The sequence below is a fragment of the Thermus albus genome, assembly GCF_022760855.1.
GTDB lineage: Bacteria > Deinococcota > Deinococci > Deinococcales > Thermaceae > Thermus > Thermus albus.
This window is the reverse complement of sequence record NZ_JAKTNR010000002.1, coordinates 54,398-109,090: the sequence shown is the minus strand read 5'-3', so window position 1 is coordinate 109,090 and position 54,693 is coordinate 54,398. Positions and strand designations below refer to the sequence as shown.

At 63.1% G+C, this 54,693-nt stretch carries 53 protein-coding genes, 1 tRNA gene and 1 pseudogene (2 of these 55 only partly in view); 33 read left to right on the top strand and 22 right to left on the bottom strand.

The window, feature by feature from the left end:
* Positions 1-712: the 5' portion of a purine-nucleoside phosphorylase gene (locus L0D18_RS02525; RefSeq protein WP_243027183.1), read on the bottom strand. Its footprint begins 116 nt before the window's first position; 712 of the gene's 828 nt are visible here — the first part of the coding sequence; its start codon is at positions 710-712; its stop codon lies beyond the left edge, outside the window.
* 45 nt (positions 713-757) lie between these two features.
* Between L0D18_RS02525 and L0D18_RS02520 the strand changes: the two genes are divergently transcribed.
* On the top strand, positions 758-3,223 hold the full coding sequence (locus L0D18_RS02520) for a BamA/OMP85 family outer membrane protein (protein ID WP_243027182.1): 2,466 nt from the start codon (positions 758-760) through the stop codon (positions 3,221-3,223).
* 9 nt (positions 3,224-3,232) lie between these two features.
* Here the strand turns inward: L0D18_RS02520 and L0D18_RS11865 are convergent, their stop codons facing one another.
* On the bottom strand, positions 3,233-3,355 hold the full coding sequence (locus tag L0D18_RS11865; RefSeq protein ID WP_279232126.1) for a hypothetical protein: 123 nt from the start codon (positions 3,353-3,355) through the stop codon (positions 3,233-3,235).
* Positions 3,356-3,514: 159 nt separating this feature from the next.
* Between L0D18_RS11865 and L0D18_RS02515 the strand changes: the two genes are divergently transcribed.
* The gene (locus L0D18_RS02515; RefSeq protein WP_243027180.1) at positions 3,515-3,823 is read left to right on the top strand and encodes a DUF503 domain-containing protein; all 309 of its coding nucleotides are present in this window, start codon (positions 3,515-3,517) and stop codon (positions 3,821-3,823) included.
* Here L0D18_RS02515 and L0D18_RS02510 read toward each other — a convergent pair.
* On the bottom strand, positions 3,820-5,010 hold the full coding sequence (locus L0D18_RS02510; protein ID WP_243027179.1) for a thiolase family protein: 1,191 nt from the start codon (positions 5,008-5,010) through the stop codon (positions 3,820-3,822). The genes L0D18_RS02515 and L0D18_RS02510 overlap by 4 nt on opposite strands.
* Positions 5,011-5,079: 69 nt before the next feature.
* Between L0D18_RS02510 and L0D18_RS02505 the strand changes: the two genes are divergently transcribed.
* The 6 genes from L0D18_RS02505 (at position 5,080) to L0D18_RS02480 (ending at position 10,340) form a co-directional block, all read left to right on the top strand.
* Positions 5,080-6,597, top strand: coding sequence for a pilus assembly PilX N-terminal domain-containing protein (locus tag L0D18_RS02505; RefSeq protein WP_243027178.1), 1,518 nt, complete (start codon positions 5,080-5,082; stop codon positions 6,595-6,597).
* Positions 6,594-7,040, top strand: a complete 447-nt coding sequence (locus L0D18_RS02500) for a GspH/FimT family pseudopilin (protein WP_243027177.1) — start codon at positions 6,594-6,596, stop codon at positions 7,038-7,040. Before L0D18_RS02505 ends, L0D18_RS02500 begins: the two co-directional genes overlap by 4 nt.
* Entirely contained in the window at positions 7,037-7,483 is a 447-nt protein-coding gene (locus L0D18_RS02495) for a PulJ/GspJ family protein (RefSeq protein ID WP_243027176.1), read from the top strand. The genes L0D18_RS02500 and L0D18_RS02495 overlap by 4 nt, the downstream gene beginning before the upstream one ends.
* The gene (locus L0D18_RS02490; protein WP_243027175.1) at positions 7,480-8,100 is read left to right on the top strand and encodes a PulJ/GspJ family protein; all 621 of its coding nucleotides are present in this window, start codon (positions 7,480-7,482) and stop codon (positions 8,098-8,100) included. The genes L0D18_RS02495 and L0D18_RS02490 overlap by 4 nt, the downstream gene beginning before the upstream one ends.
* 223 nt (positions 8,101-8,323) lie before the next feature.
* On the top strand, positions 8,324-8,680 hold the full coding sequence (locus tag L0D18_RS12000; RefSeq protein WP_279232125.1) for a type II secretion system protein: 357 nt from the start codon (positions 8,324-8,326) through the stop codon (positions 8,678-8,680).
* A 76-nt stretch (positions 8,681-8,756) separates the two neighbouring features.
* On the top strand, positions 8,757-10,340 hold the full coding sequence (locus L0D18_RS02480) for an O-antigen ligase family protein (protein WP_243027174.1): 1,584 nt from the start codon (positions 8,757-8,759) through the stop codon (positions 10,338-10,340).
* Here the strand turns inward: L0D18_RS02480 and L0D18_RS02475 are convergent.
* Complete coding sequence (locus L0D18_RS02475) at positions 10,251-11,666, bottom strand: O-antigen ligase family protein (protein ID WP_243027173.1); 1,416 nt, start codon at positions 11,664-11,666, stop codon at positions 10,251-10,253. The genes L0D18_RS02480 and L0D18_RS02475 overlap by 90 nt on opposite strands.
* A 44-nt stretch (positions 11,667-11,710) precedes the next feature.
* Between L0D18_RS02475 and L0D18_RS02470 the strand changes: the two genes are divergently transcribed.
* From L0D18_RS02470 to L0D18_RS02445, 6 genes and pseudogenes are all read left to right on the top strand, one after another.
* Complete coding sequence (locus tag L0D18_RS02470; protein WP_243027172.1) at positions 11,711-13,006, top strand: sugar transferase; 1,296 nt, start codon at positions 11,711-11,713, stop codon at positions 13,004-13,006.
* Positions 13,006-14,283 (top strand): oligosaccharide flippase family protein, encoded by a 1,278-nt coding sequence (locus tag L0D18_RS02465; protein ID WP_243027170.1) that lies wholly within the window; start codon positions 13,006-13,008, stop codon positions 14,281-14,283. The genes L0D18_RS02470 and L0D18_RS02465 overlap by 1 nt, the downstream gene beginning before the upstream one ends.
* A 4-nt stretch (positions 14,284-14,287) precedes the next feature.
* Positions 14,288-15,490: an EpsG family protein gene (locus L0D18_RS02460; RefSeq protein ID WP_243027168.1), complete on the top strand. Its 1,203-nt coding sequence runs from the start codon at positions 14,288-14,290 to the stop codon at positions 15,488-15,490.
* 97 nt (positions 15,491-15,587) lie between these two features.
* A pseudogene (locus tag L0D18_RS02455) lies at positions 15,588-16,049 on the top strand (glycosyltransferase); the annotation flags it as partial.
* Positions 16,050-16,079: 30 nt separating this feature from the next.
* The gene (locus L0D18_RS02450; protein ID WP_243027447.1) at positions 16,080-16,415 is read left to right on the top strand and encodes a glycosyltransferase family protein; all 336 of its coding nucleotides are present in this window, start codon (positions 16,080-16,082) and stop codon (positions 16,413-16,415) included.
* A 14-nt stretch (positions 16,416-16,429) separates the two neighbouring features.
* Positions 16,430-17,509 carry a glycosyltransferase gene (locus L0D18_RS02445; protein ID WP_341474582.1) on the top strand — a complete coding sequence of 360 codons (1,080 nt, stop codon included), beginning with the start codon at positions 16,430-16,432 and terminating at the stop codon, positions 17,507-17,509.
* Positions 17,510-17,963: 454 nt separating this feature from the next.
* On the opposite strand, the gene L0D18_RS02440 is transcribed toward L0D18_RS02445, so the two are convergent.
* The 4 genes from L0D18_RS02440 to L0D18_RS02425 all read right to left on the bottom strand — a co-directional run bounded on the left by L0D18_RS02440 (position 17,964) and on the right by L0D18_RS02425 (position 20,229).
* A complete protein-coding gene (locus L0D18_RS02440) occupies positions 17,964-18,674 on the bottom strand; it encodes a chromosome segregation protein ScpA (protein WP_243027164.1) in 711 nt (236 codons plus the stop codon).
* Positions 18,671-19,684: a tryptophan--tRNA ligase gene (trpS, locus tag L0D18_RS02435; protein WP_243027162.1), complete on the bottom strand. Its 1,014-nt coding sequence runs from the start codon at positions 19,682-19,684 to the stop codon at positions 18,671-18,673. Before trpS ends, L0D18_RS02440 begins: the two co-directional genes overlap by 4 nt.
* Positions 19,685-19,725: 41 nt before the next feature.
* Positions 19,726-19,812 (bottom strand) — tRNA-Leu (locus L0D18_RS02430).
* Positions 19,813-19,857: 45 nt separating this feature from the next.
* On the bottom strand, positions 19,858-20,229 hold the full coding sequence (locus tag L0D18_RS02425; protein ID WP_243027161.1) for a CCDC90 family protein: 372 nt from the start codon (positions 20,227-20,229) through the stop codon (positions 19,858-19,860).
* A gap of 169 nt (positions 20,230-20,398) precedes the next feature.
* Between L0D18_RS02425 and leuC the strand changes: the two genes are divergently transcribed.
* The 6 genes from leuC to ilvD are packed head-to-tail and all read left to right on the top strand — an operon-like array spanning position 20,399 to position 26,394.
* Positions 20,399-21,811: a 3-isopropylmalate dehydratase large subunit gene (gene leuC, locus L0D18_RS02420; protein ID WP_243027160.1), complete on the top strand. Its 1,413-nt coding sequence runs from the start codon at positions 20,399-20,401 to the stop codon at positions 21,809-21,811.
* A gap of 3 nt (positions 21,812-21,814) precedes the next feature.
* Entirely contained in the window at positions 21,815-22,420 is a 606-nt protein-coding gene (gene leuD, locus L0D18_RS02415) for a 3-isopropylmalate dehydratase small subunit (protein WP_243027158.1), read from the top strand.
* Positions 22,417-23,454 (top strand): 3-isopropylmalate dehydrogenase, encoded by a 1,038-nt coding sequence (gene leuB / locus L0D18_RS02410; RefSeq protein ID WP_243027156.1) that lies wholly within the window; start codon positions 22,417-22,419, stop codon positions 23,452-23,454. The genes leuD and leuB overlap by 4 nt, the downstream gene beginning before the upstream one ends.
* 5 nt (positions 23,455-23,459) lie before the next feature.
* On the top strand, positions 23,460-23,999 hold the full coding sequence (locus tag L0D18_RS02405) for a Uma2 family endonuclease (protein WP_243027155.1): 540 nt from the start codon (positions 23,460-23,462) through the stop codon (positions 23,997-23,999).
* On the top strand, positions 23,996-24,730 hold the full coding sequence (locus L0D18_RS02400) for an SDR family NAD(P)-dependent oxidoreductase (RefSeq protein WP_243027154.1): 735 nt from the start codon (positions 23,996-23,998) through the stop codon (positions 24,728-24,730). Before L0D18_RS02405 ends, L0D18_RS02400 begins: the two co-directional genes overlap by 4 nt.
* Positions 24,727-26,394, top strand: a complete 1,668-nt coding sequence (gene ilvD, locus L0D18_RS02395) for a dihydroxy-acid dehydratase (protein ID WP_243027152.1) — start codon at positions 24,727-24,729, stop codon at positions 26,392-26,394. Before L0D18_RS02400 ends, ilvD begins: the two co-directional genes overlap by 4 nt.
* Here ilvD and L0D18_RS02390 read toward each other — a convergent pair.
* Genes L0D18_RS02390 through L0D18_RS02350 form a run of 9 tightly spaced genes read right to left on the bottom strand, consistent with a single transcriptional unit; the run spans position 26,391 to position 33,016 of the window.
* Positions 26,391-26,771 carry a c-type cytochrome gene (locus tag L0D18_RS02390; protein WP_243027150.1) on the bottom strand — a complete coding sequence of 127 codons (381 nt, stop codon included), beginning with the start codon at positions 26,769-26,771 and terminating at the stop codon, positions 26,391-26,393. The genes ilvD and L0D18_RS02390 overlap by 4 nt on opposite strands.
* A gap of 35 nt (positions 26,772-26,806) precedes the next feature.
* The gene (locus tag L0D18_RS02385; protein ID WP_243027149.1) at positions 26,807-27,865 is read right to left on the bottom strand and encodes a polyamine ABC transporter substrate-binding protein; all 1,059 of its coding nucleotides are present in this window, start codon (positions 27,863-27,865) and stop codon (positions 26,807-26,809) included.
* The gene (locus L0D18_RS02380) at positions 27,862-28,641 is read right to left on the bottom strand and encodes an ABC transporter permease (RefSeq protein ID WP_243027148.1); all 780 of its coding nucleotides are present in this window, start codon (positions 28,639-28,641) and stop codon (positions 27,862-27,864) included. The genes L0D18_RS02385 and L0D18_RS02380 overlap by 4 nt, the downstream gene beginning before the upstream one ends.
* Positions 28,638-29,498 (bottom strand): ABC transporter permease, encoded by an 861-nt coding sequence (locus tag L0D18_RS02375; RefSeq protein WP_243027146.1) that lies wholly within the window; start codon positions 29,496-29,498, stop codon positions 28,638-28,640. The genes L0D18_RS02380 and L0D18_RS02375 overlap by 4 nt, the downstream gene beginning before the upstream one ends.
* Complete coding sequence (locus L0D18_RS02370; protein WP_243027145.1) at positions 29,491-30,561, bottom strand: ABC transporter ATP-binding protein; 1,071 nt, start codon at positions 30,559-30,561, stop codon at positions 29,491-29,493. The genes L0D18_RS02375 and L0D18_RS02370 overlap by 8 nt, the downstream gene beginning before the upstream one ends.
* Before the next feature lie 39 nt (positions 30,562-30,600).
* Entirely contained in the window at positions 30,601-31,680 is a 1,080-nt protein-coding gene (gene rodA, locus L0D18_RS02365; protein ID WP_243027144.1) for a rod shape-determining protein RodA, read from the bottom strand.
* Between the two features lie 6 nt (positions 31,681-31,686).
* Complete coding sequence (gene minE, locus L0D18_RS02360; RefSeq protein WP_243027142.1) at positions 31,687-31,908, bottom strand: cell division topological specificity factor MinE; 222 nt, start codon at positions 31,906-31,908, stop codon at positions 31,687-31,689.
* Positions 31,908-32,711 carry a septum site-determining protein MinD gene (minD, locus tag L0D18_RS02355; protein ID WP_243027140.1) on the bottom strand — a complete coding sequence of 268 codons (804 nt, stop codon included), beginning with the start codon at positions 32,709-32,711 and terminating at the stop codon, positions 31,908-31,910. Before minD ends, minE begins: the two co-directional genes overlap by 1 nt.
* The gene (locus tag L0D18_RS02350; RefSeq protein ID WP_243027139.1) at positions 32,708-33,016 is read right to left on the bottom strand and encodes a winged helix-turn-helix transcriptional regulator; all 309 of its coding nucleotides are present in this window, start codon (positions 33,014-33,016) and stop codon (positions 32,708-32,710) included. The genes minD and L0D18_RS02350 overlap by 4 nt, the downstream gene beginning before the upstream one ends.
* Before the next feature lie 104 nt (positions 33,017-33,120).
* Here L0D18_RS02350 and L0D18_RS02345 point away from each other — a divergent pair, with 104 nt between their 5' ends.
* Genes L0D18_RS02345 through L0D18_RS02335 form a run of 3 tightly spaced genes read left to right on the top strand, consistent with a single transcriptional unit; the run spans position 33,121 to position 35,202 of the window.
* Positions 33,121-33,258, top strand: a complete 138-nt coding sequence (locus tag L0D18_RS02345; RefSeq protein ID WP_243027138.1) for a hypothetical protein — start codon at positions 33,121-33,123, stop codon at positions 33,256-33,258.
* Positions 33,259-33,267: 9 nt separating this feature from the next.
* Positions 33,268-34,812 (top strand): acyl-CoA mutase large subunit family protein, encoded by a 1,545-nt coding sequence (locus L0D18_RS02340; RefSeq protein ID WP_243027136.1) that lies wholly within the window; start codon positions 33,268-33,270, stop codon positions 34,810-34,812.
* 3 nt (positions 34,813-34,815) lie between these two features.
* Positions 34,816-35,202 carry a nuclear transport factor 2 family protein gene (locus L0D18_RS02335; protein ID WP_243027134.1) on the top strand — a complete coding sequence of 129 codons (387 nt, stop codon included), beginning with the start codon at positions 34,816-34,818 and terminating at the stop codon, positions 35,200-35,202.
* A gap of 56 nt (positions 35,203-35,258) precedes the next feature.
* On the opposite strand, the gene acs is transcribed toward L0D18_RS02335, so the two are convergent.
* Positions 35,259-37,205 (bottom strand): acetate--CoA ligase, encoded by a 1,947-nt coding sequence (gene acs, locus L0D18_RS02330; protein WP_243027133.1) that lies wholly within the window; start codon positions 37,203-37,205, stop codon positions 35,259-35,261.
* A 128-nt stretch (positions 37,206-37,333) separates the two neighbouring features.
* On the opposite strand from acs, the gene L0D18_RS02325 reads away from it, so the two are divergent.
* From L0D18_RS02325 to L0D18_RS02280, 10 genes are all read left to right on the top strand, one after another.
* Positions 37,334-39,868, top strand: coding sequence for an AMP-binding protein (locus L0D18_RS02325; RefSeq protein WP_243027132.1), 2,535 nt, complete (start codon positions 37,334-37,336; stop codon positions 39,866-39,868).
* Positions 39,846-41,729, top strand: coding sequence for an acetate--CoA ligase (locus tag L0D18_RS02320; RefSeq protein WP_243027131.1), 1,884 nt, complete (start codon positions 39,846-39,848; stop codon positions 41,727-41,729). Before L0D18_RS02325 ends, L0D18_RS02320 begins: the two co-directional genes overlap by 23 nt.
* Before the next feature lie 186 nt (positions 41,730-41,915).
* A complete protein-coding gene (locus tag L0D18_RS02315) occupies positions 41,916-42,164 on the top strand; it encodes a DUF4212 domain-containing protein (protein ID WP_243027130.1) in 249 nt (82 codons plus the stop codon).
* Positions 42,165-42,174: 10 nt separating this feature from the next.
* Positions 42,175-43,917 (top strand): sodium:solute symporter family protein, encoded by a 1,743-nt coding sequence (locus L0D18_RS02310; protein WP_243027129.1) that lies wholly within the window; start codon positions 42,175-42,177, stop codon positions 43,915-43,917.
* A gap of 40 nt (positions 43,918-43,957) precedes the next feature.
* Positions 43,958-44,323 (top strand): hypothetical protein, encoded by a 366-nt coding sequence (locus tag L0D18_RS02305; protein WP_243027128.1) that lies wholly within the window; start codon positions 43,958-43,960, stop codon positions 44,321-44,323.
* Positions 44,283-46,031, top strand: a complete 1,749-nt coding sequence (locus L0D18_RS02300) for a DUF294 nucleotidyltransferase-like domain-containing protein (RefSeq protein WP_243027127.1) — start codon at positions 44,283-44,285, stop codon at positions 46,029-46,031. The genes L0D18_RS02305 and L0D18_RS02300 overlap by 41 nt, the downstream gene beginning before the upstream one ends.
* The gene (locus L0D18_RS02295; protein ID WP_243027126.1) at positions 46,028-46,204 is read left to right on the top strand and encodes a hypothetical protein; all 177 of its coding nucleotides are present in this window, start codon (positions 46,028-46,030) and stop codon (positions 46,202-46,204) included. Before L0D18_RS02300 ends, L0D18_RS02295 begins: the two co-directional genes overlap by 4 nt.
* Positions 46,201-48,708: a sensor histidine kinase gene (locus L0D18_RS02290; protein WP_243027124.1), complete on the top strand. Its 2,508-nt coding sequence runs from the start codon at positions 46,201-46,203 to the stop codon at positions 48,706-48,708. The genes L0D18_RS02295 and L0D18_RS02290 overlap by 4 nt, the downstream gene beginning before the upstream one ends.
* Entirely contained in the window at positions 48,683-49,039 is a 357-nt protein-coding gene (locus L0D18_RS02285) for a response regulator transcription factor (protein WP_243027123.1), read from the top strand. Before L0D18_RS02290 ends, L0D18_RS02285 begins: the two co-directional genes overlap by 26 nt.
* A complete protein-coding gene (locus tag L0D18_RS02280) occupies positions 49,036-50,934 on the top strand; it encodes a 3'-5' exonuclease (RefSeq protein WP_243027121.1) in 1,899 nt (632 codons plus the stop codon). The genes L0D18_RS02285 and L0D18_RS02280 overlap by 4 nt, the downstream gene beginning before the upstream one ends.
* A 15-nt stretch (positions 50,935-50,949) precedes the next feature.
* Here the strand turns inward: L0D18_RS02280 and purD are convergent, their stop codons facing one another.
* The 4 genes in view from purD to L0D18_RS02260 are tightly spaced (at most 52 nt apart) and all read right to left on the bottom strand, a layout consistent with a single transcriptional unit that may run on beyond the window.
* Positions 50,950-52,197, bottom strand: a complete 1,248-nt coding sequence (purD, locus tag L0D18_RS02275) for a phosphoribosylamine--glycine ligase (RefSeq protein WP_243027119.1) — start codon at positions 52,195-52,197, stop codon at positions 50,950-50,952.
* Entirely contained in the window at positions 52,194-53,033 is an 840-nt protein-coding gene (purN, locus tag L0D18_RS02270) for a phosphoribosylglycinamide formyltransferase (RefSeq protein ID WP_243027118.1), read from the bottom strand. Before purN ends, purD begins: the two co-directional genes overlap by 4 nt.
* A 52-nt stretch (positions 53,034-53,085) precedes the next feature.
* Positions 53,086-53,979, bottom strand: coding sequence for an MBL fold metallo-hydrolase (locus tag L0D18_RS02265; protein WP_243027117.1), 894 nt, complete (start codon positions 53,977-53,979; stop codon positions 53,086-53,088).
* Positions 53,973-54,693 carry the 3' portion of a fumarylacetoacetate hydrolase family protein gene (locus tag L0D18_RS02260; protein ID WP_243027116.1) on the bottom strand. The gene runs 74 nt beyond the window's last position, so the window shows 721 of its 795 coding nt (coding positions 75-795); the start codon falls outside the window, past its right edge; it ends in the stop codon at positions 53,973-53,975. The genes L0D18_RS02265 and L0D18_RS02260 overlap by 7 nt, the downstream gene beginning before the upstream one ends.

The following is a 54,693-nucleotide window of genomic DNA, read 5'->3' as shown; positions in this document are numbered from 1 at the left end:
CGGTGATGGTGGAAAGGCCCAAGACCCTGGCCCCCAGGTGCCTTAGGGCGATGACCTCGGGCACCGTGGACATGCCGATGGCGTCGGCCCCAAGTTCCCTGAGCATCCTGAGCTCGGCCCGGCTGGCGAAGCTGGGCCCCAAAAACCAGGCGTAGACCCCTTCATAAAGGTGCAGGTCCTGTTTCCTGGCCACCTTGCGGGCCAGCTCCAAGAGGCCAGGATCGTAGGCGTCAAACATCACGGGAAAGCGCGGCCCTAAGCGCTCGTCGTTTTTCCCCCTTAGGGGGTTTACCCCGCTTGGGTTCAAGTAGTCCAGGTGGAGCATGATCCCCCCCGCCTGGAACCTGGGGTTTAGACCCCCAGCCGCGGAGGTGAGGATAAAGGTCTTGGCCCCCAGGAAATACCCCACCCGCACGGGGAAGACCACCTCTTCCGCGCTATAGCCCTCGTAGTAGTGGACCCGGCCCTGGTAGACCAGAACCCGCTTGCCCTCTAGCTCCCCCAGGATGAGCCGGCCCGCATGCCCGGGAGCGGTGGAAAGGGGAAAATGGGGAATCTCCCCGTAGGGGATCTCCGCCTCCTTGGCCACCTCCTCCGCCAAGGGGCCAAGCCCCGAACCCAGGACGATGCCCACCTCGGGAAGAAAATCGGTCTTGGAGCGGATGGAGGCCACCGCCTCCTGGATCTTCTCGTAGACCTCCATGGCGAACATTCTACTCTCACGCCCCCTTCACCGGCTTTTGGTAAGCTCTCGCCCATGAAACGGCTTCTTGCCTTGGCCCTCTTGGGCCTGATGGCCCTGGCCGCCCCCATCCGGGAGGTGGTGGTGGAAGGAGGGGACCCCGTTCTCCAGGCCCTAGCCCGGGCCGCCCTGCCCTTTGGCGTGGGGGATGAGCCTGGGGACCTCGAGGAGGCCAAAAAGGCCATCCTGGCCACCGGCTACTTCCAAAGGGTGGAGGTGGAGCTGAAAGGGGACGTCCTCAAGGTGATCCTCACCCCCTACCCCCCCATCGCCCAGGTGAGGGTGGAGGGCCAGGCCTTCCCCCAGGAGGCCCTCCTGCGCTTTCTGGAGCAGAACTTCGCCATCGGCCCGGAGGCCACCTATAACCCGCTTAGGGCCCAAGACGCCGCCAAAGCCCTTTCCCAAGCTTATCGGCAAAATGGCTTCCCCTTCGCCCCCCAGGTGGAGACGGAGGCCAAGGAACAAGGGGGTAAGATCCTCCTCACCTTCCGGGTCCAGGAAACCCCGGAGGTGAAGGAGGTGCGCCTGGAAGGGGCAAGCCTCCTCCCCCAGGCCGAGCTCCTAAAGCCCTTGGAAGCCCTAAAGGGCCCCTTTGACTTCGCCAAGTACCAGGAGGCCCTTAGGGCCCTGGCCGCCCGCTACGAGCGGGCGGGGTATCGCTTTAGCGGCCCCGACCCTCAGGCGAGCCGGCTGGAGGAAGGGGTCCTCACCGTGGCCGTGCAGGAGCTAAAGGTGGTGCGCCTGGAGGGCGATGGCCTGGACCTCACCGGCTTTCCCCTCAAGGAAGGGGATTACCTGCGCTACGACCTCCTCCTGGAAGGGGTGCAGGCCCTTTCCAAAAAACTTTCCCGGGTGGTGAACTTCAGCCTGGAGCCGGAAGGGGAGGGGGTGGTGGTACGGCTCCAGGCGGGGCCCGAGGGCGGGGCCATAGAACGGGTGGAGATCACCGGCAACACCGCCTTCCCCGCGGAAACCCTTCTCGGCCTTCTCCGGCTCAAGCCCGGGGAGGTCTACACCCCCGCCCTGGCCCAGGAGGATGCCAGGCGCATCGCCACCTATTACCAGGAAAAGGGGTATGAGGTGGCCGACGTGCGCTATGGCTTCCAGGAAGGGGTCTTCCGCCTCCAGGTGCTGGAGCTCAAGATCGGGGGCTACCGCCTGGAGTGGCAAGGGGAGCACCGCACCCAGGAGGAGGTGATCCTAAGGGAGCTGCCCAAGCCGGGAAGCCTCTTCAGCGTCCCTGCCCTGCGCCAGGCCATCGCCCGGCTCATGGCCACGGGGCTTCTCTCCGAGCCGCCCGGGGTGCGGCTGGCCCCGGGGGAAAAGGAGGACCAGGTGCTGGTGGTCCTCTCCCTGAAGGAGGCCCGCACCGGGCTCTTCCAGCCCGCCTTGGGCTGGAGCTCCCTGGAGGGCTGGTCGGGAAGCGTTTCCTTCAAGGAGACCAACCTCTTCGGCCTGGCCCACCAGGTGGGGGTGGACCTGGCCTTCGTGCAAAACGACGCCAAGGACAACCTCTCCTTCTCCTTAAGCTACACCATCCCCTGGCTCTACCTGGAGTATTTGGACCTCAAGGAGGTGCGCACCAGCCTCTCCTTTAGCCTCTTCTCCACCCCTATCGGCAACAACAAGCTCTTGGACGGGAGCACAGACACAAAATGGGAGTACACGGAAAGGCGCAGTGGGGGTGGGTTCTCCCTCTCCCGCCCCTTCTCCAAGGACCTGGAGAACCTGCGCCTCTCCTTGGGGCTTTCCTTGAGGCGCTCGGCGTATGCCCTGGAGGTCTATGACCCCAAGGCCCCTTGCGACCCCGCGGTCAGCGACCCCGGCGACCCCAAGTACTGCGACGGCACGAACTACAGGGATCTGGGCCAGGCGCAAAGCCTCCTCCCTACCCCCGGCTGGACCCTGAGGCTGGACACCGGCCTCACCTACACCGAGGTGGACAACCCCCGCTTCCGTACCCAAGGCTACGAGGCGGGCCTCAGCACCGGTTTAGGCCTTTCCTTCCCCGACACGGGGGGGCGGAGCTTCTTCGTGCCCCTGGTGGCCACGGGCAAAACCTACCTGCCCTTGGACGAGGAAAAACGCCAGGCCCTGGCCTTCCGCCTCTCCGCGGGCACCCTGTTTGGCTTCCCCCCAGAGGGGGAACGGTTCTTCCTCTCCGGAGGTGGGGCCGAGGCCTTCCTCCTAAGGGGCTACGAGGACCGCAAATATGGGGGGCTTTCCTTCGCCACGGGGAGCGTGGAGTACCGCTACGACTTCCGCCTCTCCCCCCAGGGGGGGACCAACCTCTACGGCATCCTTTTCACCGACCTGGGCCTTGCCGACAACACCGGCGGGGTGAAGTGGGGGGCAGGCCTAGGCTTCCAGCTGGACCTGGACCTGTTTGGGGCCCTCCTTCCCTCCTTGCGCCTGGACTACGCCTTCAGCCCAGAAAGCCCCACGGGCCGGCTCCACTTCCGCATCGGGCCCATGTTCTAGGATGGCCTCTTAGCCCAAGAGGTCTTGGGCTAAGAGGTCCCCGCCCAAGTGGGCCGCCGCGGCGTGCGGCGCCTCGAGGCCCTTGGCTCGGGGAGAACCGGGTAGGGGAAAGCGGCCTCGTATTGCGGGCATCCCACAACCAAACCCGCCTCCTCCCCATGGGTGACGCCGCCAAGCCCTACCTGTCCTTTACCGCCAGGTGGAAGCCATCGCGGCAAAAGAGGAAGGGTTATGGTTGCGCCAAAGCCCGGTCCATTGCAAACTATCCTTGACGCTGGCGGCGTCCTTGCCATGAAAGCTTACCTGGGCCTCTACACCGCAAGGCTGGAGACCAAAGCCCGTAGCCTCAAGGAAAAGCGCGCCCTTATCAAGCCCGTCCTGGAACGGGTCAAGGCCCGCTTCCCCGTGAGCGCCGCAAGGCTATACGGCCTGGACGCCTGGGGGTTTGAGGTGGTGGGCCTAAGCCTCCTGGGCAACGACCCCGCCTGGGTGGAGGAAACCTTGCGGGAAGCGGCCCGCTTCCTCGCCTACCAGGGGGCCTTCCGGGTGGCCTTGGAGGAGTTTCGCCTCGAGGCCTTTGACCTGGACGGCCTGGTCTAGACCAACTCCACCGCCAAGGCCGTGGACCCCCCGGTGCCATGGCAGATGGCCGCCAGGCCCCTTTCCTCCCCTCTTGCCCTAAGGGCGTTCAGAAGGGTGACCAGAATCCTGGCCCCGCTGGCCCCGATGGGATGCCCCAGGGCCACCGCCCCCCCGAAGACGTTAAGGCGCTCGTAGGGTACCTTAAGAAGCCGATGGAAAAGGACGTTGTTGAGAGCAAAGGCCTCGTTGTTCTCAAAGAGGCCGAAGTCCTCTAGGCGCATCCCCAGCCGGTCCAGAAGCCGCTTCACCGCAGGGATGGGCGCCTCGGGGAAGCGCCAGGCCTCCCCCGCCGCCCAGGCTCCCCCCAGGACCCGGGCCAGGGGCTTTAGGCCATGGGCCTTCACCGCCTCCTCCGAGGCCAAAAGGAGGGCCGCGGCCCCGTCGGAGATCTGGCTACTGTTGCCCGCAGTGAGGACCCCATCCTTGCGGAAGGCGGGCCTCAGGGAGGCCAAAGACTCCAAGGTGGTCTCGGGGCGGATGCCCTCATCCTTCTCCACCACCACCGGGCCCTTCTTCCCGGGAAGCTCCATGGGGGCGATCTCCTGGGCAAACCACCCCTTCTCCGTGGCCTCCGCCGCCCTTTGGTGGGAGAGGTAGGCGGCCTCGTCCACCTCCTCCCGGGTTACCCCGTAGTCCTGGGCCAGCCTTTCCGCCTGCTCCCCCATGGCCTCCCCGCTGAAGGGGTCCGATAGGCCGTCCCTGAGGAGGATATCCTGAAGGCCTTCCGGCGCCCCCATGAGGAACTTGTACCCCCACCTCGCCCTATGGGAGAGGTAAAACCCCGCCTGGCTCATGGACTCCATCCCCCCGGCCAAGACCAGGTGGGCCTCCCCCGTCCTCAGGAACTGGACCGCGTTCATCACCGCCATCATCCCCGAGGCGCAGACCATGTCCACCTGGTACCCGTCCACCTCCTTGGGGATACCGGCCTTAAGGGCCGCCTGCCGGGGAAGGAGCTGCCCATGGCCGGCTCTCAGCACGTTGCCGAAGACGTAGAGGTCCAAGGCCTTCCCCTCCACCCCCGCCCGGTCCAGGGCCGCCCCCATGGCATGGGCCCCTAGCTCCACTGGGCTCACGTCCTTCAGCGCCCCCCCAAACCGGCCTATGGGGGTGCGCACCGCGGAGATGATGTAGACCTCTTGCATGGGCCTATCATACCCCGTCCCCCATTTGGGGGATGCGCTTTCCTGGTTGATCCACCCATACTGAGAACCATGAGGAAGGGTATTGCAACGCCCATTGTGCTTATCGTGCTTTTGGTGGTCTTCTCAGGTCTTTTAGCGGCCACCAGCTACATGGCCCTGGGTGCCCTGAAAGGTAGCGCTGTGGAGCGGGGTACTTACCAAGCTTTTCTAGTAGCAGAAAGCGCTTTGGATGCTTTTCCTGTGCTAGCTGAAGCCAACGCTCAACCCAATGAATGTGGGCGGGTTCCCCAAAAGTATGTTTGGAACTCCTTAACAGCTATCTATTACGTGAACGACGAAGCTGTCCCAAATGATGGTCAACCCATTTTGTATGGCCCTCTACGCCTGAGAGCCGAAGCTGAGTACGCCAATGCCAAGGCACGGGTAGAGAGAGCCTTCCGGGGATGCAACTTTCCCATAAAGATCAACGCAGCTGTAAGCTCTCTCCAGCAACAAGTGAAAATCTCGGGTGACGTTGAAATCGTAGGAGAAGGCTTCGGTAACGGCCTGCTACCTCGCGCATTCCCTGAAGAAGGGCTTTCCACAGTGTCCTTACCTAACGGGAATTTAACGGTACCCCAACAGGGAACATTTGAGCTGGCTCTATCAGACCCCACAGCCACCCAACTGATACCGCTAGAGGGCTACATCCAAATCCTCACCGGTTCCGGTCCCAAGACTTACAAAGTAAAAGGCAAAAGGGGCAATACGCTTACTTTAGAGCTCATCCACGTTAGTGATGGTGACATCATAGAAAACGGGGCCAAAGTGGCGTTGGTGGAATACGGGGTGCGGTCGCTGTCTACGGATGGCAAAACGCTTCACCTCACCACAGTGGTAGGACTAGTCCAGGGGCAAAAAGCAAAAATCATCCTAGGTAATGAAGCGCCGGAAGTGACCATTAGTAATGTTGACACCCAAAACAAAACGATTTCCATAGAGGAAACTCTACCCTCCATACCCGAAGGAACCCCTTTAGCTCCTCAGATAGTTGCTGTTGATACCAAGGGCTCGATTAAGGTAGATGGGAAAGCCCAGGTTTCTGGCGGCACCCTTACGGGCTCTGACTCTCTGCTACCCTCTACCGGAGACGAGCTTTTCATGAGAGTTTTCGGCGTAAGTAAGACCACTTTTCAAAATTACTACGGAATCACCAAATCCTTTAACGGGACTCTTAACAATGGGGAGATAAAAGTACTCCAGGGTGAGGTCCACCTTTCCGGTAATGACAGTTTGTGCGGCGAAGGCATCCTGGTCGTCTTTGGCAATCTAACCGTAAATGGCACTTGCCGAAGCGGCTTTAAAGGTTTAATCTACGTCACAGGTGACTACAACCAACAGGGTAACGCTGTTATCCGCGGTGCGATCATAGCAGAAGGCCAGGTAAACAGCAACTGTACCCAAGGCGGGAACCAAGAGTGTCGCACCGACATCACTGGTACCGGTCAGGAAGAACCTAAGGTGTTCTACGATCCGCTCGTTCTTGCCAAATTTCGTAGCGAAAGCTTAAATCTCACTCCCCTTTCTGGAACCTGGAGGCGGCTGTGAAGAGGGGATTTTCCCTGCTGGAGTTTCTCATCGTGTTGGGAATACTGGGGTTTCTCCTGGGCCTCACCGTACCCAACTACCTCCGCTGGCGGGCCCAGGCCCAGTTGGATGAGGTGGCCCGTTCCCTGGCATGGGCCTTTCAGCAAGCGCGCGCGGAAGCGAAGCGCACCAATAGTTCTCGGTGCGTGAAGGTATTTACCTCCTCCACTGTAGGCTGGGCCTCGGGAACGAACTGTGACAACCTCTCTTCTCCAACGTTTACCCTATCGGGTGTGACCATTACCACCAATCATTCCTCTACGCCCGTCACCATAACCTTTTATCCGCCCTATGGCACGACAGACGCTCCTTTAAAGAAGTTCACCCTCAAACATGAGCGGTATACGGACTTAACACGCTCGGTTCACGTCATAGGGGTTACCGCCAAGGTGGTGGTGCGATGAAAAAGGGCTTTTCTCTTGTTGAAATCTTGGTTGCCGTAGCCATCTTCGGTCTCATTAGTGGCCTCGTCCTCAGCTCTTTTCTTGGCATCTTCCGTGTGAATCGGGCCACCAGCGCTGAAGGGAGAGCCGTAACGGTGGCCAAGGACTTCTTTGAAAGAGCCACCAGGAATGCGGTTTACAGTGCTTCAGGGAACGCGTACGTTTTAACCGTGCCAGCACCCTCCCAAACTGCGGGTTTCGCAGTAACCTTAGAAGCCGGTGGGCGTTTCCCGAAGGATTCCTCCATCACCCTCAGCCCGTGCACACAGGTCGACAGCACGTTCACATGTACCGTTAACTGCACACAAGGCAATCAAACTGTTAGGTGCACCCTTGTAACCCTGAAGCTAACCCTATCTGGGGGTAACAAAGCATACACCTTTTTTCGGGAGTGGTCACCATGAAGAGGGACGGTTTCACCTTGTTGGAAATCCTAGTGGCCCTTGCTGTTTTGGCCATTTTCACCCTTGCCCTCTTAGCCTTTACTCAAACTACCATCTCCAGCAATCAAATAGCTCGTGCGCAAGCGCAGCTTTGGGAAGAAGTAAAGGATGCTGCAGGGTACCTAGCCGATACCCTTCAGGAGGCCCGGGCTATATTGGGTTCAGCCAATGTAAACGTAAACGGTGAGCAATGTAGCCCTCCCAACTGCATTGCGGCGCTTATTCCAAACCCAAGCGGTAACCTTTGCCAGCTCAAGGCTTACCGCCTCAAAGAGCGTAAGGACGTTTCGGATGACTACAAATCCCCCAACGCTTGGGCGGATGCGAACACAAGGATGCTCTTGGAGTACCGCCTTAACAACCAGAACTGTTCAGCCACCACTTTTTCGCAAGCCCAATGGTATGTGGTTCTTGACCTCATTGATAAGGAGAACCTTCAGCTTTTCTCCCTTGCTTCCAACCCCCTTCGCATCACCCTGAACCTCCGTGTGAAGAACAAGGTGGGCAACCGTGAGCTGTACGTGCCAGGGAGGGACCAAGTCTATACCCTCACCATCTACCCCCGGAATGCCCAATGAGGATTTTCACACCCCTTTCACACCCCTACCCCACCCTAAAGCTGTACCCCCCCCAAAAGGGGGGGTTGACAGCGGGGCCGGGGGGAAGAAAAATGCTCCTTGAAAGGAGGTGAGAGGGAGGTTAAAAGTGCTGAGAATGCTAAAACGTTAGGCCCATCGGCAACAGGCACTCATGGCCGCGCAATACATGAAAGCGCGGAAACCCCTAAGGAGGTTAGAAAGTATGCGTAACGCAAAAGGCTTTACCTTGATTGAGCTCCTGATCGTCATCGCTATCATCGGCATCTTGGCAGCGGTCCTAATCCCCAACCTGCTGAACGCCAGGAAAACCGCGGTAAACCGGGCGGCCCAAGCCTACGCTCAGAACGTCTACAAGGCGGCCTTTGCCTACGTGGCGGAGAACCCCAACCACACCGTTGTCACGTCCGATAACTGCAAGGAGGGTTACTCCGCCGGATCCTACTCCGTACCTAACCCGGGCACGGGGGTTGTGACTGAATGCAAGGTGGAAGACGCCGGAGACAACACCCCCAAAGTTACGGTTAAATCCGCGCAGGACGAGACATACACAGTCCCGTAAGGCCTAGGGGAGAGGGCTTCCCTCAGTTAGGGGGAAGCCCTCTCCTTTTAGCCCCCCTTTCCCCTATCCTAGGGCCATGTGGAGGCTAGCCCTCTCCGGAGGCCTCTACCTCCTGGGCCTCTACCTTCTCTGGCAAACCCCCTACCACCTCTTCCAGGAGCCTCCCCTCTCCCTGGCCCTCCTGGGGATTGGACTTCTCCTCCTCTCCGTCCTCTTAGGGGTTGGTCCCCCTCCCCTCGCCTGGGCCTGGTGGGGCTTTGGGCTCCTTTCCCTCCTCTGGAGCTTGGCCCCAGGGCATACCCTGGTGGCCGCCCTGTGGGAGGTCTGGCCCCTTTTGGGCCTGGCGGCTGGAAGGTGGCGGGTGGGCGTATTGCTCCTCCTTGCCTTTCTCCTCCTGGACGGCCTCTACACCGCCTTGGCCCTGTGGCAGGCGGGGCTTGTCGTCTACATCTCAGGGTCCCACCACTACCTCCTGGGCTCCATAGCCTTAGGGGCCCTGCCCCTCTTCCTGGCCCGGACCGCGAGGAGGGAGGGGCTCCTTTGGCCCCAGGGTCTCCTCCTCGTCCTGGCCCTCTACGGGGTCCTCATCTCAGGAGCCAGGGCCGTTTACCTGCCCCTCCTCTTCCTCCTGCCCTTAGCCCTCCTCCTTTTGCGCAAGGAGGGCCTTGGGCGAAGGGCCCTCCTCCTCTTCCTCCTCGCCCTCCTTTGGGTGGGGACCCTGGAAGCCCTTGTCCCCGGCAACGCCATCCTCAACGCCCTAAGCCTTAAAGCGGCCCAAACCCGGGATGAAGCCCAAGGGGCCACGGGGGAGGGCATCGGCAACGTGGAGGCCCGGCTCCTCATGGCCCGCCTGGCCTTGCGGATGGCCTTCCAGCACCCCTTGGGGATGGGAAACGGCACCTACAGCCAGGTCTTCGAGGCCTTCATGGACTACCCTGGCCTCCCTGGAGTCTGGTCCCGTAGCCCCCACAACTACCTCCTGGAAACGTTGGCCACAGGGGGCGTGGTGCGGTTTGGCCTCCTCCTCCTTCTCCTCTGGCCCTCCGTGCGCGCCCTTAGGGGCCGGGACTGGCCTTGGGCCCTAAGCGCCCTTGGCCTATGGGCCCCCATGCTCTTCGATGTGAGCGGCTACTACCCAAGTTACCTGGCCCTGGCCTTTTTGACCCTAGGGGCCGCTACCCCTACCCTCCTCCCTTCCCCCAGGCCCTTGGGGCTTGGAGGGGTTTTAGCGGCAAGCCTCCTGGCCCTCCTTTGGTACTGGCCCTGCGGGGGTTACCACTGCGCCCAAAGGCACCTCTTCTTCCCCTCCTATACCCAAGAGGCCCTGCGCCAAGGGAGCCCCGAGGAGGCCTCCGCCCTCCTGGAGGAGGCCAGGAGGCGCTACCCCCTTTCCCCCTGGCCCCTCCTCTTGGCCCTGGAGGGCCTGTCGAATGGGGAAGCCCGTCTGGAAATAGCCCGGGAACTCGCCCTCCGCTTCCCCTATGCCCGGGAGAGCTTCTACATCCTCTGGGCTAAGGCCGCGCTGGGAGCGGGAAGGAGGGAGGAAGCGAAGGAAGCCCTGGAGCTAGGCCTAAGGCACTTCCCCTCCTCCCACGGGCTTCGCTCCCTTTGGGAGGGCCTCCGGGACCCCCGCCAAACTGGCCCCCCAAAGGGCCCATAACACCCCCTCCTCCTCGGGGATGGGGAACCAGAAGAGAAAGAAGGCGTGAATCCCAAGTAGCCCAAAGCTTAAGGGGGATAGCCGGAAAAGCCCCTTTAGGCCCAGGAGGAGGAGGCCCAGGTAGAGGAGGAGGGCCGGAAGGCCCCACTTCAGGGCCACCTCCAGGTAGCCGTTGTGGGCCCGGAAGCTGTAGATGCGGAGGGCCTCCAGTTCCCCATCGGGCCGCTTCAGGATGAAAACCGGGTCCACCCCAGGGGCGCTAAGAACCTCCAAGAGCTCATGGTCCCCCTTACCGAACTCATCCCGCAAAAAGGCCTCCGCGGTCTTCCGGTCCAGGAACCCCGCCCAGTGGTGCTCAAAAACCCCCCCGCCATACCCCAAAAGGGGGCGGTGGGCGATACCCTCCAAGGAGGCCTGCCAGTAGTAGAGGCGGGTGAAAAAGGTGCCGGGATTCCCCACCTCCCGCACGGCCCCTCCCCCCTCCCCTCCTCTCCCCTCGGAAAGCCTCACCGCCCCCATACCCACGGCCACCCCCAGGAAGACCGCCAAGGCCAGGCGGAGCCCTTCCCGCCCCATCCTCTTGCGGATCGAGAGGTACCCGTAGACCCCTATGAGGAGGGCCAGGGCCAAAAGGCCGGTCCGGTTGTAGGCCAGGCCTATCCCCATGGCCGAGAGGACAAGCCCCCACGGGCTCCTCAGGCCCATGGCCACGCCCACCCCCAGGACGAAGTAGCCAGAGAGGTGGCCCTTCTGGGGGAAGGTGGCCATCGGTAGGTTCTGGGAGGCCGTGGAGTAAAAGAAGCCCCGCCCCAGGAGGACCTCCAAAAGCCCCCAAAGGGCCAGAACTCCCGCGCTCAGGACCGTGGCCTTGGCAATATAAAGCCCTGTTTCCGGGTCCTCCTGGCTGTGGCGGTAGGCCAAAAAGGCCAGGACCAGCATGGGCCAGGACCAAAGGAGGCCATCCGTGTAGTCCGAAAGAGAACCCGTTAGGGCCACGATGGGCTCCGGGGAAAAGAGGGTGGCCAGGGCCATGGTGAGGCCCAGTAGGGCGAGGAGGGTGACGGGGAGGTCCTTCTTAAGGTGGGGAAGGGGGTTCCTGAGAAAACCCCTTAGGTCCTTAAGGAGCCCAGGAAGGCTGGGATTGCCAGAAAGCTTTATTCCAGAAAGGAGGGCAGCCAGCAGGAAGAGGTAGACATAGAAGTGCTTGGCAAGGGTGACGGGGCCGTGCCCCGGGACCCCGGGGAGGACCACAAAGGGGTAGAGGAAGACGAAGACCGCCCATAGCCAGCGCCATTTCTCCAACCGCCTTGGGGGGCTTGATACCATGTAATCAGTATATGGCGTGGCCTAAGGTGTCTTGGAAAAGAGCCATGGGAGGCGGCCTACCCCTTCCCTGGCTTACGGGCCTTCTCCTCCTCCTCTCGGACCTTCTGGCCCTCGGCCTCTCCATCTCCACCGCCTTGGCCCTAAGGGCCTACACAGGGGGGACCATAGACCCGGAACTCTACCTCCGCCTCCTCCCCGCCTTCTCCGTCTTCCCCCTCCTCTTTAGCGCCTTTGGCCTCTACCCCGCCTTGGGCCTCCACCCGGCCCTGGAGCTTAAGAGGCTTTGGACCGCCACCGCCTTGGGCTTCCTCCTCCTCTTGGCGGGGGCCTTCCTCTCCAAGACGGGCCCCCTCTACTCCCGGTTTTCCTTCCTTTTGGCCTTTCTCCTAGCCCTCCTCCTCCTTCCCCTCCTAAGGGCCCTCCTACGCCACCTCTATTCCCCTAGGGACTGGTGGGGGGGTGGGCTTCTGGTGGCAGGGGATGGGGAGCGCTTGCGGGAGGTCCTGGATGGCGCTAGGCGCCTTGGGCTGAAGCCCGCCCCCCTAGGCCCTTGGACCTATGGGGTGCTGATGGAGGAGATCCCCGACCCCAACGCCCTCCCCCCTTTCCCCAGGGTCTTCCTCCCCCTTTCCGCCCTCTCCCGCTGGCGGGGAGGGGTTCTTTGGGCCGAGGTGCGGGACTTTGGCGGGGTTGGCGTTTTGGAGGTGAGGCAAAACCTCTTCCTCCCCCACAACCTGCGCCTCAAAAGGGCCTTGGACCTGGTGGGGGGAACCCTCCTCCTGATCCCCTTCCTCCTCCTCTTGCCCCCTATAGCCCTCCTCCTTTGGCTGGAAGATGGGGGAGGCCCCTTCTACCGCCACCGGAGGGTGAGGGAGGGAGGGAAGGAGTTTTTCCTCCTCAAATTCCGCACCATGCGTCAAGATGGAGAAAAGGTGCTAAGGGAACTTCTGGCCAAAGATCCCGCTGCCCAAGCGGAGTGGGAGCATAACCAAAAGCTGCGAAACGACCCCCGTATCCTGAGCATAGGGCGCTTCTTGAGGCGCTACTCCTTGGACGAGATTCCCCAGGCTGTAAACATCCTCCGGGGGGAAATGAGCCTAGTAGGCCCAAGACCCGTCACCGTGGTGGAGCTGGAGCGCTATGGTAACCATGCACAGCTTTACCTTAAGGTGAAACCAGGCCTCACTGGGCTTTGGCAGGTTTCCGGGCGGAACCACCTGTCCTACGAACAAAGGGTTGAGCTGGACCGGTACTATGTGCAGAACTGGTCGGTATGGCTGGATCTGTATATCCTAGCTAGAACCCTTTGGGCAGTCCTGAAAAAACATGGGGCTTGGTAATGGGATCTTCTTTCTCGCGACTCGTCTTGTTCCTCTATTTCCTCCATGGTTTGAACCAGGCTTTAGGCTTCGTTACGGTACCTTATCTAGCTAGAACCTTGGGTCCGGAGGTTTATGGGCAGGTAGCCTTCGCTCAAGGGCTAGTTTCCTACCTGCTCGTTCTCGTAAACTATAGTTTTGAGCTATCGGCTTCTCGTAAAGTAGCCACCATAGACAATCCAGAACAGGTCACGGAAAACATCGGTAGGGTAGTGGTGGCGCAGGGTTTCCTAGCTGCCCTTGGCTTCGGCCTGCTGCTGGGGCTCTATCCTGTACCTTCGGTTCAAAGGACTTGGCACCTGCTCCTTCCATTCTATGGATTAGTAATTGCCCAGGCCTTCAGTTTGAATTGGCTCTTTTGGGGCAGAGGCTTGGTTTTACTTCCGCTTCTCTTAGAGATGGGGCAACGTTTGCTTACGATTGTCGCACTTTTTCTTTGGGTGCGAGGACCAGAAGGAGGGTTCGTCTACGCCTTGATCGCAAGCACCACCGCGCTCGTAACTTCGGGTGCAAGTTGGCTCATCGCAGTGCGCTTCTACATGGGTGGGTCACCCAACTTTATCCGCAGGCTCCTTCCACGCTGGGCCTCGGTTTCCCTTACTCTAAGAGAGGGGTGGTGGCTTTTTTTAGCGCAGCTAGGGTCTACTCTCACCATGGGGGGAAATGCCTTTTTACTCGGCCTATATACAACTCCAATCCAAGTAGCCCAGTATGCCGCGGCAGAAAAGCTGGTGATCACTGTAAGTGCCCTCCTCAATCCCCTGTTTCGCGCCTTCTATCCCCGCTTTCTGAGGAAGGAACAGCCCTCCCCCTTAGCGTTAGGGAGAAAAGCCCTTATAGCCTTTTTCTTGCTAGGGGTTATCCTAAGTCTAGGCCTTTTTCTCATGGCTTCCCCCTTGGTACGTATCGTCTTCGGCCCAGGTTACGAAGAGGCCTCTTCGCTGGTGCGTATTCTAGCCTTCTGGATCGCCCTTACTGCCTTAAGCACCGTATGGGGAGGCTTGTTCCTCGTGCCCTTGGGTCTGGATCGTTTCCAAACCCTGTTTGTCTTATTGGGTGGGATGTTTCACCTTACCTTAGTGTTCCTTTTGGCCCCGTCTCTCGCAGGTATCGGTATCGCCTTTTCTCTACTGGCCTCCGCCAGTCTCACTGCTTTCGGGCAAGCCCTCTTCCTTTGGCAAAAGACAGGCATTCCGCCCTTTATGGGAATCATACGGGGAGGAAAGACCAAGGAGTAAAACTATGGAAGACTACCTCGGGCTTGTCTATCTGTTCGGGCTTTTATGGAGCGTTAGCCTACTCTTCTTTACAGAGAGATACTGGACGAACAGGAGAAGCCTATTCGTGATCGGCATGATCCCTCTAGGTATCATATTGGCATTCCGCTACAGCGGCACCGACACATATCAGTACGAAACTTTACTCTGGTACAGCTACCTATCGGGCCAACCTACAGGGATGGAACCTGGCTTTGACCTCTTAGCGAGGTGGCTAACCAACCTCTGGGGCTCTCCCCTTGCAGCCTTAAGAGCTATTGGCGTGATCTTTGTGGGAGCCTTAACCGTCTTCCTCTGGCGAAGCGATCCGAAGGAACGATTTTTTCTTTTAGCCTTTTTCATCCCTGTCTTCTTTTTCCAGTACGGGATGAACGCCATAAGGGCCGGCCTGGCCGTCGCCTCTTTGCTCCTGGCCTGGCAGTCCCTGCGCAGAAATCACTGGGCTTCGGCTATAGCTTTTGGATTTCTAGGCCCTTTTTTTCACCTGACCATTCTGGTACCGGTTACAGTACTTCTCTTTGTAGAAAGCCTCCGGATTGGCCGCAGGGGGTGGATTATTTGGGTGACCATAGGCCTTATTAATGCCGTGTTGCTCCTTTGGCACTGGGATTACGTACAGGCTAAACTGGACTTCTACTTCGGAAACAAATTGTCTACCATTCACACGGTGTACTCCCCCCAAGTCCCAGGAATGTCTCGAACAGCGATGGCGCTTGTGCTCTTGATAGGACTAACCACCCTCCCGCTTTCCTGGGGACTGAAGATTTTTTCCTGGCTAACCCTTGGGATACCAACCCTGTTTTTTCAGATTTTAGCCTACTACAGCGCTTGGGTAGGGATAAGATTCGTGGAGCTCATGGTAGTTACTCTGCCCCTCTTCACCCTTCGTCTTCTAGATCTGGAACATATGAGCCCATTTCGCACCAAAAGTTTCTTCCTGGCACTCAGTATAGCCGCCATTATTGGATCTGCCTTCAACTATAAAAATTTTGTCCAAGACTATAATGGCCGACTTACAGGATCCCTTACTCCTTTTTTACCCTACAGAACAGTGCTACACCACCAGCCGTGTCCTCCCTCTTACTACTTTCCTTGGGCTCTACCGTGGAAATGCCCTCTGCTAGATTTGGATAACCTTGGGGGTGTCAGCCAACCCATACCGAGATGATTTCCCACGACCTTTCGGAGGTTTCCATACGAGTTTTTTCCACCTACATCACCAAGCAACGTGGTGTAGGTGAGTGTTAAAATCTTTGGGTGTAAACATGAACACAGGGATAGAAAGTGGTCAGGATGAAAGGGTAGCCCTTTTGATTCCCGTCTATAACGATCAAAAGGGTCTCGAGGTGAGCCTCTCCCAGTTACCCTCGGAAGTCCCCTTGGATGTCATCGTAGTGGATGATGGTAGCTCCCCTCCTATAGTCCTTCCCCATCTACGTCGTCCCCATCGGGGATTCCTGTTACGCCTCGAGCAAAACCAAGGTATAGAATACGCCCTCAACCATGGCCTCAAATGGATAATGGAGCGTAACTACACCTTCGTAGCCAGGCTCGATGCAGGGGACATATCCCTACCTGGGCGCTTTTGGAAGCAAAAGAAGTTTCTCGAAGAAAACCCTGCCTATGCCCTGGTAGGAGGACAAGTCGAATTTGTCGACGATGAGGGTCGGGAGGTATTTCCTGAATCCTTCCCAACCGAGTACCAGGCCATCCTGCGAAGCCTCCACGGGCGCAACTGCTTTATCCATTCCGCTATTATGTTTCGGACCGAAGCCCTAAAGGAGGTGGGCCTATACTCCAGTCACTACCCAGCGGCCGAAGACTATGACCTTTTCTTCCGCATGGCCAAACGCTACCCCGTAGCCAACTTGGAAGATAGGGTTCTTCGGTACCACGTGAACCCTTCAGGAATCTCCTTGCAGAAACGCCGCAAACAACTGTGGAGCCGGCTACGGATTCTTCTGCGGGAGTTCGTCCCGCAGTACAAGGAGAGCTGGCTGGGCCTCGCCAAAAACGCCCTGCTTCTCGCCCTTCCGGTACCCTTGGTAACCCGTTTCAAGCGCCTGCTAAAAGGACGCAGGGGATGGCTCTAAGCTGGTAGAAATAGGTGGGGGCAGTGCAACCAAGAGTTCTCCTACTACTAGAGGCCACAGGAGGCGGCGCTGGGCGGCATGTGGTGGACCTCTCCCTTGGTCTATGGCGGCGGGGAATCGAAGTCCACTTAGCCTACTCCCCCTTGCGGATGGACGTCGTGTTCGCCCAGCACCTTTCCCTTCTACAGAAAACTGGGATTAGCCTCCTTCACGTTCCAATACACCGAAGGCCCCATCCAACCGATATAGCGGTTCTGGAGAAGCTTTACGCCTACGCCAAGAAACACGGGCCCTTCGACATCGTCCACGGCCACAGCTCCAAAGCCGGTGCCCTAGCCCGGCTCCTGGGTTCCCTCATTGGGGCGAAAACGGTTTACACTCCTCACAGCATCATTAGTCTGCGAGGGCCTTCGGTCTATAATCTAGCGGAAAGGGCTTTGGCCCCCTTCACCGACCTGGCCATTGCCGTTTCCCCTTGGGAGAGAGATGCCTTACAAAGGCTAGGATATAAGCGGGTGGAAGTGGTTCTAAACGGTATAGATCCCAAGGGCTTTCCCTCCAGGGAGGAAGCCCGAAGGGTTCTTGGCCTGAAGGGGGAGAAGGTGGTAGGCTTTGTTGGACGCTTTTCCGACCAGAAAGACCCCCTTTTGGCCTTGAGGACCTTCGCCCGCATTAAGGACTCCCAGCTGAGGTTGGTCATGGTGGGGGATGGCCCTTTAAGGGCGGAAGTGGAGAAGGAGTCGGAAAAGCTTGGGATTGGGGAACGGATTCTTCTGCTCGGGACTAGGGAGGCCAGGGAGGTTTTCCCGGCCTTCGACCTCCTCCTTCTCACCAGCCGCTATGAGGGTTTTCCCTATGTGGTCCTGGAGGCCTTTGCCCTGTCCATACCTATTGTCTCCGCCCCCACTCCGGGGTTAGGCGAATGGCTACGAAAGCATGGCGCTCTCGTAGCGGAAAAAGCGGATTCCGACGCACTTAGTAGTGCTTTGGAAAAGGCATTACTCGCCTACTCTCAGCCGCCTCCCTGGGATCAGGAATGGACATTGGAAAGGATGGTAGAGAAAACCCTGGAGCTCTACCAGGCTATCCTGTAACCCCCCAGCTTAATCTACCCTTTCCAAGCTTTATCTATAAGCCAGGATCCCAAAGATCTACACTCAGATGTCGGCTAGACATAGTTGCCAATCGCACAACCTTACACACCTTCCCCTCCACAAAGGGCCACAACCCTGGCTGCAAGGTTTCCAAATGAGCAGCATGGACCACAAGCTCTCTCTGAGGACACAAAGAAACTCCTTCCCATGTAAAGGCCAGGCTCAAGGCTCCCTATTACCTCAATCCCGATTAAGATGATCTGCTAACACTCCTTCCCCAGCTCCGCACCATCATACAAATCATCCTGGGCAGGGAACCCCTACCCTCTCCTCCTTCGCTTCACCTCGCCCTAAGGCGCGCCTTCTAAAAGCTTGTGCCGCTCGGCCTATATCTCCCCTAAACTAGATGACACCTAGGAGCAAACCCGCTTGACCCAGGATTCCCTTCTATCCCCTAGGACCAGGGCCCTACTGGAGGGAGGTTCCCCTTAACACAAGGCCCCGGGAACGGGCTGGACACCAACCCCTCTTCCTGATCCTCCAAGCCCCTTTCCACCCACAGGGGCCCAAAGTTTCCCTCCTGGCTAAGCCGCACCCACCCCAGGCGGGAGGCCTCCAAGAGGGCGGCAAAGCCTATGGCCCGCTCCCCCCAGCCCCTTAGGGGAAGGCGGTGGAAAGGGGTTCGGCCCCTCAGGAAACCCCGAAGCCGGGCCCAGGCCTCCATGAGGCCAAAGGGCTTTGGGCTTAGGGCCAACACCGCCCTTCTAAAGGGCCTTGCCGCCTCCGCCAAGGCCCTTGGGGGAAGGCGGAGGGCGGGCTTGGGAAGGGGGGGCGGGGAGACGGGGATGAGCCGGGAACGCTTCTCAAGCCGTTTCTGCAAAAAGGCCACGGTCTCGGAAAGGTCCAAAAGCGCCTGCACCAAAGGGGCTTCCTCCCCTTCCTCCTTGGGAACCAGGGCCTTTTGTGGGGAAAGCTTCAGCAGCAAAAGCTCCGCCAGGATGGGAAGGAGCTCGCTCCTTGGCCTCAGGTCCTCGGGAACCTGGGCCAAGGCCTGCTCCACCACAAGGAGAAGGGGTATGGCCCTGGGGGAAAGGCGGCCCCGCCTGAGGGCCTCCCGGAGCTCCCAAGGGGTGCCGGAAAAACCGGGGAACTCCAGCCGGATCACCGGTACACCGGGCGCCTGGTGGGAAGGAGAAGGCCCACCTTCTCCCGCACCTCCGCCATGGTGGCCTGGGCCAGGGCCCGGGCCCGCTTGGCCCCCTCCAAGAGGGCGTCCATCACGTAGTCGGGGTCCTTCTTGAGGGCCTCGGCCCGCTCCCGGATGGGCCTCAGGGCCTTCATCATCTCCTCAAAGAGGATCTTCTTTACCGTCAGGGTGCCGATCCCCGCTTTCCGGTACTCCTCCTTTAAGGCCTCCACCAGCTCCTTGGGGGCGAAGTAGGACAGGTAGGTGAAGACCACGGTCCGCCCCGGGTCTCCGGGGTCGGAGAGGCGGATGCGCTGGGGATCATCGGGGAGGTGGCGGATCTTCTCCCAGATGCTCCCCTCGTCCTCCAAAAGGCCGATGGTGTTTCCCAGGGATTTGCTCATCTTGGCCTTGCCGTCAATGCCCGGCACCCGGGGGGCCTCGGGGTTCAAAAGGGCCTGGGGCTCGGGGAAGGTGTCCCCAAAAAGGGCGTTGAAGCGACGGGCGATCTCCCGGGTGAGCTCAATGTGCTGCACCTGGTCCTCCCCCACCGGGACGGTATCCGCCTTGTAGATGAGGATATCCGCCGCCTGGAGCACGGGGTACATGAGAAGCCCGCTCCAGACCGCCTCCTGCTTGGCGGCCTTGTCCTTGAACTGGGTCATGCGGGTAAGGTCCCCCAAGGGGGTGATGGTGGTGAAGACCCAGGAGAGCTCCGTGTGCTCAGGGACATGGGACTGGACGAAGAGGGTCACTTTTTCCGGGTTAAGCCCCGCGGCCATGTTGACCAGGGCCGCCTCAAAGGTGCGCCGGGCCAGGGTGCTGGGGTCGTAGGCCAGGGGGTTGGTGAGGGCGTGGTAGTCCACGATGCAAAAAAGGGCCTCCTGACCCAGCCTTTCCCCGAGCTCCACCCACTGCTTGATGGCCCCCAGGTAGTTGCCGATGTGGATCTCCCCCGAGGGCTGGATGCCGGAAAGAACCCGCGTCATGGCCTTAAGAATAGCAAAAACCCCGCCTAAGCGGGGCCTTTTGGTGCCGGGGGCGGGACTTGAACCCGCACGTCCGCGAGGACACACGACCCTGAATCGTGCGCGTCTACCAATTCCGCCACCCCGGCAGACGCAAGGGTCATTGTACGGAAGGCCCCTTTTCCCGTCAAGCCCTAGCGCCAAAGGGTGAGGAGGGCCAGGATGACCGCCAGGGCGCTGAAGTAAAGCATGAGGCGGTTTAGGGCGGTATTGATGTCTGCTTTAAGCTCCTGGCGCAAGGCGGCCATATCCCCCTTGAGTTCCTGGCGCAAAGAAGCCATATCGGCCTTGAGCTCCTGGCGCAAAGAGGTCATCTGCTCCTGGAGCCTGCCCTCTAAGGCCGCCACATCGGCCTTGAACTCCTGCCGCAAAGAATTTATGTCTTCCTTGAGCTCCTTGCGGAGGAGGTCAATCCGCACCTCGAGGGAAGATATGCGCTCGGGAAGGGTGGCCATCACGCCTTCCACAATCCCTTCCAGCTTGTAAAGCCGCTCCTCCGTGGTCATCTGTCCTTAGGCTAGCACAACCCTTGACCCCAAGGCAAAAGGGGGTTAGGCTATAGGGCAATGCGGCGGGGTTTCCTGCTAGACCTAGGCCGGGCAGGCCCGGCCTAGGGAAGCCCTGTTGCCTTCCCCCGGGCCAAAATCCCGGGGGATTTTCATAAAGGGAGGGAGCATGGGAAAAACGCTTTACGAGAAGGTTTGGGAAGCCCACGAGGTGCGAAAGCTAAAAAGCGGGCAAAGCCAGCTTTTCATTGATCTCCACCTCCTCCACGAGGTGACCAGTCCCCAGGCCTTTGGCATGCTTAGGGACCTGGGCCTTAAGGTGCGCTACCCCCACCGCACCTTCGCCACCGTGGACCACATCGTCCCCACCCACGACCGCACGGAGCCCTTCCAGGACCCCCTGGCCCAGAGCATGCTGGAGGCCTTAAGGCAAAATACCAAGGAGCACGGGGTCACCTTCTTTGACCTGGGAAGCGGGAACCAGGGCATCGTCCACGTGATCGGCCCCCAGCTGGGCCTGACCCAGCCGGGGATGACCATCGCCTGTGGGGACTCCCACACCTCCACCCACGGGGCCTTCGGGGCGGTGGCCTTTGGCATCGGCACCAGCCAGGTGCGGGACGTCCTGGCCACCCAGACCCTGGCCGCCCAGAAGCTCAAGGTGCGGCGCATCAACGTGGAAGGGAAGCTGGCTCCCGGGGTCTACGCCAAGGACGTGATCCTGCACATCATCCGCCACCTGGGGGTAAAGGGGGGACTGGGCTACGCCTACGAGTATGGGGGAAGCACGGTGGAGGCCATGGACATGGAAAGCCGCATGACCCTTTGCAACATGTCCATTGAAGGTGGGGCCCGGATCGGGTATGTAAACCCGGACGAAACCACCTTCGCCTACCTGGAGGGCCGCCCCTATAGCCCCAAGGGCGCAGAGTGGGAGGAGGCCAAAAGGCGCTGGCGGGCCATGGCCTCCGACCCCGATGCCACCTATGATGACGTGGTCACCTTCCGGGCAGAGGAGATCCCCCCCACGGTGACTTGGGGCATCAACCCAGGGCAGGCCGTACCCATTGATGGCCGCATTCCCCTTCTGGAGGAGCTTTCCCCTGAGGAGCGGCCCTTGGCCGAGGAGGCCTTGGCCTATATGGGCCTCAGGCCGGGGCAGCCCATCAAAGGGGTGCCCGTGCAGGTGGCCTTCATCGGCAGTTGCACCAACGCCAGGCTTTCCGACCTCCGCGAGGTGGCCCGCTTCCTCAAGGGCCACAAGGTGAGGAAGGGGGTAAGGGCCTTGGTGGTGCCGGGCTCGGAGTGGGTGGCCAGGAAGGCGGAAGAGGAGGGCATCGCCGAAATCTTCCGGGAAGCGGGGTTTGAGTGGCGGAATCCAGGGTGTTCCATGTGCCTGGCCATGAATCCGGACCGTTTGGAAGGGGATGAGCTTGCGGCCAGCTCCTCCAACCGCAACTACAAGGGAAGGATGGGAAGCCCCAAGGGGCGCACGGTGCTCATGAGCCCCCTCATGGTGGCGGCGGCGGCGGTGACGGGCGAGATCGCCGACGCTCGGGAAGTCTTTGGGATTGGGAGGTAGGCCATGCTGGAGAAGTTCACGGAGATCCGCGGCCGGGCGGTGCCCTTAAGGGGCGAGGATATAGACACGGACCGCATCATCCCCGCCCGTTTCATGAAGGTCCTCACCTTTGAGGGGCTTGGGAAGTACCTCTTCTACGATGAGCGTTTTGACGAGAAGGGGAACCCTAAGCCCCATCCCCTCAACGACCCCCGTTACCAAGGGGCCAACATCCTCTTGGTGGAGGCGGGCTTCGGTTCCGGAAGTAGCCGGGAGCACGCCCCCCAGGCCATCAAGCGGGCGGGGTTTAGGGCCATCATCGGGGAGAGTTTCGCCGAGATCTTCTTCGGCAACGCCACGGCCATTGGTCTCCCCTGCGTGACCCTGGCCCCTGAGGACCTGGCGATCCTCTTCCAGGCGGTGGAGGAGAATCCAACTCTCGAGGTGGAGGTGGACCTGGTGGGTAAGGAGGTGCGCTTTGGCGGGCGCACCGCCCCCCTTTTCATCCCCGAGGCGGCGCGGGAGGCCTTGGTGGAAGGCCTTTGGGACCCCATCGGGGAGCTTCTCCAGGCGGGGGAGCTTCTGGACCAGTTTGACCGCCGCCTTCCCTACCCCAGGAGGTCGGAATGAGGGTAGCGGTCCTGCCGGGCGACGGCATCGGCCCCGAGGTGACCGAGGCCGCCCTAAAGGTCCTTAAGGCCCTGGACGAAGCCCATGGGCTGGGCCTCACCTACCAGGTTTACCCCTTTGGGGGGGCCGCCATAGACCAGCTGGGCGAGCCCTTTCCCGAGGCCACGCAAAGGGGGGTGGAGGCGGCCCAAGCGGTGCTTTTGGGAAGCGTGGGGGGACCCAGGTGGGATAACCTCCCCCGCAAAATCCGCCCGGAAACCGGGCTTCTGGCCCTGAGGAAAAGCCAAGACCTCTTCGCTAACCTGCGCCCGGCCAAGGTCTTCCCTGGGCTGGAAAGGCTTTCCCCCCTCAAGGAGGAGATCGCCCGGGGGGTGGATGTCCTCATCGTGCGGGAACTCACCGGGGGCATCTACTTCGGGGAGCCCCGGGGGATGTCGGAGGCCGAGGCCTGGAACACGGAACGCTACAGCAAGCTCGAGGTGGAACGGGTGGCCCAGGTGGCCTTTAAAGCGGCCCAGAAGCGAAGGCGGCACGTGACCAGCGTGGACAAGGCCAACGTGCTGGAGGTGGGGGAGTTCTGGCGCAAGACGGTGGCGGAGGTCCACCAGGGCTACCCGGAGGTTTCCCTGGAACACCAGTACGTGGACGCCATGGCCATGCACCTGGTGAAAAACCCGGCCCGCTTTGACGTGGTGGTGACGGGGAACATCTTCGGGGACATCCTCTCCGACCTGGCCTCGGTGCTTCCTGGCTCCTTGGGGCTTCTGCCTTCCGCCTCCTTGGGCCGGGGCACCCCGGTGTTTGAGCCCGTCCATGGCTCCGCCCCCGACATCGCCGGCAAGGGCATCGCCAACCCCACCGCCGCCATCCTCTCCGCAGCCATGATGCTGGAGCACGCCTTCGGCCTGGTGGAGCTGGCCCGTCAGGTGGAAGGGGCCGTGGCCCGGGCCCTCCTCGAGGCGCCCCCTCCGGACCTGGGGGGCCAGGTGGGCACGGAGGCCTTCACCCAGGAGGTGCTCCGCCGGCTAAAATAGGGAAAATGCTCCGCTACCGTTTCAGCGCCGAAGACTTCCACCGCATGGCGGAGGCCGGCATCCTCCCCGAGGACGCCCGGGTGGAACTCCTGGAAGGGGAGATCGTGAACATGAGCCCTGTGGGCAAGCGCCATATGGCCGCGGTCAAACGCCTTTTGGACCTTCTCTTCCCCCTGCAACAGGCGAGAAAAGCCCTCCTGCAGGTTCAAGACCCCTTGCGGCTTTCCCAGGAAAGCGAACTCCAACCCGACCTGGTCCTCCTCGCCTACCGGGAAGACTTCTACCGGGACCGGATCCCAGAAGCCCAAGACGCCCTCCTTTTGGTGGAGGTGGCGGAGACCTCCTTGCCCTACGACCTAGGGGTGAAGGTCCCCCTCTACGCCAAGGCGGGGGTCCCGGAGGTCTGGGTGGTGGACCTGGAAGGGGGAAGGGTCTTGGTGCATAGGGGGCCGGGAGAAGGAGGCTACAAGGAGGTGAGGACCCTGGGGGCGGGCGAGACCCTGGCCTTCATGGGGGTGGAGATCCCCGCGGAGGAGCTCCTATGAGAAGGACCCTGATCCTCACCGGGGCCAGCCGGGGCATCGGCCGGGCTTTGGCCCTGGAGCTGGCCCAGGCGGGGTACGATTTGGTCCTAAACGCCCGCTCGGAGAAGCCCTTAATGGAGGTGGCCGAGGAGGTGCGGGCCCTGGGGGCAAGGGCAGAGGCGGTGGCGGGGAGCGCCGGGAAGGCCCAGGTGGCCGAGGAGCTGGTGAGAAAGGCGGAGGCATTGGGAGGCTTTTACGGCTACATCCACAACGCCGGAGTCCTGCACCCCGGGCCCTTGGTATACGAGCTCGCCGAAGCCCTCTTCATGGAGGTCCTCGAGGCCAACCTCATCGCCGGGTACCAGCTGGCCCGCTTCGCCTACCCCCTTCTGCGGCCACGGGGAGAGGGGGTAGCGGTCTACGTGGGCTCCGGGGCGGCGGAGTCTAACCTCCCCGGCATCGGGGCCTATGCCGTGGCCAAGGCCGCCGAGGAGCACCTGGCCAAGCAGCTGGCTGCGGAGGTGCCCGAGATCACCTGCTTCGTCTACCGGCCCGGGGTGGTGGAGACCGATATGCAACGCCAGGCCCGCGAGGCCCAGGGAAGCGCCGCCCCGGTGCTGCATCAGGTTTTCCGCGGGTACAAGGAGGAAGGCCTCCTCCTCACCCCAGAAAGGGCGGCAGAGGCCCTGGTGCGCCTTCTCCAAAGGCCGCGGCAGTACCATGGAAGGATGGTTTCCTGGAGGGACGCATGAAATCGGACCGCATCAAGAAAGGCTTGCAGCAAGCCCCCGCCCGTTCCATGCTCCGGGCGGTGGGCGTGGGGGACGAGGACTTTTCTAGGCCCTTCGTGGGGGTGGTGAACACCTTCACCGACGGCATGCCCTGCAACTACCACCTCCGCCAGCTGGCCCTGGACGTGAAGGCCGGGCTTCGGGAGGCCGGGGTCTTCCCCTTTGAGTTCGGGGCCCCCGCCATCTCCGACGGCATCAGCATGGGCACCCCCGGGATGCGGGCCAGCCTCGTAAGCCGGGAGGTTATCGCCGACAGCGTGGAACTGGTGGCCCAGGGCTACCTCTATGACGGCATGGTGGTCCTTTCCGCCTGCGACAAAACCATCCCCGGAGGGGCCATGGGGGTGATCCGGAGTGGGGTTCCGGGGATGGTCCTCTACGGGGGCACCATCGCTCCGGGCGAGTGGCGGGGAAGGAAGCTCACCATTGTCTCGGTGTTTGAGGCGGTAGGACAGCGGGCCGCAGGGAAGATAGACGACCAGGAACTTCTGGAAATAGAACGCCGGGCCATCCCCGGCCCCGGGGCCTGCGGGGGCCAGTACACCGCCAACACCATGGCCATGGCCCTCGAGGCCCTGGGCCTCTCCCCCGTGGGCTACAACGCCATCCCCGCCGTGCACCCGGAAAAGCCCAGGGCCACCCGGGAAGCGGGCCGCATCCTGGCCCAGGCCCTAGAGCGGGACTGGAAGCCCAAAGACTTCCTCACCAGGAGGAGCTTCCTCAACGCCATCGCCGCCGTGGCCGCCACGGGAGGAAGCACCAACGCCGTCCTCCACCTCCTGGCCATCGCCAAGGAGGCGGGGGTGGAGCTTTCCTTGGACGACTTTGACCAGGTTTCCCGCAAGACCCCGGTGATCGCTGACCTCCTCCCCTGGGGCACCTACACCGCCTGGGAGCTCCACGAGGCTGGGGGCACCGCCTTGGTCTTTAAAAAGCTCCTGGAGGCGGGGCTTCTCTATGGGGACGAAAGGACCCTCACCGGCAACACCCTGGCCGAGGAGGTGGAGCGGGCCTACCGGGAGGCGGAGGGGCAGAAGGTGGTCTTCCCCGTGGAAAAGGCCTTGAAGCCCCAAGGGGGCCTGGTGGTGCTAAGGGGCAACCTGGCACCCAGGGGAGCGGTATTAAAGCTGGCCGGCACCGAGCGGACCTATTTTGAAGGACCGGCCCGGGTCTTTGACTCCGAGGAGGCCGCCATGGAAAAGGTCCTGGGCAAGGAGATCCGCCCCGGGGACGTGGTGGTGATCCGTTACGTGGGGCCCAAGGGGGCTCCCGGCATGCCGGAGATGCTCTCCGTCACCAGCGCCTTGGTGGGGGAAGGCCTGGGCCCTGAGGTGGCCCTCCTCACCGATGGCCGCTTCTCCGGGGGCACAAGGGGGCTGATGATCGGCCACGTGGCCCCCGAGGCTTTCGTGGGAGGCCCCATCGCCCTGTTGCAGGAGGGAGATAGGGTACGCATTGACGTGGAAAGGCGCCTTCTGGAGGTCCTCCTTCCTGAAGAGGAACTAAAGAAACGCCAGGAGCGCTGGCAACCCCGGCCTCCCGCCTTCACCCACGGGGTTTTCGCCCGTTATGCCGCCCTGGTGCGGCAGGCGGATGAAGGGGCGGTCCTGGAAGACCCCCTTTAAGGGCGCTTCACCTTGTCGGGAGTGAGGTTTAGGCCCCGCTCCCGGCGGATCTCCTCCGCCGTAAAGGCCTCCCCCTTGGCCTGGAGAAGGGCCCTTAGGTGGTTCAAAAGGGCGGCCAGCTCCTCATCCTTGAGCTGGGCGAAGCCAGGCATAAGCCCTGCCTCCCCCTTTTTGCCGTAGAGGACCGCCAGCACCAGGTACCGCCTACCCTCCGGGGTGGCGAAGAAGGGGGCCGCCCCCTGGAGGCCGGGGTAAGGCTTTACCCCTTGGGCCTTATCCCCGTGGCAGACAGCGCAGGTTTTGGCCCATAGCCCTTCCGCTCCTTGGGCCCAGGCCAGGCCTTGGCCCAAAAGGAGAAGAAGGAGAAGTTTCCTCATGAGGGCAGTATAGCCCACGGGAAGACGGGCCGTCTTTAGCGAGCCTTCACCTCGGTCCAGACCCGGTCGTAAAGGACGATATCCGGCCCTAGGTCCTTAAGGAACTCAAGCTTTTCCCGCACCTCCTCCGGAGGAAACACCGTGGGGTCCTGGCGCATCTCCTCAGGGAGCAGGGGAAGGGCCATGGCCACCGGGGTGGCATAGCGGGTGTATTCGGCCAAGGTGGCGGCGTTTTGAGGCTCCAAGAGAAAGTCTATGAAGCGGTAGGCCAGGTCCTGGGCCGGACCCCGCTTCAGGACCACCAGGGCGTCGGTCCAGAGGGTGCCCCCCTCCTTGGGGATGGCGTAGCGGAGCCTTTCGTCCTCCTGCCTGGCCTGGAGGACATCCCCGGAATAGGCGAGGGCCACCGCCGCATCCCCGCCCAGGATGCGGTTCAAGGCCTCCACCCCTCCAGCGAAGCCCACGGAGCGGCGCTTGGCCTCGAGGAGAAGCCCCTTGGCCTTCTCTAGAGCCTCGGGGTCGGTGGTGTTCACCGAGTAGCCCAAGTACTTCAAGGCCGCCCCGATGGTCTCCCGCATCTCGTCCAGGAGGAGGAAAGGCCCCACCTGCCGGGCCGGCTCAAAGAGGACGGCGTAGGAGTCCACAGGGCCCTTTACCAAATCCTCCCGGTAGGCCAGGCCCGTGGTGCCCCAGAGGTAGGGCACGGAGTACTGCTGGCCAGGGTCGTAGGGCGGGTCCAGGAAAAAGGGGTCCAGGTTGGCCAGGTTCTTCAACCGTTCCTTCTCCAGGGGGGCGAGGAGGCCCTCCCGGGCCATCTGGAGCACGTAGTAGTCGGGGGCCACCACCAGGGAAAACTCCCGGTCCGCCCCCGCCTTCAGCTTGGCCAGCATGGCCTCGGGGGACTCAAAGGTGTCCAGCACCACCTTGGCCCCGGTTTCTGCCTCAAACTTCCTGAGGAGCTCCTCTGGGATGTAATCCGCCCAGTTGAGGAAATAAAGGGTCCCTTCTGCCCCGGCCCCTGTCTTTGGCCGCAGGAGGTAAAACCCCGAGCCCACCAGGATGAGCACCAACAAAAGGATGGAAAACCGCCTCATACCCGCCTCCGGCTTACAGCATACCCCAAGGCCAGAAAGAAGGCGCTAAGGCCGATGATCAAGGTGGAAAGGGCGTGGACCTTAGGGCTTACTCCCAGCTTTACACTGGAATAAATATAAAGGGGCAGGGTGGTGGCCCCGGGTCCGGCGGTAAAGAAGGTGACCACAAAGTCGTCCAGGGAAAGGGTAAGGGCCAAAAGGGCCCCCGCCGCCACCCCCGGCCAGGCCAGGGGCAGGGTCACGTGCCAAAAGGTCTGCCACCCCCGGGCCCCCAGGTCGCGGGCCGCCTCCTCCAGGGCCGGGTCCAGGAGAAGGAGCCTCGAGCGCACCACCAGGGTCACGAAGGCCACCTGGAAGGTAATGTGGCCCAGGATCACCGTCAGGAGGGATAGCCGGGGAAAGCCCAAAAGCTCCCGGGCCAAGGCGAAAAGGAGGAGGAGGGAAACCCCCATGACCACATCGGGCACCACCACGGGAACGTAAAGGAGGTAGCGGAAAAACCCCTTGCCGGGAAAGCGGTAGCGCACGAGCCCCACCGCCAAAAGCGTCCCCAAAAGGGTGGCCACCAAGGTGGACACAAAGGCCACGGTGAGGGTGTTCAGAAAATATTCCAAGACCCGCGGGTCTTGGAATAGGGCCCGGTACCAGTCCAGGGTGAAGCCGGTGAAGCGCACTCCTCGGCGGCTCTCGTTGAAGGAAAGGGCCACGATGACCAGGATGGGCAGGTAAAGGAAGAGGTAGACCAAGAGGGCGTGGAGGGAAAGGAGCCTCTTCATACCAGCTCGTCCAACCCCCTTTCCCCCCGAAGCCGGGCGTAAAGGTAAAGGGCCAGGAGCACAAACCCCATGAGGAAGACGCTAAGGGCCGCCCCAAAGGCCCAGTCCCGGGTAAGGCCAAACTGTTGCTGGATGAGGTTGCCGATCAAGACCACCCTGCCTGCCCCCAAGAGGTCCGCCACCACGAAGGTGCCCATGGCGGGGATGAAAACCAGCACACTTCCCGCAAAAAGCCCAGGGTAGGTCTGGGGCAGAACCGCGTGCAGGAAGGCCCTAAAAGGCTTGGCCCCCAGGTCGTAGGCCGCCTCCAGAAGCTGCCAGTCCAAGCGTTCCACGCTGGCGTAGACCGGCAGGACGAAAAAGGGCAAAAAGGTGTAGACCGTGGCCAGGAGAACCGCAAAAAAGGAGGGGTAGAAGGTAAAAGGCCCCAGGCCGAAGGCCCCCAAAAAGGCGTTGACCAGCCCCTCCCGCTGCAGGAGGACCAGCCAGGCGTAGACCCGGATGAGGAAGTTGGTGAGAAAGGGCAAAAGGAGGAGGAAGAGGAGGAGGTCCCGCCGGGGATGGCGGGCGATGTAGAAGGCCAGGGGATAGCCCATGAGGGCAGAAAGGAGGGTGGCCAGAACGCCCACCAAAAGGCTTTGGGCAAAGGCCTCGAGGTAGACGGGCTGCACCAGCCGGACGTAGTTATGCAACCCCCAAGGCCCCGTAAGTTCGCCATAAGGCCCCCGGGTGAGGAAGGAGGCCAAGAGCACCAAAAGGGTGGGGATGAGGACAAAGAGCAGGAGCCAAGTCCCCCCGGGGCCCACCGTCACCAGGACCCGCAAAAACCGCTGCCAGGGGGTAGCCGCCTCATTCATGGAGCACCACCAGGTTCTCCGGGGGTAGATAGCAAAGAACCTCCTCCCCGTAGGCGAACTCCTCCGCCCCTGGTTCCTGCAAGTCCTGGTTTAGGGTGTAGGCCAGGAGCCGCACCTCCCCGGCTCGCAGGTAGTACTGGTTTTCCGCCCCCGTGTAGACGATCTCCTCCACCCTGGCCCGCACCAGGTTCTGCCGCTCCACCACCCCATTTCCCACCGGGTAAAGCCTTATCTTCTCCGGGCGGATCACCAGATGGGCCTCCCGGGAAAGGGGCTCCCTTAGGCGCAACACCCCCAAGGGGGTTTCGGCCCCTTGGGGGTGGGGCCTGGCGGGGAGGAGGTTGGAGCGGCCCAGGAAATCCGCCACGAAGCGGTTTTTGGGCCTTTCATAGACCTCGTCGGGCAAGCCCACCTGCTCAATCCTGCCCGAGCGCATCACCGCAATGCGGTCGGACATGACCAAGGCCTCTTCCTGATCGTGGGTGACGAAGATGAAGGTGGTGCCGAGCCTCCGCTGAAGCTGCATGAGCTCCACCCGGAGCTCCTGGCGGAGCTTTAGGTCCAAGGCGGAAAGGGGTTCGTCCAGAAGGAGCACCTGGGGTTCCAGCACCAGGGCCCGGGCCAGGGCCACCCGCTGCTTTTGCCCTCCCGATAGCTCCCGGGGATAGCGCCCTTCCAGGCCCAAAAGGTCCACCAGCTCCAAGGCCCAGGCCACCTTCTTGCGGATGGCCTCGGAAGGCAGGCCCTTCATGCGCAGGCCGAAGGCCACGTTCCCCTCCACGGTCATGTGGGGGAAGAGGGCGTAGTTCTGGAAGACGGTGTTCACGGGCCGGTCGTAGGGGGGAACCCGGGAGACGTCCCGGCCTGCGATCTCTATGCGGCCGGCATCCGGGGTATCAAACCCGGCCAAAAGCCGCAACAGGGTGGTCTTCCCGCAACCCGAGGGCCCCAGGAGGCTAAAGAACTCGCCCTTTTGCACCTCGAGGTCCACGCCATCCAGGGCTACCACCTTCCCGTAAGCCTTCCGCACCCCCAAAAGGCGTACCAGCGCTTCCCCGGCCACGGGGCCCAGTTTAGGGTCCCAGGGCCTCGGGTACAAGCCTCAAGGCACCGCCCGGTCCCGGTGCACCAGGAGGATCAAGCCCAAGGAGAAAAGCGTGGCCACCAGGCTGGAGCCCCCATAAGAGAAAAGAGGCAAGGTTAGGCCCGTTACCGGCATCATCCCCAGGGCCACCCCCAGGTTCACCACCACTTGGAAGCCCAGCATCCCCCCCACCCCGGCGACAAAGAGGCGGTCGGATAGGCGGGGGCACTCCAGGGCCACACCCAGGATACGCAGGAGAAGAAGCCCATAAAGGGCCAATAAGGCCGCCACCCCCACAAACCCCCACTCCTCGGCCCACACGGCGAAGACGAAGTCCGTGTGGCGAAAGGGGACAAAGCCCAGCTGGGTCTGGGTGCCCTGGCCATACCCCTTGCCGAAAAGCCCTCCCGAGCCGATGGCGATGGTGGACTGGATCACCTGGAAGCCCTGGCCCAGGGGGTCCCGGTAGGGATCCAAAACGATGAGGACCCGCTCCCGCTGGTAGGGCTTGAGGTTCGGCCAGACCACGGTGGGCACCAGGAGAACCAGGGCGAGAAAGCCCACCAAGATGTGCTTCCAGGGCAACCCCCGCACGAAGAGCACGGTGAAGGCGCCAAAAAGGACCACCAGGCTACCCCCCAGGTCCGGCTGCAGGAGGAGGAGGGCCAGCACGGGAGCCGTCAACAGGCCCGGCAGGAAGTAGTCCCACACCCGGCGCACCTCCCGCGACTCCAAAAGCCGGGCCAAGGCCAGGATGAGGCCCAGCTTGGCCAGCTCCAGGGGCTGGAACTGCACGGGCCCCAGCACGAACCAGGCCTTGGCCCCGTTGATCTCCCGGCCCAAGCCCAAGACCAACGCCAAAAGGAGTAGGGAAAGGGCATACAAGGGGTAGGCCAAGGCGAACACCGTGCGCCGGGAGAGGAACTGTACCCCCACGGCCAGGAGGAGGCCAAGCAACAAAGCCAAAAGTTGCCGGGAAAGAAGGCTGGGATCGGGGGATGCGCTACGTAAGTTAACCATCCCCAGGGCGGAGAGGGTGAGGGCCAGGAGGATCAGCCCCCAATCGTAGGCCAGGAGGTTGGGGCGCCTTAGGACCATAAGCCCCTACTTTAACGGGATGTCCGCAATCAAAACCACCCGCTCGCCCCGTTCCTCCAAGGCCACGCTAAGCCCCTCATCCTGGGCGGGGAAGTAACGGCGCAACACCTCCAAAAGGTCCCGCTTCAGGTTCTCCACCAGGCCCGGGGAAAGCTTGGCCCGGTCGTAGGCCAGGACCAGCTTGAGCCGCTCCTTGGCCTTATCCTTGCTCCGCCTGCGCCACCACATCAGCGACCTCCGAAGAGCCGCCGGATCACCGACAACAGCCCCTGGCTATCCTCCAGGCTGCGGAAGGGAACCTCCTCTCCAAGGATGCGGCGGGCGGTGTCCATGTAAGCCTGGGCGGCGGGGCTTGTCCCCTTGAGGACCAAGGGTTCCCCCTGGTTGGTGGAGACGAGGACCTGCTCGTCCTCGGGGATGATGCCGATGGGCTTAAGGCCCAGGATCTCCACCACGTCCTCCACGGAAAGCATATCCCCCCGGGCCACCATCTTTGGCCTCAGGCGGTTGATGACCAGGAAGTTTTCCCGGATCTCCCGGGCCTCCAGGAGGCCGATGATGCGGTCGGCATCCCGCACGCTGCTGACCTCGGGGTTCACCACCACCAAGGCCCCTTCCGCGGGGGTGGCGGCGGTCTGGAAGCCCTTCTCAATGCCGGCGGGAGAGTCGATGAGCACCCGGTCAAAGCCCTCCTCTTGGAGGAGATATTGGACGAGCTCCTTGAAGCGGCCGGGATCCAGGGCCTCCTTGTCCCTCGTCTGGGAGGCGGGAAGGAGGAAGAGGTTCTCCACGCGCTTGTCCCGGATCAAAGCCTGCCGTACCTTGGCCTTGCCCTCCAGGACGTCAATGAGGTCAAAGACCACCCGCCCCTCGAGGCCCATGACCACATCCAGGTTCCTGAGGCCCACGTCCACATCCACCACCGCCACCTTCTCCCCCAGTTTGGCCAAGGCCATCCCTAAGTTGGCGGTGGTGGTGGTCTTCCCCACCCCCCCTTTGCCCGAAGTCACCACAACGGCTTTCGCTTTCACCTTTTGCCCTCCTGCACGGCCTCCAATATCTCGTCCAATGCGTCCAAAAATTCCAAAACCCGCTTACCCCGCGGGGTCAGGACATATTCTACCCGGGGCGGCACCTCCGCGTAGGCCTGCCGCTGGACGAACCCCAGGAGGTGGAGCTCCCGAAGCCGCTCCGCCAGGGTGCGGGGGGAAAGGCCCAGGTGGGTGCCCAAATCGGAAAAGCGGGAGGTACCGCGGCTTAGGGCCAAAAGCACCTCGGGGGCTCCGCGCCGGGCCAGCACCTTAAGCACCTTCCGGGTGTTCTTGGAGAGGGCCATGGCCCAATGCTAGCAAAAGAAGGCATAGCTATCCACAGGTAAAGCCTTGGCCCCCACCCCCATCCCTGGGCCCTTGAACCCCCAAGGTGTAGGCTAAAAAGGGGATGAGAGGGGAAACGAAACCCGACTGGAAGGACTTCCTGGCCCTGGTGCTGGCCACGTATAGCCTGCTCCTGCCGCCCCTTCTCCTGATCCTAGGTGCCCTTTTTCTCTTCCTTTTCCTGGTGCGGATTTTCCTGTAAAACTAGGGCATGGAAGGCCTCTTTGAGTCCCTGCCGGAGGGTTACCGGGAAAAGCTGGGCCGCCCCGGGGAGTATCCCTACACCCGGGGCATCTACCCGCGGATGTACCTGGACAGGCTTTGGACCATGCGCCAGTATGCGGGCTTCTCCACCGCCGAGGAGTCCAATGCCCGCTACCGATACCTACTTTCCCAGGGCCAGACAGGCCTAAGCGTGGCCTTTGACCTGCCCACCCAGCTGGGCCTAGACCCCGACCACCCCATGAGCGTGGGGGAGGTGGGGTGGGTAGGGGTGTCCATCGCCACCCTGGAAGACATGAAAAAGCTCTTTACGGGCATCCCCCTGGACCAGGTTTCCACCAGCATGACCATCAACGCCCCCGCCATGATGCTCCTGGCCCTTTACCTCCTGGTGGCGGAGGAACAAGGGGTCCCCTGGGAAAAGGTCTCCGGCACCGTGCAAAACGACATCCTCAAGGAGTACTTCGCCCGGGGCACCTACATCTACCCCCCGGGGCCTTCCATGCGTCTGGTAACGGATATCTTTGAGTTCTGCGCCCGGCACGTTCCCCGTTTCAACACCATTTCCATCTCCGGCTACCACATCCGGGAAGCTGGCTCCACCGCCGCCCAGGAGATCGCCTTCACCCTGGCGGACGGCAAGGCCTACGTGAAGGCGGCCTTAGACCGGGGCCTTAGGGTGGACGAGTTCGCCCCCCGGCTCTCCTTCTTTTTCGCGGCCCACGGGGACATCTTTGAAGAAGCCGCCAAGTTCCGGGCGGCCAGGAGGCTTTGGGCCCGCATCATGCGGGAGGAGTTTAAGGCCCAGGACCCGAGAAGCTGGGCCCTCCGCTTCCACACCCAGACCGGGGGCTCCACCCTTACCGCCCAAGAGCCCCTAAACAACGTGGTGCGCACCGCCTACCAGGCCCTGGCCGCGGTCTTGGGCGGCACGCAGAGCCTCCACACCAACGCCTACGACGAGGCCCTGGGCCTGCCCACGGAGAAAAGCGCCCTTTTGGCCTTGCGCACCCAGCAGATCCTGGCCTACGAAAGCGGGGTCACCCGGGCCATAGACCCCCTGGGAGGGAGCTTCTACGTGGAGCACCTCACGGACCAGCTGGAGGCCGAGGCGGAAAGGCTCATCCGGGAGATCGACGCCCTGGGGGGGGCGGTGGCGGCGGTGGAAGCCGGGTACTTCCAGCGGGCCATAGAGGAGTCCGCCTGGCGGTTCCAGAAGGAGGTGGAGGAAGGCCGGCGCATCATCGTGGGGGTGAACCGCTTCGCCGATCCCCAAAGCCCCCTCAACGAGCCCACCCCCGTGCAGCGCATAGACCCCGCGCTCCACGAGAGGCGCAAGCGGGAACTGGCCGCATTCAAGGCCCAGCGGGACGGGGAAAGCGTGCGGATCGGCCTGGAAAACCTGCGCCGTGCGGCAAAAGGAAGCGAGAACCTATTCCCCTACGTGCTGGAAGCCTTCCGCCGCCGGGCCACCCTGGGGGAGGTCTGCGGGGTGCTAAGGGAGGAGTGGGGGGAGTACCAGCCGGGGAGGTGAACCGTGGAGGGCGAGGCGGAACTTTGGCAGTTTCTGGAGAGGCATCTTGAGAGCATCTACCAAGGAGACCCCGAGGGCTACCGGGCCACCACCCATGAGGAGCTTTCCCTATACGAGTGGTTCGTGACCCCGCACCGGTTGGACGGGCTTCCCTTCCACCTTTACATGACCGAGCGCCGCTGGGCTACGGGAGGCAAGCCCTACCGCCTGGACCTTTTGGAAAGGCGCCTGCAGCGCTACGGGGACGTGGCCATCTTCAGCTACACCCTGCTGCTTACCGTGGAGGAGGAAGGAGGCCTAAGGCACCGGGCGGTGAACGAAAGCCGGGTGGCCGTGCGCTTCCCCGAGGGCTGGAAGGTGGTGCACGTGCACAAGAGCCCGGCCCAGTAGCGTCCCCACCTGAGCCCCAAGGGCCGGGTATACCCGGCCCTTGGACAGGGGGGAGGCTAGGCCCCTTCCTTGAGGCGCTCCACCACGGAGCGGTCCTCGAGGGTGGAGGTATCCCCCTTGATCTCCTTCTCCCCGGCGGCGATCTGCCTTAAGAGGCGGCGCATGATCTTGCCGGAGCGGGTCTTGGGCAGGGCCTCGGTGAAGCGCACCTCGTCGGGGCGGGCGATGGGCCCGATCACCTTGGCCACGTGGGCCTTGAGCTCGTCCCGCAAGGCCTCGGAGGGAGCGTGCCCCTCCTTCAGGGTCACGAAGGCCACGATGGCCTCCCCCTTCAAGGGGTCGGGCCGGCCCACCACCGCCGCCTCGGCCACCGCGGGGTGGGAGACCAAAGCGGACTCGATCTCCATGGTGCCTAGGCGGTGCCCGGCCACGTTCAGGACGTCATCCACCCGGCCCAGGATGAGGTAGTACCCCTCCTTATCCCGCCTAGCCCCATCCCCGGTGAAGTAGCTGCCCGGGTGCTGGCTGAAGTACTGTTGCAGGAAGCGCTCCGGGTCCCCCCAGACGGTGCGCAGCATGCTGGGCCAAGGGCGGGTGATGCAAAGATGCCCGCCCTCATCGGGTTTCTCCACCGGCTGGTGGTGGGAATCCAAAATCTCTGGGCTTACTCCAAAGAAAGGCTTCCCCGCATGCCCGGGCTTCATGGGATGGACCCCGGGCAGGGTGGAGATCATGATGCCCCCGGTCTCCGTCTGCCACCAGGTGTCCACGATGGGGCAGCGTCCCTTGCCGATCACCTGGTAGTACCAAAGCCAGGCCTCGGGGTTGATGGGCTCCCCCACGGTACCCAAAAGGCGCAGGGAGTCCAACCGGTGCCTAAGGGGCCAGCCTTCCCCCCATTTCATGAAGGCCCGGATGGCGGTGGGGGCGGTATAGAGGATGTTCACCCCGTACTTGTCCACGATCTGCCAGAAGCGGTCGGGCTCGGGCCAGTTGGGGGCCCCCTCGTACATCACCGTGGTGGCCCCGTTCAAGAGGGGCCCGTAGACCACGTAGGAGTGGCCGGTGATCCAGCCCACATCGGCGGTGCACCAGTACAGGTCCTCGTCCTTCAGGTCAAAGACCAGCTTGGTGGTGAGGTAGACATAGGTCATGTACCCGCCCAGGGTGTGGAGGACCCCCTTGGGCTTGCCCGTGGAACCCGAGGTGTAGAGGATGAAAAGGGGCTCCTCCGCCTCCATGGGCTCGGCCTCGGCCCGGTCTGAGGCCGCCTCCATGAGCTCGTGCCACCAGTGGTCCCGGCCTGGGGTCCAGGGCACCTCCTCCCCCGTGCGGCGCACCACCACCACGTGCTCCACGCTGGAAACTTCCCTAAGGGCTTCGTCCGCATTCTGCTTGAGGGGGACGATCTGGCCTCGGCGGTAACCGCCATCGGCGGTGATGAGCACCTTGGCCTCGGCATCCTTGATGCGGTCGGCCAAGGCCCCGCTGGAGAAGCCACCGAAGACCACGGAGTGGACCGCCCCGATGCGGGTGCAGGCCAGCATGGCGATGGCGGCCTCGGGGATCATGGGCAGGTAGATGGTGACCCGGTCTCCTTTCTTGACCCCTAGGCGTTTCAGCACGTTGGCGAACTTCTGCACCTCCCGCCAGAGGTCGTGGTAGGTCAAAACCCTTTCCTCCCCCGGCTCCCCTTCCCAGATAAGGGCCGCCTTGTTGCGACGCCAGGTCTTTACATGGCGGTCCAGGGCGTTATAGGAAAGGTTGGTCTTGCCGCCCACGAACCACTTGGCATGGGGCAGGTCCCCCTCCAGAACCTTCTGCCAGGGTTCAAACCAGTGGAGCTCCGAGGCCACCCGTCCCCAAAAACCCTCAGGGTCCTTTAGGCTCTCCTCATACAGGCGCTGGTACTCCTCCTCGCTCCTTATGTGGGCCTGTTGCCGGAAGGCCTCGCTGGGGTAAAAGACCCGCTCCTCCTTGAGAACGCCCTCTATCCGGTCCATATACCCTCCCTTGGCCTTTAAGGATAGGCTGGCCCCAGGGCGGGGTCAAGAAAAGGGGGGTTTTTCACCATTTGCCAAACCCCCCTTTTCTTGACAGGCGGGTCTCGGTTTGCCCAACATAAGCGTAAATGGCCAGGAAGAGAAGCCTCTCCACGGTCCAAGCGGCCTTGCGCATCCTGGCCTACCTGGCCGAGCACCCAGAAGGGGTGGAGGTGAAGGAGGTGGCCCGCCTCCTGGGGAAAAGCCTCTCCACCGCCTACGCTCTCCTGAACAGCCTGGCGGAGGAAGGCTTCGCCGTGAAAACGGAACGCGGGTACCGGTTGGGCCAGACCAAACCCTTGCGGGTGGAAACCACCCCTTTGGAGGAAGCCCTGGAGGAGCTCTACCTGCGCACCCGGGAACGGTGTTACCTGGCCCTCCTGACCCCGGAAGGGGTCCGGCTCAAGACCCGGGGACGGCAGGGGCAACCCCACCCCTTAGGGGACACCCTGCCGGAGGAGGTCCATGCCCTGGCCTTGGGCAAGGTCCTCTTGGCCTACGGGGCCTTGCCCTTGCCCCCTTTGCGCCCCAAAACCCCCTACACCCTGACCGACCCCTTGGCCCTCGAGGCGGAACTCGCCCGCATCCGGGAATCGGGGCTGGCAGCGGAAATGGAGGAGTACGCCCTAGGGCTTTCCGCCCTGGCCGCCCCCCTTTTTGGACCCGAGGGCGGGCTTCTAGGGGCCCTGGGAGTGGTGGTGCCCGCCAGGCGTTTTCCCTTTGCCTTCGGCCGCCTGGCCCGCGCCCTTTCCGAGGTGGCCCAGGTTTCCGCCCACCTGCGCCCCCCCGAGCCTCCGAGCCTAGCCCCTCCCCCCTTGGAACCCGTCCCCCTGGTGGAGGTGGTGGAGCCCCCACGCCCCCTTAAGGAAGAGGCCAACCTACGGGACTATGCCGCCGCTTACCGGGCGGGCCTCGAGGACCCCGAGGCCTTCTTCGGGGGCTTCGCCCGGGAGTTTTTTTGGGAAACTCCCTGGAAAAAGGCCTGGGATCCGGAAAGCCGGCGCTGGTTTCTGGGCGGGCACACCAATGCCGCCCTCAACGCCTTGGACCGGCACCTGCCCGCTAAGGCCCAGCAGGTGGCCCTCCTCACCCTGAACGGGGAAGGGCAGTTGGCCAAGTGGACCTACTGGGAGCTCTTAGACCTTTCCAGCCGCCTAGCCGGGGTCTTCCAGGCCCTGGGCGTGAGGCGGGGTGACCGGGTGGCCCTCTACCTGCCCACCGGCGCGGAAGCGGCCCTAAGCCTTCTTGCCCTGGCCCGGATAGGGGCCATCCACGTGGCCCTGCCTGTAGGCCTGGGCCCAGAGGCCCTTAGGGAGCGGCTTTTGCAAAGCCAGGCCCGGATGCTTGTCGCCGCCGACGGCTACTTCCGCCGGGGCCAGCTCATCCCCTTAAGACCCGTGGTGGAGGCCGCCCTTTCCGGCCTGGAGCTGCCGGTGCTCTGGCATACCCGGGGCACCACGGAGTTTTTGGAACGGGCCTCGGAGGGAAAACCCGTGGAGGCCGTAGCCGTCCCTGCCCAACACCCCCTTTTCATCCTCTACACCTCAGGTTCCACCGGAAAGCCCAAGGGCGTGGTCCACGGCCACGGGGGGTACATGGTGGGCGTGGGATGGGCCTTGCGCTACCTCTTTGACCTGAAGCCAGGGGAGGTCTTCCATACCACCGCTGACCTCTTCTGGGTGGTGGGGCATTCCTTCGGCCTCTACGCGCCCCTTTTCCTAGGGGGCACCAGCCTCCTGGTGGAGGACCGGCCCGACCACCCCAGCCCCGCCGCCTTTTACGAGCGGCTAAAGCGCCTAGGGGTGGACGTGCTCCTCACCTCCCCCACGGTGCTCCGCACCCTGCGCCGCCACGGGGAGGCCCGGCCCACCTCCTTGCGCCTGGTGGGCAGCGTGGGGGAAGCCCTGGCCCCGGAGGTGTGGCGCTGGACCCGGGAGAACCTGGCCTGGCCCCTGGACAACTGGTGGCAGACGGAACTGGGAGCCCCGGCCCTGGCCACCCCCCTAACCCTTCCCGCCAAGCCGGGCTTCGTGGGGGTGCCGCTACCGGGGGTGGAGGCCCGGGTGGTGGATGGCGAAGGTCGGGTCCTGCCCCCTGGGGCCAAGGGGCACCTGGTCCTTCTCCGCACTGGCCCGGCCCACATGGTAGACCTCCTGGGAGGGGAAAGCCCATGGAAAGGGGAACTCTTTTGGACCGGGGACCTGGCCACCTGGGACGAGGAAGGCTACTTCCGCATCCTGGGCCGCTCGGAGGAGGTCATCAAGGCGGGGGAGGCCAGGCTGGGCACCGCGGAGGTGGAGGCGGCCGCCCTCACCCACCCCCAGGTGGCGGAGGCTGCCGCCATCGGCATACCCGGGGAAGAGGGGGAGGAGATCGTGGTCTTCGTGGTACCCAGGAAGGAGGTGCCGGAGGAACTTAAGGCCCTCTTGGCAGAAAAGCTCAAGGCCCACCTCCTAAGGCACCTGGGCCCCGTGCCCCCACCCCGGATCCTTTTCACGGAGCGCTTGCCCCGGACCCGAAGCGGGAAGATCCTGAGGCGCCTTTTAAAGGCGGAGCTTTTGGGGTTGGAACCGGGGGATGTATCGGTTTTGGAGGAGGAGTATGGCGGTACAAAAGCTTCTTAAGGCAGAAGAGCGGCTTTGGGCCCCGGAGGAGGTGCGCCGGAAGGCGAATCTCCAGAACTTTTTTGAAGAGTACCGGCGTAGCCTCGAGGACCCCGAGGGTTTCTGGGGAGGATGGGCCGGTCGGTTTTACTGGGAAACACCCTTCCAAAAGGCCCTGGAGTGGGACCTCCCCGAGCACCGCTGGTTTTTGGGAGGCACCACCAATGCGGTCTACAACGCTTTAGAACGCAACGTGGAAAGGGGCCTCAGGAACAAGGTGGCCCTCCTTTACCTGGCCGAGGATGGTCGCGAAGAAAAGCTCACCTACGGGGAACTCCTGGACCGGGTGCGCCGGCTGGCCACGGGGCTAAAGCGCCTGGGGGTGGAGAAGGGCGACCGGGTGGTGATCTACATGCCCCTGACCCTGGAGGGCATCGTGGCCATGCTGGCCACCGCCTATTTGGGGGCCATCCACAGCGTGGTCTACGCCGGGCTTGGGGTGAGCGCCTTAAGGGAGCGCATCCTGGACGCCGGCGCCAAACTCCTCATCGCCGGGGATGTGAGCTTCCGCCGAGGCAAGGGGGTGGACCTCCGCTCCATCGTGGAGGAGGCCATCAAGGACCTGCCGCTGAAGGTGGTCTGGTTCCAGAGGGCCTTCCAGACCGAGCTTCCGGAAGGGCACCACGACTTCCAGGAACTCCTTTGGGGAAACCCCCCCGAGGCCCGGGCGGCGATGGTGGACGCGGAGCATCCCCTTTTCATCCTTTACACCTCCGGCTCCACCGGAAAACCCAAAGGGGTGGTGCACGTGCACGGGGGGTACATGGTGGGCACCACCTACCACCTGCGCACCTTCTTTGACGTTAAGGACCAGGACCTCTTCTGGGCCACCAGCGATATCGGCTGGATCGTGGGGCATTCCTACATCGTCTACGCCCCCCTTTTGGAAGGCATCACCAGCGTCCTCCGGGAAGGCGCCCCCGACTATCCCGACCCCGGGGCCTTCTGGCAGGTGGTGGAGCGCTATCGGGTGAACGTGATGTTCACCGCCCCCACCGCGGTAAGGCTCTTCATGAAGTTCGGCCCCGAATGGCCAGGAAAGTACGACCTCTCCTCCTTGCGCCTCATCGCCGTGGCCGGGGAGCCCCTAAACCCCGAGGCCCTGCGCTGGGCTTACCAGCATCTGGCGGACGAGGGAAGGCGGGGCTTCGTGGCCGACAACTGGTGGCAGACGGAGCTGGGTGGGCCTACCCTGGGCACCCCCCTGGTCCTCCCCGCCAAGCCGGGCTTCGCCGGGGTGGCCTTGCCGGGGGTGGAGGCGGAGGTGGTGGACGAGGAGGGGAAACCCGTTCCCCCGGGGCAAGGGGGGCTTCTGGTGTTGAAGCGCCCCTTCCCCCACATGATGCGCACCGTCTGGGGCCACCACGACCGCTACCTCCAGTACTGGCGCGAGGTGCCGGGGAACGTGTACGTGGCCGGGGACGTGGCCAGCAGGGATGAGGAGGGGTACTTCAGCGTCCTGGGCCGGGCGGACGACGTCCTGAACGTGGCTGGGCACCGCATCGGCACCGCGGATGTGGAAAGCGCCCTGGTCTCCCACCCGGCGGTGGCCGAGGCGGCGGTGATCGGAGTCCCCGATCCCCTCAAGGGGGAGGCCATCAAGGCCTTCGTGGTACTCCGCCTAGGCCAAACGCCATCGGAGGAACTCAAGGAGAGCCTCATCGCCCACGTGCGCCGGGAGCTGGGCCCCATCGCCACCCCTTCAGAGGTGGTCTTCCTGGACAAGCTTCCCAAAACCCGCTCGGGCAAGATCCTGCGCCGTCTCCTCAAGGCCCAGGAGTTGGGCAAGGACCCGGGGGATCTGTCCACGCTGGAGGAGTAGCCCTACTTTGCCGGGGGCTGGGGCATACCCCAGCCCCCCTTTCCCTACGGAAAAGCCACGCTTTTGCGCATACCCACAAAGTTTAGATTTCTTGACACCTCCCTCATCCTTCCCTAAGATTGCCCGTAACCGCGAGGGAGGCAAAAAAGGGGCGCAGAGAGCGCTTCCCTAGCGGGGGAGGGAGTTATGAGCAACCTGGAAGGGTACTGGAAGGCCAACACATCCTTGATACGAAACCTGCTTATCATCTGGGCGCTGGTTTCGTACGTTTTCGGCATCCTCCTGGTGGAACCCTTAAACAGCATCCGCCTAGGGGGGCTTCCCCTGGGGTTCTGGTTCGCCCAGCAGGGAAGCATCTACGTCTTCGTCGTCCTAATCTTCTACTACGCCTGGAAGATGGACCAACTGGACCGCCAGTACGGGGTGCACGAGTAGGAGGAAGACCATGAGCGTGGAAGTCTGGACCTATCTCCTTGTGGGCCTTACCTTTGCCCTATACATCTATATCGGTTACGCCAGCCGGGTTAGGGAAACTGCGGGGTTCTATGTAGCGGGCCGGGGCGTGCCCGCCATCGCCAACGGAGCCGCCACCGCCGCCGACTGGATGTCCGCCGCCAGCTTCATCTCCATGGCGGGGCTAATCTCCTTCATGGGGTATGACGGGGCCGTTTACCTCATGGGCTGGACCGGGGGGTATGTACTCTTGGCCCTGCTCCTGGCCCCCTACCTGCGCAAGTACGGGAAGTACACGGTACCCGACTTCATTGGCGACCGCTACTACTCCCACACCGCCCGGGCCGTGGCCGCCATCGCCACCATCTTTATCTCCCTTACCTACGTGGCCGGGCAGATGCGGGGCGTGGGCATCGTGTTCAGCCGCTTTCTCCAGGTGGACATCGCCACCGGGGTCATCATCGGGGTGGCCGTGGTAGCCTTCTTTGCCGTGCTGGGTGGCATGAAGGGCATCACCTGGACCCAGGTGGCCCAGTACACGGTGCTGATCATCGCTTACTTGATCCCCGCCATCGCCATCGCCAATATCCTCACTGGCAACCCCGTTCCCCAGCTGGCCTTTACCTTTAGCGACTTGGTGGCCCGTCTAAACCAGATTCAAGTGGACCTGGGCTTCACCGAGTACACCAAGCCCTTCCAGGGCAAACCCATGATTGACATCTTGGCCATCACCCTGGCCTTGATGGTGGGCACCGCAGGCTTGCCTCACGTGATCATCCGCTTCTACACCGTGCCTGATGTGCGTTCCGCCCGCTATTCCGCCGGCTGGGCCCTGCTTTTTATTGCCCTTCTCTACACCACAGCCCCGGCGGTGGCGGCCTTTGCCCGCTACAACCTCATCTCCACCCTGAATGGCAAGAGCCTGGAAGAAGTGCGCCAGATTGACTGGGTGGCCAAGTGGGAAAAAACCAAGCTCCTGGCCTTTGTAGACAAGGACGGAGACGGCAAGGTCACCGTGGCCCCGGGCCGGGCCTTCGCCCTAAAGGGCGGCAAGCCGGACTTCAATACCCCTGACGAAAAGAGCAAGAACGAGGTGCACATTGACAACGACATCATCGTCCTTTCCACCCCGGAGGTGGCCAAGCTTTCCCCCTTTGTGATCGCCCTGGTGGCCGCCGGAGGTCTGGCCGCTGCCCTCTCCACGGCCGCCGGCTTGCTCCTGGCCATGTCCAGCGCCATCTCCCACGACATCTATTACCGCATCTTCCGCCCCACTGCCACCGAGGCCCAGCGCCTTTTGGCGGGTCGGATCGTGATCCTCTTGGCGGTGATCCTTGCGGGATACTTCGGCATCAATCCCCCGGGCTTCGTAGCCCAGGTGGTGGCCTTCGCCTTCGGCCTCGCAGCGGCCAGCCTCTTCCCTGCCATTCTCCTGGGCATCTTTGATAAGCGCATGAACCGGGAGGGGGCCATTGCCGGCATCCTGGTGGGGCTCATCTTCACCGCAACCATGATCGGCATGATGCGGGCACCGCAAATCTTCGGCGCCCCGGCCCCGGTGATCCCTAACCTTTGGGGTATCAGCGCCGAGGGCATCGGGGTTGTCGGCATGATCCTCAACTTCGTGGTGGCCTACGTGGTTTCCCGAATCACGCCCCCGCCCCCCGAACACATCCAGCACCTGGTGGAGGATATCCGTATCCCCAAAGGAGCAGGCCAGGCAGCTGAGCACTAAGCAAGGGAAAGGGGGGCTTTCGCCCCCCTACAATGTTCCTATGCACCTCCTTTATCTGAGGTTTTACCTGGGAAGCTTGGTGGTCCTCTTTGGCTTTTACTTGAGCGGCCATTACCTCTTGGGCCTGCCCTTTCCCACACCCAAGATGCTCTTCCAGATCGCTCTAGGGGTTGGCATAGGAACGATTCTGGGCATTGTTTACCACCGCCTTTGGCCCTTGCCTCCACCAGGCATTGGCCGCGTTGTACGGCTTTTCATCCTCCTACCTCCAGCCTTCATGCTGGGGATAGGCCTTTTGATCCTGCTCCAGGCCCAGGTGGCCTTGCACTACCTCATTCCCTTGGTGGCCTGGTTAACCCCCGCCTATGGATCCCCGGAAGATCCCTCCCTTAAACGCCCTTCCTGAAGCCGACCTCGAGGCCCTTCTCCACCAAGCCCTCGAGGAGCACCATCCCCCGGGGACGCGGCTTTTGGAACAGGGAGGGGAACCCGCCCAGAGGCTCTACCTCCTCCTGGAAGGCCAGGTGGCCCTCCTGGACGGGGAACGGGAGGTGGGAACCCTGGAGGCGGGGGAGTTCTTCGGCTTCCCTTCCCTCCTTTCCGGCGAACCCCCGGCCCTGGGGGTGGTGGCCAAGACCCCGGTCAAGGTCCTGGCCTTCCCCAAGGAGTCCTTCCAAAGGCTTTTAGCCTACCCGGAAGCAGCCCGCTTTTTTGGCCAAGGCCTGGCGGAACGGGTAAGGCTGCGGCTGGCGCCAGAACCCTCCCTCTTTGCCCCCGTGGGCAACCTGGTACGCCGACCCCCCGCCTTCATCCCCCCTTCGGCCACGGTGGAAGAGGCCGCGAGGAGGATGCGCCAAGAGGGCATCTCCAGCCTCCTGGTGGAAGGGGAGCCTTTGGGCATCCTCACCGATCGCGATCTAAGAAACCGGGTCCTGGCGGAGGGCCTTTCCCCCTCCACCCCCGTGGCCCAGGTGATGACCACGCCCCTCTTCGCCCTCCCGGCGGAAACCCCCATCTATGAGGCCCTGGCGGCCATGGTGGAGCGGGGCATCCACCACCTGCCCCTTACGGAAGGGGGGAAGGTGGTGGGGGTGGTGACCCATACCGACCTGCTCCTCAACCAGGCCCAAAGCCCCTTGGTCCTCCTAAGGCGGATTGAGCGGCTGGAGCTTTCCCGGTATGGCCTCGAGGTGGCCTCCTTGGTGGAAGCCCTCTTCCAAAGGGGCCTCGGGGGCGTGGAAATCGGCAGGGTGGTGGCCTCCCTCAACGACGCCCTCATCCGGCGCTTGGTAAGGGAGGCGGAAAAGGCCCTGGGCCCCGCACCCATCCCCTACAGCTTCATGGTCTTTGGCTCCGAAGGCCGCAGGGAACAGGCCCTCCTCACCGACCAGGACAATGCCTTAGTCCTGGCAGAAGGGGGACACGACCCCTACTTCCAGGCCCTGGCGGAGCGCGTGGTAAAGGGGCTTATCCAGGCCGGTATTCCGGAGTGCAAGGGGGGGTACATGGCCACCCGTTGGCGGAAAAGCCTAAGGGAATGGCAGGATACCTTCCGCCACTGGATGGAGGCCCCCGAACCCCAGGCCCTCCTGGACACGCAGATCTTCTTTGACTTCCGCTCCGCCGCCGGCACGCTTTCCCTGAAACCTCTAGAAGAAACCCTGCTTCAAGGCAGCCAGAAGGGGGTTTTCCTTTACCATATGGCCCAGGCTAGCCTCGCTTTCCGCCCCCCCTTGGGCCTCTTTGGCCGGGTGCGTACCGAGGAGGGCTTCCTTGACCTGAAGCGGCACGCCATCGCTCCCATCGTGGCCCTGGCCCGGCTTTATGCCCTCCAGGCGGGGAGCCTGGCCAGAGGGACGGTGGAGCGGCTAAGGGTGGCGGCCCAAAGCGGTACCCTGAGCCAGGAAGGGGCGGACAGGTTGGAGGAGGCCTTTCGCTTCTTCTTCACCCTGCGCCTCAAGCACCAGCTGGAGAGCTTGCGCCAAGGAAAGGAGGTGGGAAACCGGGTGCTCTGGTCCGCCTTAACGCCATCGGAAAGGCGGAAGGCCCTCGAGGGCTTCCGGGCCATCGCCGAGATCCAGGAAAGCACCGCAAGCCACTTCCAACTGCGATGAAGGAAAGAGCTCTGGCCCTCTTCCTCCTGGCTTTGACCCTCTTTACCCCTCCCCTAGGCCTCTTTCCCTTAGGGGGAAAGGGGTCTTGGGGGCTCCCCCTTCTGTACCTTTACCTCTTCTTGGCCTGGAGCCTGGTCATCCTCCTGGCCTACTTGCTCTACCGTAAGCCATGAGCGCTCTTTGGGTTCTCCTGATCCTTTTCCTCTACCTGGCCTCCCTATTTTTGGTGGCCCTTTGGGGGGAGGGCCAGGGCAGAGCCTTCGCCCAAAGCGCCCACGCTTACACTTTTTCCCTGGCCGTCTATGCTACCGCCTGGACCTTTTTCGGAAGTGTAGGCCGGGCAGCCACGGAGGGCATGGGCTTTTTGGCCATCTACTTGGGCCCTACCCTGGTCCTGGTCCTTTGGCCTTTTCTGCACGGCAAGCTTTTGGCGCTGGCCCGCACCCACCGCCTAACCTCCTGGGCCGACTTCTTTTTCCTCCGCTATGGGCCTGGGGCGCTCGGTCCCCTCACCGCCCTTTTTCTGGTGGTAGGCCTGTTGCCCTACCTGGCTCTTCAGCTCAAGGCCATTGCCCAAGGCTTTCTCTTCCTAAGCGGGGGGAAGGAACCCATAGGCGACGTGGCCCTCCCCACCGCCTTGCTCCTGGCCCTATTCGCCATCCTCTTCGGCACCCGGCACCTGGACCCCTCGGAAAAGCACCCGGGGCTGGTGCTGGCGGTGGCCTTTGAATCCTGGGTGAAGCTCCTGGCCTTTCTCACCGTGGGCGGGGTCGTGCTCCTTTGGCTGGGAAACCCCTTCCCCCACGCCTACCAGGCCCCCGAACTCCTACCCCTCCTCCGGCCCCCTGAGGGACTCGCCGGTCATCTCGCCTGGGTGAGCCTGGTCCTCCTCTCTGGCCTGGCCTTTCTCTTCCTCCCCCGGCAGTTCCACGTGAGCGTGGTGGAGAACACCAACCCCGAGCACCTGCGCTTGGCCGCGTGGCTTTTTCCCTTCTACCTTTTGCTCATTAACCTGCCCGTGGTTCCCCTGGCCCTTTGGGGAAGGCTCCTCTTGCCCCAGGAACACCCCGACCTCTACGTGCTGGCCCTACCCTTGGCGCTGGGAAGACAGGAGCTTGCGCTTTTTGCCTTTCTAGGAGGTGTCTCTGCCGCTACCGCCATGGTGGTGGTGGAAAGCCTGGCCCTCTCCATCCTCATCTCCAACCACCTCCTCTCCCCCCTGCTCCTGCGCCGGAAGGCCCTAGGCAGCCTTCTGGCCTGGCGGCGGCTTGCCATCTTTCTGGTAATGCTCTTGGCCTACCTCTACTTCCGCCTGGCAGGAGAGGCCTATGCCCTGGTGGCCATGGGCCTCATCTCCTTTGTGGCCGTGGCCCAGCTGGCCCCAGCGGGGCTCTTGGGGCTCTTCTGGAAGGGAGCCACCCCCCAAGGAGCCCTGGCCGGCCTCCTGGGAGGAATGGCCCTTTGGACCTATACCCTCTTCCTGCCCGCCTTGGCCCGCTCTGGCTGGCTCCCCAAAGGGTTTCTGGAGGGTCCGCATCCCCTCCTGCACCCCGAAGGGCTTTTGGGCCTCCAAGGCCTTGACCCCATAACCCATGGTTTTCTCGCCAGCGTGGGGCTGAACCTGGCCCTTGCGGTGGGGGTTTCCCTCTTCACCCGGAAAGGCCCTGCCCCTGAGGGGCGCACCGGGGAACTCGGGGAGCTGGCCGCCTTGGTGGGCCGGGTCTTGGGCCCAGAGGCGGAAAAGGCCTTCCGGGAGGAAGCCAAGACCCTTTCCGGCCCCCAGGCCGTGGCCCTGGCGGAGTCCTGGCTTTCCGCCGCGGTGGGCCCCGCCACCGCCAGGCTCCTTCTCCTTTCCGCCACCCGGGAGGCTCCCGAGACCCCTTCCCCCTTTGAAGCCCTTCTGGAGGAAGCCGCTCGGGAGTCGCGGGAGGTGCGGGCCTACGCCCGGGCGTTGGAGGAGGCCAAGCGGGAGCTTTCCGAGGCCTACGAACGCCTAAAGGCCTTGGACCAGGCCAAGGACGAGATCCTGGCCGCCGTCTCCCACGAGCTCAAGACCCCCCTCACCGCGGTGCGGGCCTTGGCGGAGATCCTCGAGGCCAACCCCGACCTCAGCGAGGAGGAAAGGCGCCGCTTCACCGCCCTTCTGGCCAAGGAAGCTGCCCGCCTTTCCCGCCTGGTGGAGGAGGTCTTGGCCTACACCCGCTTGCAAGCCGGGGTGCCTTTGGCCAGGAGCCCCACCGACCTTAAGGCCCTGGCGGAGGAGGCCTTGGCCTTGGTGGAACCCCTGGCCCGGGAAAGGGGGATTACAATGGAAAGCCAGCTGGTGAGGGTGGAAACCCTCACCGACCGCGACCGGGTACTCCAGGTGCTCCTAAACCTCCTGCACAACGCCCTGCGCCACGCCCGAAGCCGGGTGCGCCTCGAGCTTGCCCGCACGGGTCAGGAAGCCCTTTTCCGCATCCAAGACGACGGACCTGGGGTACCCCAGGAGGCCAGGGCCCTGGTGTTCGAACCCTTTCAGAGCTTCTCTGGCGGCACGGGCCTGGGGCTTTTCCTAGCCCGCAGGCTGGTGGAAGGCTTGGGAGGACGGATATGGCTGGAAAACAGGCAAGGAGGATCCTTCGCCTTCACCCTGCCTTTGGAGGTGAGCCATGAGAATCCTGGTGGTGGACGATGAGGAAAGCATCCTGGTACCCCTGGAGTTCCTCCTGAAGAGGGCCGGGTACGAGGTGGTCCTGGCCCGCACGGGAGAGGAAGCCTTAAAAGCCCTGGAGCAGGAGGCCTGTGACCTCCTGGTGCTGGACCTCATGCTTCCGGGCCTGGATGGCTTTGCCGTGCTGGAAAAGGCCAAAACCCTACCGCAAAGGCCCAAGGTTCTGGTCCTCACCGCCCGGGGGCAGGAGGCGGACCGGGCCAAGGCCCTGGCCCTGGGGGCCGAGGCCTTCATGGCCAAGCCCTTCGCCACCCAGGACCTTCTTTCCCAAGTGGAAAGGCTGGTAAAAGGATGAGGGAAGCCCTCCGCTTCTTGGGCGCCCTGTTCCTCGGCCTCCTCCTGGTGGGAGGTACGGTGGCCTTGGGGCTATTTCTCCTTCTCCAAGGGGAGGAGGCCCTAGCCCGGGAGTTCCTCCGTCTGGTCCAGGCCAGGATTCCTGCACTCCTTTTCGTGGGGTTTCTTTTCGTCCTGGTGCTGGGAGCCTTGCTCTATCCCGTGTTTCTCGGCTACCTGGCGGCCACCCGGGCCCTGGGGCAGGAGGCGGAGGTGATCCTAAGCAACCCAGGCCACCGCCTTCGCCCCCGGGGTCCTTTTGAGCTTCAGGCCCTTGCGGACCTCATCAACCGCCTGGCTCAGGAAAAGGAGGCCTTGGAACGGGAGGTGGCCGCCCGGATCGCCGAGGCCAAGACCCTCGTGGAAGAAGAGCGCAAGAAGCTGGCCCTTCTCATCGCCCACCTGCCCCAAGGGGTGATCCTGGCCAACCCCAAGGGCCAGGTCCTCCTCTATAACCCCGCCGCCCGGGGGCTTCTGGGGGAGGGCCTGGGGGTGGGCAAAAGCCTCCTGGGCCTTTTGGACCGGGGGCTTTGGGTCCATGCCCTAAGCCTTCCCGAAGAGCGCTTTCTTACCCAGGGACCGAAGGGGGCCTTGTGGCTTCAGGTGGTGCCCCTGGAGGGCGACGAGGGGTACCTGGTTCTCCTGGAAGGGGCCAAAGAGGAAGGGGCTCTGGAGGGAAAGCTCCTTCACCAACTGCGGGACAAACTGGCGGGGCTGAAGGCCTTGGTGGAGGTGCTGCACCTGGAGGTGCAAACCCCCCGCCTCCAAGCCCTCCTGAACACTGCTAAGGCCACTGCGGAAGAGCTTGGCCAGCTCCTCGCCTCCTGGAGGCCCCCACCCCAGGCGGCGGAGGTACTGGCGGAGGACCTCCTTCCTCTCCTCCTAGAGACGCTGGAGCGAGAGGCAGGCATCGCCCCCGGCTTCTCCCTGGAGGAGGGGGCCAAGGGGCTTCTGGTGTTGGCGGACACCTACGCCTTGGCCCGGGGCTTGGCGGAGGCCCTCGAGGAGGTAGAGGAAGCCTTCTTGGAAGCCAGGCGGAAGGATGGCTTCCTTCACCTCACCCTAACCCTCCCGGAAGGGGGTGGGGGCGTCCGGTTGCCTCCCCTGCTCGAGGAAGCCGCCGGGCGCTCGGGGGGAAGCGCCTGGAAGGAGGCCTTTCGCCTCCACCTCCTCCTTCCCGCACGGGAAGCCCCTAGGCTTCCCGCCCAGGAAGGTCCCCCTCCCAGGGCCGTGGTCTTTGACCTTACCCTCCTCCAAGTCCCGGAGGAACTGGAGGAAGCCCCCATAGAGGGCCTCCTCTACACGGCCTTTGACCTGGAAACCACGGGCTTGGACCCGGAAAAGGACGCCATCATCGCCTTGGGAGGGGTGCACGTTTTAGGGCAAAGGGTGCTCCGCCAGGAGGTTTTTGAGGCCCTGGTGGACCCCGGCCGGCCCATCCCCAAGGCTTCCAGCCAGGTGCACGGGCTAACCTGGGAGATGCTGAAGGGCAAGCCCCGGCTGGAAGAGGTCCTTCCCGCCTTCCGCGCCTTTTTGGAGGATAGCGTCCTCCTGGCCCACAACGGAGCCTTTGACATGGCCTTTTTGCGGCGGGTGGGGATTCATCAACCCCCCCTGGTGGACACCCTGCTCCTTTCCCACCTCCTCTTCCCCGACCTAAAGGACCACCGTTTGGAAGCCTTGGCGGAACGCTTCGGGGTGCCGGTGGTGGGGCGGCACACCGCCTTGGGGGACGCCCTCATGACCGCCGAGGTCTTTGCCCGGATGGTTCCCCTTCTTAAGGCCAAAGGGTACCGCACCCTGGGGAGGACCCTCGAGGCCTGCGCCAAGCTGCCCCTGGCCAAACTGCAATACTAAGCCCCGGTGGAGGGATCAGCGCCGTCTCAGGGCCTTCTGGCCGATGTCCTTGCGGTACTGGGCCCCAGGGAAACCCACCTGGGGGATGAAGGCATAGGCCCGCCCCAAGGCCTCCTCCAGGTCCTGGCCCAACCCCACCACGTTCAAAACCCGTCCCCCAGCGCTCACCAACTTACCCCCTTCCCACCGGGTCCCCGCATGGAAGACCAAGACCCCTTCCGGCGGCTCGGGCACATGCAGGGGAATCCCCTTCCTGGGGTTTTCCGGGTAGCCGGGTGCCGCCAGGACCACGCAGGCCGAGGCCCCTTCCCGCCAGGAAAGCTCCGTCCCCTTAAGCCGCCCCTCGGCCACCCTTAGGGCCAGCTCCACCAGATCGTTTTGCAAAAGGGGTAAAAGGGCTTGGGCCTCGGGGTCGCCGAAGCGGGCGTTAAACTCCAACACCTTGGGCCCTTCCCGGGTCAACATGAGGCCAGCGTAGACCACCCCGCGGTAGACCACACCCTCGGCCCGCAAGCCCTGGACCAGGGGTTTCAGGATCTCCTCCTCCACCCGCCGCAGGGTTTCCGAACCCATGGGATAGGGGGCCACCGCCCCCATCCCCCCGGTCATGGGTCCTTGGTCCCCATCCAGAAGCCGCTTGTGGTCCTGGGAGGGCAAAAGGGGAAGGATGGCCTCCCCATCGGTGAGGGCGAGAACCGTGGCCTCCTCCCCCTCCAGGTATTCCTCGATGACCACCTCGCCCCCCTCGGGTCCCGAAAGGATGTTGGACACCGCTTGTTTAGCGGTGTGGAGGTCAAAGGCCACCGTCACCCCCTTCCCCGCCGCCAGCCCCGAGTCCTTGACCACGATGGGTACCCCCACTTCCTCCACGTACTCCAGGGCCGAAAGGGGGTCCTGGAAAACCCTAAACCGGGCCGTGGGAATGCCGTAGCGCTCCATAAGGGCCTTGGCAAAGGCCTTGGAGCCCTCAATCATGGCCGCCTTCTGCGTGGGGCCGAAGACGAGAAGGCCCCGCCTTTGGAAGGCATCGGCGATCCCCTCCACCAAAGGGGCCTCGGGACCCACCAGGGTGAGGTCTATCCCCTCGTTCAAGGCCCAGTCCGCCAGGGCCTCCACGTCCCCATGCCAAGGCACCAGCTCCGCCAAAGCCGCCATCCCGGCATTGCCAGGGGCGGCGTAAAGCCTGTCCGCCAAGGGGCTTTGCGCCGCCTTCCAAAGGAGGGCGTGCTCCCGTCCCCCCGAGCCCACCACCAGCACCTTCATGGGGAAGATTCTACCCGGGTCAGCGTCTTTTCCACCTGAAGCCGGACCTCCTCAGGCAGGGTGGCGAGCTCCCGGCGCAGGGCAGGATGGTCCTCCGCCAAAAGGTGGGCGGCCAAAAAGGCCCCTCTTCCCCACTCGCCTCCTTGGCCCTGGAAGGCCCATAGCGCTATGGCCTCCTGTCCCCAGGCCTTAAGAAGGGCATACGCCCGCAGGTAAAGGGGCCTTTGCCGAGGGGGCAGACCCCGGAACCAAGGGGCGAGCTCCCCTTCCTCGGGGGGCGGGAAGGCAAGCCCCAGGAGGACAAGCCGCACCGCCTGGGGATAGAGGCGGTGTTCCAGGAAAAGCACCCGTCTTTCCAAGGCCTCCGGGGTGTCCCCGGGCAGGATGGGCACCCGGCCCTGCAGGACGATGGGGCCGGTGTCCATGCCCTGGTCCACGAAGTGCACCGTGGAGCCCGTTTCCTTCTCTCCCGCCATGAGGACCCGCCGGTGCACGTTTAGCCCCGGGTAGTCGGGAAGAAGGGAAGGGTGGATGTTCAAAAGCCGCCCGTACCAGGCCTCCACAAAACCAGGGGAAAGGAGGCGCATGAACCCGGCCAGGAGCACCAGGTCAATGCGCCTGGCCTGCAAGAGGGCCAAGGCCTCCCCCTCAAAGGCCCTCCGCCCCCGCCAGGGGATGGCCAGCGCCTCCACCCCCCGGCTCCCAGCCCGCCTCAGCGCGTAGGCCTCCGGGTTGTCGGAGAGGACCAGCACCACCTCCCCCCAGGGGTTTCCGGGCGGAAAGGCCTCGAGGAGGGCCTCCAGGTTGGTCCCCCGGCCCGAGGCCAAGACCGCCATGCGCGCAGGCCGGCCTAAAGGAAAGGGGGTGGAAAACCCGCGCCCCTCCATACTAAAGAGCCTCGGGATGGTGCTTCTGCCAGTAGCGCACCAGGCCTTGCAGGTTCATGTAAGGGGGATCGGCCAGCTCGTAAAGCTTTATCCCTTCCTCCCCCACCCCGGCCCGCCGCAAGCCTTCCCGCCAGTAGGTCTCAAAACGCTCCGTCATCACCTCCGGGGGAAGGCCCTCCTTGAGCCGGTGCAGGACCCAGCCCGCCCACTCCTCCAAAACACCCCTTAGGGCCAGGAGGTGGGCCTCCACGTCCCCATACCCTCCAAAGTGGGTGAGGTAAAGGGTTTTTGGCCGCAGGGCCAGGATGCGGTCCAAAGAAGCATACCAGCTTTCCAGGTGGATGTCGGGGGGCGGGGTGGGGGGCAGGACCGGCCCCGGGGCTATTCGCACCCCGGCCACGTCCCCGGCAAAGAGGAGCTCATCCACCAGGTAGGCGTGGTGGTGGGAGGCGTGGCCCAGGGTTTCCAGGGCCTGCACCCTAAGCCCCCCTAGGTTCACCACCTCCCCGTCCGCCAAAGCCCGCACCTGCGCCTGGGCAATACCCTTAAGCTCTCCCCAAAGGGGTTTCAGCATGGCCCCATAGATGCGCTCGGCGGAGGCCAGGAGCCTCGAGGGGTCCACCAGGTGAGGGGCCCCCCGCGGGTGCACGTACACCGTGGCCCCCAGCTGGGCCAGCCGCCAGGCGGCCCCGGCGTGGTCCAGGTGGATGTGGGTCACGAAGACGTGGCGGACCTCCTTGGGGTCCACCCCTTCCCGCCTTAGGGCCGCCTCGAGGCGGGGGTAGGTGCTCTCGGGCCCCGTTTCGATCAGTACTGGCCCCTCCTGGGACTCCAGGAGGAAGCTGGCGATCACCCTTTCCGCTCCCTGGAAGTGGAGGTCCAGGACCTTCACCATGGGCGCTCCTCCCTAGGGCCGATCCGGGTGTGGAGGGTGCCGATGCCCTCAACGGCCACCTCCAACCGGTCCCCAGGCCTAAGGGCCCCCACCCCTTCCGGCGTGCCCGTGAGGACCACGTCCAGGGGCTCCAAGGTCATGAAGCTGGAGATGTACGAGAGAATCGCCGCCACGGAAAAGATCATGGCGGACGTATGCCCTTCCTGGCGGAGCTCATCGTTCACGTAGGTGCGCACCCAGGTGTTCTGGGGGTCCAGATCCGTCTCAATCCAAGGACCTAGGGGCAAAAACTTGTCCGCGCTCTTGGCCCTGACCCACTGGAGGTCCTGCTTCTGCGCATCCCGGGCGGTGATGTCCACGGCGATGGTGTAGCCCAGCACGTGGTCTAGGGCCTTTTCCGGGGGCACGTTCCGCATGCGGTCCCCGATCACCACCGCCAGCTCCCCCTCGTAATGGAGCTCCTGGGTGAAGAAGGGGTAGGGCACAGCATCCCCCGTGTTCCAGGGGTCCCGGGGGTTACCAGGGTGGGCCAGGCTGTTGGGGGCCTTCAGGAACAGGCCCGGCTCCTTGGGCAGATCCTGGCCGAAGTCGTGGCCCATCTCCCGGATGTGCTCCTGGTAGTTCCTCCCCACGCAGACGATCTTGCTGGGCGTGGCCGGGACCAGAAGGCGCACCGCGGCCAGGTCATAACGCTTCCCCGTGGGGTTACCCCCC

Bases quoted from the DNA above. Each gene is read 5' to 3' on its own strand.
- L0D18_RS02520 (WP_243027182.1), top strand. From the start codon at position 758: ATGAAACGGCTTCTTGCCTTGGCCCTCTTGGGCCTGATGGCCCTGGCC.
- L0D18_RS11865 (WP_279232126.1), bottom strand. From the start codon at position 3,355: ATGCCCGCAATACGAGGCCGCTTTCCCCTACCCGGTTCTCCCCGAGCC.
- L0D18_RS02515 (WP_243027180.1), top strand. From the start codon at position 3,515: ATGAAAGCTTACCTGGGCCTCTACACCGCAAGGCTGGAGACCAAAGCC.
- L0D18_RS02510 (WP_243027179.1), bottom strand. From the start codon at position 5,010: ATGCAAGAGGTCTACATCATCTCCGCGGTGCGCACCCCCATAGGCCGG.
- L0D18_RS02505 (WP_243027178.1), top strand. From the start codon at position 5,080: ATGAGGAAGGGTATTGCAACGCCCATTGTGCTTATCGTGCTTTTGGTG.
- L0D18_RS02495 (WP_243027176.1), top strand. From the start codon at position 7,037: ATGAAAAAGGGCTTTTCTCTTGTTGAAATCTTGGTTGCCGTAGCCATC.
- L0D18_RS02490 (WP_243027175.1), top strand. From the start codon at position 7,480: ATGAAGAGGGACGGTTTCACCTTGTTGGAAATCCTAGTGGCCCTTGCT.
- L0D18_RS12000 (WP_279232125.1), top strand. From the start codon at position 8,324: ATGCGTAACGCAAAAGGCTTTACCTTGATTGAGCTCCTGATCGTCATC.
- L0D18_RS02480 (WP_243027174.1), top strand. From the start codon at position 8,757: ATGTGGAGGCTAGCCCTCTCCGGAGGCCTCTACCTCCTGGGCCTCTAC.
- L0D18_RS02475 (WP_243027173.1), bottom strand. From the start codon at position 11,666: ATGGTATCAAGCCCCCCAAGGCGGTTGGAGAAATGGCGCTGGCTATGG.
- L0D18_RS02470 (WP_243027172.1), top strand. From the start codon at position 11,711: ATGGGAGGCGGCCTACCCCTTCCCTGGCTTACGGGCCTTCTCCTCCTC.
- L0D18_RS02465 (WP_243027170.1), top strand. From the start codon at position 13,006: ATGGGATCTTCTTTCTCGCGACTCGTCTTGTTCCTCTATTTCCTCCAT.
- L0D18_RS02460 (WP_243027168.1), top strand. From the start codon at position 14,288: ATGGAAGACTACCTCGGGCTTGTCTATCTGTTCGGGCTTTTATGGAGC.
- L0D18_RS02450 (WP_243027447.1), top strand. From the start codon at position 16,080: ATGTTTCGGACCGAAGCCCTAAAGGAGGTGGGCCTATACTCCAGTCAC.
- trpS (WP_243027162.1), bottom strand. From the start codon at position 19,684: ATGACGCGGGTTCTTTCCGGCATCCAGCCCTCGGGGGAGATCCACATC.
- L0D18_RS02425 (WP_243027161.1), bottom strand. From the start codon at position 20,229: ATGACCACGGAGGAGCGGCTTTACAAGCTGGAAGGGATTGTGGAAGGC.
- leuC (WP_243027160.1), top strand. From the start codon at position 20,399: ATGGGAAAAACGCTTTACGAGAAGGTTTGGGAAGCCCACGAGGTGCGA.
- leuD (WP_243027158.1), top strand. From the start codon at position 21,815: ATGCTGGAGAAGTTCACGGAGATCCGCGGCCGGGCGGTGCCCTTAAGG.
- leuB (WP_243027156.1), top strand. From the start codon at position 22,417: ATGAGGGTAGCGGTCCTGCCGGGCGACGGCATCGGCCCCGAGGTGACC.
- L0D18_RS02405 (WP_243027155.1), top strand. From the start codon at position 23,460: ATGCTCCGCTACCGTTTCAGCGCCGAAGACTTCCACCGCATGGCGGAG.
- L0D18_RS02400 (WP_243027154.1), top strand. From the start codon at position 23,996: ATGAGAAGGACCCTGATCCTCACCGGGGCCAGCCGGGGCATCGGCCGG.
- ilvD (WP_243027152.1), top strand. From the start codon at position 24,727: ATGAAATCGGACCGCATCAAGAAAGGCTTGCAGCAAGCCCCCGCCCGT.
- L0D18_RS02390 (WP_243027150.1), bottom strand. From the start codon at position 26,771: ATGAGGAAACTTCTCCTTCTTCTCCTTTTGGGCCAAGGCCTGGCCTGG.
- L0D18_RS02385 (WP_243027149.1), bottom strand. From the start codon at position 27,865: ATGAGGCGGTTTTCCATCCTTTTGTTGGTGCTCATCCTGGTGGGCTCG.
- L0D18_RS02380 (WP_243027148.1), bottom strand. From the start codon at position 28,641: ATGAAGAGGCTCCTTTCCCTCCACGCCCTCTTGGTCTACCTCTTCCTT.
- L0D18_RS02375 (WP_243027146.1), bottom strand. From the start codon at position 29,498: ATGAATGAGGCGGCTACCCCCTGGCAGCGGTTTTTGCGGGTCCTGGTG.
- rodA (WP_243027144.1), bottom strand. From the start codon at position 31,680: ATGGTCCTAAGGCGCCCCAACCTCCTGGCCTACGATTGGGGGCTGATC.
- minE (WP_243027142.1), bottom strand. From the start codon at position 31,908: ATGTGGTGGCGCAGGCGGAGCAAGGATAAGGCCAAGGAGCGGCTCAAG.
- L0D18_RS02350 (WP_243027139.1), bottom strand. From the start codon at position 33,016: ATGGCCCTCTCCAAGAACACCCGGAAGGTGCTTAAGGTGCTGGCCCGG.
- L0D18_RS02345 (WP_243027138.1), top strand. From the start codon at position 33,121: ATGAGAGGGGAAACGAAACCCGACTGGAAGGACTTCCTGGCCCTGGTG.
- L0D18_RS02340 (WP_243027136.1), top strand. From the start codon at position 33,268: ATGGAAGGCCTCTTTGAGTCCCTGCCGGAGGGTTACCGGGAAAAGCTG.
- acs (WP_243027133.1), bottom strand. From the start codon at position 37,205: ATGGACCGGATAGAGGGCGTTCTCAAGGAGGAGCGGGTCTTTTACCCC.
- L0D18_RS02325 (WP_243027132.1), top strand. From the start codon at position 37,334: ATGGCCAGGAAGAGAAGCCTCTCCACGGTCCAAGCGGCCTTGCGCATC.
- L0D18_RS02320 (WP_243027131.1), top strand. From the start codon at position 39,846: ATGGCGGTACAAAAGCTTCTTAAGGCAGAAGAGCGGCTTTGGGCCCCG.
- L0D18_RS02315 (WP_243027130.1), top strand. From the start codon at position 41,916: ATGAGCAACCTGGAAGGGTACTGGAAGGCCAACACATCCTTGATACGA.
- L0D18_RS02310 (WP_243027129.1), top strand. From the start codon at position 42,175: ATGAGCGTGGAAGTCTGGACCTATCTCCTTGTGGGCCTTACCTTTGCC.
- L0D18_RS02305 (WP_243027128.1), top strand. From the start codon at position 43,958: ATGCACCTCCTTTATCTGAGGTTTTACCTGGGAAGCTTGGTGGTCCTC.
- L0D18_RS02300 (WP_243027127.1), top strand. From the start codon at position 44,283: ATGGATCCCCGGAAGATCCCTCCCTTAAACGCCCTTCCTGAAGCCGAC.
- L0D18_RS02295 (WP_243027126.1), top strand. From the start codon at position 46,028: ATGAAGGAAAGAGCTCTGGCCCTCTTCCTCCTGGCTTTGACCCTCTTT.
- L0D18_RS02290 (WP_243027124.1), top strand. From the start codon at position 46,201: ATGAGCGCTCTTTGGGTTCTCCTGATCCTTTTCCTCTACCTGGCCTCC.
- L0D18_RS02285 (WP_243027123.1), top strand. From the start codon at position 48,683: ATGAGAATCCTGGTGGTGGACGATGAGGAAAGCATCCTGGTACCCCTG.
- L0D18_RS02280 (WP_243027121.1), top strand. From the start codon at position 49,036: ATGAGGGAAGCCCTCCGCTTCTTGGGCGCCCTGTTCCTCGGCCTCCTC.
- purD (WP_243027119.1), bottom strand. From the start codon at position 52,197: ATGAAGGTGCTGGTGGTGGGCTCGGGGGGACGGGAGCACGCCCTCCTT.
- purN (WP_243027118.1), bottom strand. From the start codon at position 53,033: ATGGCGGTCTTGGCCTCGGGCCGGGGGACCAACCTGGAGGCCCTCCTC.
- L0D18_RS02265 (WP_243027117.1), bottom strand. From the start codon at position 53,979: ATGGTGAAGGTCCTGGACCTCCACTTCCAGGGAGCGGAAAGGGTGATC.